We start from the raw sequence: 57671 nt of genomic DNA, 5'->3' as shown, positions 1-57671 counted from the left end.
GCGCATCTCCTTTAGGAACAGGCATGCCGATCAAATCAGAAAACGAGGCAATTAAGTCCATCTGGCTTACTAAAGCCGGCGATACCTGAGCCTTGATCTGTCCCGGCCAGCTGACAATAAAAGGCACTCTTGTACCACCTTCCAGCGCACTGTATTTGCCACCACGCAGTACACCTGCAGGCTGATGCCCATTTTGTTTGGTTACGGCTTCGTCCTGATAACCATCGTCCAGTACCGGACCGTTATCACTCGTGAAGATGACCATTGTATTTTTATCAATCCCCAGCAATTTCAGTTGCTTCATGATCTCTCCTACCGTCCAGTCGAGCTGTAAGATCGCATCTCCCCGTAAACCTAAGCCACTTTTACCCTTAAATCTTGTTGCCGGCATACGGGGTACATGAGGTTCCGTTAAGGCGAAATAAAGGAAGAAGGGTTGTTTATGATTTTTTTCGATAAAGCTTTGGGCAGTACTCAGAAAAGTGGTAGAAACCTCTTCATCCACCCATCGTGCCATTTTGCCTCCGCTCATATAACCGATCCGGCCAATGCCATTTACAATCGTCTGGTTGTGGCCTTGGCCCGGCGAAGACTGCATTTTCAACAATTCAGGGTGGTCCTTTCCTGTTGGATCGTCACCCACTTTTTTTGCGTAATCAACAGCAATCGGATCATTGGCTTCCAGGGCAACTACTTTATGGTTTTCCAGGAAAACTGTAGGTACGCGGTCTGCTGTTGCCGGAAAAATAAAAGAATAATTAAAGCCAACCTCATTTGGTCCGGGTTTCAGTTCTCCATTCCAGTCTTTCGTTACCGTTTCTCCAATACCCAGGTGCCATTTTCCTACGATTCCCGTCTGGTATCCTGCTTTTTGAAACAAGTTTGGTAAAGTAGTTTTATCTGTAGGAATGATGAGTGCTGCATCACCAGGCAAAATACCGGTTCCTTTTCTGCGCCACGGATATTCGCCGGTCATCAATGCATAACGCGAAGGTGTACAGGTAGCTGAAGTGGCATGCCCGTCTGTAAAACGAATCCCATTGGCAGCCAGACGGTCCAGGTTTGGGGTTTGAATTTTCGTGGCACCATAACAGCTCAGGTCTCCGTAGCCCAGGTCGTCCGCAATAATGTAAATGACATTCGGCGCCTTGACTTTTGTCTTCTTAACAGACTGGGCCCCGGCAGCACAGGCCATGGCAATAAAAAAAGCGGACAACAGGTTCTTCTTCATGTGTATGAGTTTAAGCAGCGCTAAAGATAGAAAACACCACAGGGATATTTGGGATAGATGAATAAAAAATGATCGGCTTTGCAACATATCAAAACAATTACGTCTAATGTCTAAGACTTATCCATGCAATGACTGTCTTAATAGCAGGTCGACAAGAAATACCTTTTAACATAATTTAACAGTTTTTAAGGATTATTTAACACTGTTACTAAAGCTTTAGTTATACCTTAGATTAACCAACATTTCCCCGAATGAAACATAAAATTTTAGCCCTTATCTTATTCTGTATGAGCTCAGTCTCTTTATTTGCTCAAAGCCAGTATGAGGTCAGAGGTTTAGTAACAGATACTGCCGCGAGTTACAAAATGGTCAATTCGACCATTACCCTTTTAAAAGCCAAAGATTCTACGCTCGTTACATTTACCAGGGCTACTGCCGATGGTTCTTTTAGCCTGAGTAATCTTTCTCCCGGCAAATTTATCCTATTGCTGAGCTATCCCGGTTACGCAGATTATGTAGAAGGCTTCCAACTGGATTCCGCAAAGAAAATACGGGATTTTGGACAGATGAATATGACCCTGAAAGCAACAATCCTGAAAGGAGTAATTATTCAGGGAAATATTGCCGCTATAAAAATAAAGGGTGATACTACAGAATTCAATGCTGCAGCCTATAAGATCCAGCCAAATTCAAAAGTAGAGGACCTGTTAAAGCAGCTTCCGGGTATTACAGTAGATAAAAACGGAAAAATTACCGCACAGGGAAAGACCGTAAATAAAGTACTTGTTGACGGAGAAGAGTTTTTTGGTGATGACCCGACCCTTGTGACTAAAAACTTACGGGGTGACATGGTGGACAAGGTTCAGTTGTATGACAAGAAAAGTGATCAGGCTGCTTTTACCGGTATAGACGACGGGCAAAAAAATAAAACGATTAATATTCAGCTCAAAGAAGATAAAAAGAATGGTTATTTCGGTAAGGTAGACGCAGGAGCAGGAACGGAAAAATTTTACCAGGGACAAGGCATGTTTAACGCCTTCAAAGGTAAGAAGAAGCTCTCTGCCTATGGTACAATTGGCAATACAGGAAAAACGGGTTTGGGCTGGGAGGACAATGACAAATATGCTGGCTCTCAAATGGAAATGACTGAGGATGGCGGTATGATGTTTTTTACTGGTGGAGGTGATGATGGTCTGGATTCTTTTAGTGGCAGGTATGATGGACGGGGAATTCCTCTGACGAGAAGTGGTGGCGTTCATTTCGACAATAAATGGAATAAGGACAAAGAAACCATTAACACCAATTATAAAATTGGCTCGATGGATGTGGATGGAACCAACACGACTTTAACCCAGAACAATATCCCCAAACAGACTTATAACACCACAGCTAACGGGAGCTTCAACAACCGGATGTTCAGGCAAAAACTGGATGCAGCCTATTCCATTAACCTTGACTCCAATTCTACCCTGAAAGTTTCCGTTGACGGAACCTTAAAAGATAGCAACAAAGAGGATAAATCATTCGCGTCGAGTACCAGAGATGACCTAACCCAGTTAAACACGAGCGATAACAGATCCAGCAATGACGGAAATCAGAGGATTTTAAATGCCAGCGCGTTCTATACTCATAAATTAAAGAAAAAAGGACGTACTTTCTCTTTGAGACTCAGTCAGGCAGTCAATGACAATAAAAGCACTGGCTTTTTGTATTCTGACAACCAGTTCTTTGACGAAAAAGGAATTTTTTCCCACAAGGAAACCGTGGATCAATACAAAACGAACAACAGCACCAGCAGTGTTTTCAACAGTAACCTAACCTATACTGAACCCCTCAGCAAAGTACTTTCCCTGATCGTAAATTATGGATTGGGGATCAACAAAGGTGTTTCAGACCGAAAGTCCTTTAACAAGGCCACCGATGGCAGTTACAGCATTCTGGATCAGGAATACAGCAACAGTTTTGAGCTGAATCAGCTTTCGAATCAGGGTGGAGCCATATTCAATTTTAAAAAGGGAAAATCGGTCATCGACTTTGGAACTAAAATCAGTGATGTGAAATTTGAGCAATTCAACAAGTATACGAACACCACCTACAAAAGAAATTTCACCAACTGGAACCCTCAGGCTAGTTTCAGGTATAACTTCTCGCAAATGGCTTCTTTCAGTCTCAGTTATAACGGAAGCACAAGGCAACCTGGCATAGATCAGCTTCAGCCGCTGAAGGTAAATACAGACCCCTTGAATATCATAGAAGGGAATCCGAACCTGCGGCCTTCTTTCAACAGCAGTATCAATGCCGGCTATAACTCCTATAAAGTAATGAGTGGTCAGTCTATCTATGTAGGTGCTAATTATGGTTTCAACTCCAATGCCATCACCAACAGCGTCATCACTGATAAGGCTGGAAAAAGCACCTCTCAGTCGATCAATTTATCAGAAAAAACCCCAATTAATTATGGAGTCTATGTTTACCTTGACCGGAAAATTAAACTTTTTGACATGAACATCGGATTGAATGGAAATATGAACGGGAGTACGAACTACAATTTGGTCGATCAGGAGCTCAATAACACAAAATCCAATTCTTACGGCGGACAACTGCGTTTATCAAAGTATAAAGAGAAAGGATATGCGCTCTCTATATCCGCTGGTCCTACTTACAATACCAGCGAATCCTCTTTGCAGAAACAACTCAGTAACAACGGATGGGGTACTAAAGCTGAAGCAAGTTTCAGTTTCCATCTCCCTGGAAAATTAGAGATTGGAACAGATGGGGATTACGAGTACAGGGCCAAAACCCAAACCTTCAACCAGGAGTTTGAGCGTTTCATCTGGAATGCTTCCATCAGTAAAAAATTCTTTAAAGAAGAGAACCTTAAACTGACGGCATCTGCAAATGACTTACTCAATCAGAATGTTGGCTTTGACCGCAACTCCAGCAATAACAGAATCACGCAAAGCAACTATACCACTATAAAAAGATATTTCATGTTATCCCTGATCTGGGATTTTAATAAAATGGGCGGATCAGCCCCTAAACCTTAAGCACAATGAAAAAGCCACTGATTTTATTTTTTTTACTATTTGGATATACCCTTACACAGGCTCAGAATGTACGGTTTACTACCGATGGGCTGATTGAATTTGAAAGGAAAACCAATATGTATGCGCTGATTAAAAAAAGCATGAACAAAGACAATGCTTCTTATATGCAGGAAGCTTTTGATGCCTATAAAAAAAGCAACCCTCAATTCAAAGTTTCGAAAAGCACCCTTGCTTTTTCAAAAGATAAGACCCTGTTTACCCCTGTTAAAGAGGAAATGTCGAGAGGTTTTTTTGGAGATGACCCCACTTCCACGCAAAACAACACCATTTTTACAGATCTCGGCAAATCGAGTTTTATTGCTCAGAAAAACATATATGAAGAAATTTACCTCGTAAAGGACAGCACCAGAAAGATCAACTGGAAAATAACAGAAGAAACCAGGGAAATTGCCGGGTATGAATGCAGGAGGGCTAATGCAATTGTGCTTGATTCTGTCTATGTAGTGGCCTTCTATACAGACAAGATTCCTGTTTCCGGTGGCCCGGAATCATTCAGAGGACTACCAGGTATGATTTTGGGTGTTGCTTTGCCGCACGAGAATGTATCCTGGTTTGCCACAAGTATCAAAGACAGACCGGTAACCGATGCGGAGCTAAAAGCTCCGGTAAAAGGAAAGCAGATGAACAATAAAGGATTGATGGATACCATTCATGCTGCACTGAAAGACTGGGGTGAATATGCTCAGGTTGCACTAAAGGCTTTCAGCCTTTAGTTTACCAATAGCTTATATCCTTTACCATGAACATTCAGGATTTCCACCTTAGGGTCTTCTCTAAGGTATTTCCTCAGTTTACTTAAAAACACATCCATGCTGCGTCCGTTAAAATAATTGTCATCATGCCAGATGCTCAGCAGCGCTTCTTCACGGGTAAGCACTGCATTCTTCTTTAAACACAGCAATTGTAACAGCTCTGCTTCTTTGGTACTGAGTTTCTGCTGTTGTCCGTTAAAGTGAATCAGTTGGGTCGTATAATCAAAAGTATAATCACCAATCTGGAATTGAGTTTCCACCGGGCTTACTTCTACCCCTTCTTTTGCAGATACCCGTTTCAATAAGGCATTAATTCTTAAAAGTAATTCCTCAATCCTGAAGGGTTTGGTAATGTAATCATCCCCACCAAGATCATAAGCAGAGGCTTTGTCTTCCATCATCGCTTTTGCCGTTGCAAAAATGATAGGGATATGCTGGTTGATTTTCCTGATCTCTTTACCCAGCGTAAATCCATCTTTCTTAGGCATCATGACATCGAGGATGCACATGTCAAATTCCTGCTTTCCAAAAGCCCTGAGGCCCTCCTCCCCATCTACACACAGGATGACATCAAATTTGCCTTTAAGTTGCAGGTAATCTTGCAAAAGTAAACCCAGATTCGGATCATCTTCTACCAATAGAATTCTTTTCATTAGTTATGGTTTAGCGGTAATATTATTTCAAATACAGTCCCTTTATCTTTTTCACTATGCACTTTGATTACACCGTTCATCTGATCGATGATATCCTGTACATAGTTCAGTCCGAGCCCGAATCCTTTTACATCATGTAAATTTCCTGTTGGCACCCTGTAGAATTGGTCAAAAACCCGTTTTGTTTGTTCCTTGGTCATCCCAATCCCTTCATCAGCGATTTCTATGACCAGGTTTCTGCCTGCGTTTTTAGTGCTAAGTGTAATCTGAGGTGCATTTACACTATACTTGTTGGCATTGTCAATCAGGTTATAAATGACATTGGAAAGGTGCAATTCATCGGCATAAATGAGCGGCTGACTGGCATCCAGATGCAATTTAATAACCGCATCTTTCTTTTGTAACTGAAGGCTCATGCTATCCACCACGACCAGAATCAGGTCATTGATGTTCAATTCCGTCTGTTCAAGTTTCAATTCTTTCTTTTCCAGTCTGGCGATACTCAGGACCCGTTCAATATGGTTTCCAAGACGTACATTTTCATCATAGATGATTCCTGCCAATCGTTTCACCCTACTCTTATCTTCCGTAATTTCCGGATCTTTCAGGGCCTCACTTGCAATCATAATCGTTGCCACAGGAGTTTTAAATTCGTGGGTCATATTATTGATGAAGTCGGTCTTCATTTCAGAGATTTTCTTTTGTTTTAAGATGGCATAAATGGTATAAGCAAAAATGAAGATCAGCACCAGTAGTAATCCTGCAGATGAGGCCATAGTGACACTCAGGTTTCCCAGGATCAATGAATTTTCATTTGGGAAGTTTACGTATAACATCCCCGGATCACGGAAAATATCATTGCTAAACAAGGCTGCTTTATGAACGTCAGCAGGAATCGGTTCTACATAAGAATTAGAAATCCTGCGGTATAAAAGGGAATCTTTATTCGCCAGTTTTACCCAAAAATCATAATTCAGCTTGATGTTCCTGTTCAACAGCTCATTCCTGATGAGTGTGTCGAGCACATCACGAGGCACCCGTTCATCGATAGGCACATTTTCCTGTTGCATTTCTTTAGCCACATCTTCCAGGTAATACAAGCTATTCGCTTTAATAATGACCGTATCTGTGAGTAACTCTTTAAAAGCCCGTTTGAACTTTTGTTCTTCAATCTCATCTTCGCTTTTAAATTTCGCTACCATTTCCGGAGACACCCTTGGAAGTGTAATCAGCAGGGGTTTATGGCTAAATGCGTTAAAGGCCAGGTATCGGATACTATCAGGCAAACGGTCGGCAGTGACTTTAAAAGTTACTATTTTTTCAGGGATATAGGTCTGGTTGACATTTGCGGTAATCACGTTTCCGGCTTTATCCACGCCCAGGTTCATATCTACCTGTAATGGAGATCTTTTATCATTGTCGAGACTGGATAATGATACAAACTCTTTTTCAGTGATGATCATTGGACGGACATAGTTGTTCCTGATCACACTATCCTGCATATTTAAATCTGCAATGATCTTTTTTTGCTGTTCTAATTTCCGGAGCTCTTCTTTTTCTTTATGCTGTTCCTTAAAATTTACCAGCAACTGAGCTTTATCCTGTAGCTCAGCCTCCCTTTGTTCCCTAAGCTGACCGTCCTTTTTACTGAGGTGACTTGCAGCATATCTTTTCTGAACTTTATTAACAACAGCTGTTAAAGCCTGGGTAACGTCCTGTTCGAAAAGCTGTGATTTTAGGTTATAGGCCTCCCTTATGTAATACAATTGCATTACAAAAACACCAAGCAAGGCTATGGTCATTAAGGCGGTGATTAACCAAAGGCTTCTTTTCTTCATTACAGGATATTCAAAAATAAATAAGGATTAACAGAAAAGTGCTTATTTAACACTTTTTAACACCGGATTTTGCTGTAGAGAAAAACAATTTAACACAAATACCTGGGAAAACGATATTAAAACCATCCGATCCGGAGCCTTAATGTAAAGCCAGAGCAGACAGTCCTATGTCGAAGAAAATCCAGTATAAGATGTATTACTGAAAAAACCACTATTTTTAAAATGTAAAGTCAAATCACCAGACCCTCCTCTAAAAATAAGCCCAGTACAAGAAAAGCACCCTGGGACACATAGCCGATATCGACTCAGACTGAGTCTGCCCTAAGTCCAGGTTAAGTCCACAGTGAGTCCACGTTTTTGCAGGAAAAAGGTGGGCTCACTGTGGAGGTAAAATGCAGCTAGCCTGAATTCACTACGGCTTTATCCCGGAGGCTAATCCTACAAAAAATAAAGGCTATCCGAAATGATCGGATAGCCTCGTGGTCAATTTGTTTATTTAAAAAAGATCTTTAGAAAGGAAGATCATCTTCCTCGCCCGGAGCACTATTTAAATCAGCTGGTGGTGCATACGCCGGGGTTGCTGCTGCAGCTCCAGGAGTAAGGGCATTGATACGCCATACCACTAAACTGTTAAAATAAGATGTTTTTCCGGCTTTGTCTGTCCATGGACGACCACGTAAGTTAAATGAAACTTCAACGTCGTCACCAGTTTTCAAGCTATCAAATAAAGCTGTTTTATCTTGTAGAGCCTCAAACCTGATGTATTCAGGATAAGTAGGGTTTTCTGCATATTCTATAATCAGGTCACGTTTCTTAAAAGTCTCACTCACCTGTTGTAATGCACCAATTTCATGCACTTTTCCTTTTATTTCCATAACAATTACTGTTTTATTCTCGTACGAAGTTCAAATCTCTATATTTTTATTGATAACTTCGCACAATAAATTATGCAAGTTTTCCACACAAAAAGCAAGGTTATCTTAACCTGCAACAAGCGGCTATCGCCATATCTACAGGAAGAGGTTAAAGCCCTGGGCTATACTATTGTCAGGGATTTTCCTACAGGAGTAGAGTTGAATATTACCCTCTCTGAATGCATTAAGTTAAATTTGAACTTAAGGTGTGCCAGTCAGATCTTATATTGCTTAAAGAGCTTTAAAGCCAATAATCCGGAAGAATTGTACCGGGAACTGCTCGATATGGAATGGGAAGAACTGATTGATTTCTCGGGATATTTCTCGGTGACTTCAAATGTGGATAACCCTACGATCACCACTCCGCTCTTTGCCAACTTAAAGGTAAAAGATGCAATTGTTGACCGCATTAAAGATAAAAAAGGAATCCGCCCTAACTCAGGCTCTGATGCCAATAAAGCAGTGGTTCATTTGTACTGGAAAGACAGTGAAGCGGATATATTTATAGACACTTCAGGAGAAACGCTGGCAAAACACGGCTACCGTAAAATCCCGGGAAAGGCACCAATGCTGGAAGCCCTGGCCTCAGGAGTGATCATGAGCAGCCAATGGGACCAGAAATCGCCATTCGTAAACCCAATGTGTGGTTCCGGAACATTAGCGATTGAAGCCGCACTTATTGCCACCAACCGCAGACCCGGCTTATTCCGTATGAATTATGGTTTTATGCATATCCTAGGATATGATGAAGAAGTATTTTTCGCGGAACGCAGGATTCTGAAAGAGCAGGTGATTAAAAATATAGACCTTCAGATCATTGCCACTGATATTTCCGAAGATGCGGTAGATGTGAGCCGTAAAAATGCAAAAACTGCCGGTGTAGACACACTGATTACGTTTGAAGTTTGCGATTTTGCGGAAACGGTAGTACCGGAAGGTGGTAAAGGAGTCGTGTTGTTTAATCCTGAATATGGAGAGCGTTTAGGGGTACATTCCAAACTGGAAGCCACTTATAAGCGGATGGGCGATTTCATGAAGCAGGAGTGCAAAGGTTATTTCGGCTATATCTTTACCGGAAACCCTGATCTGGCTAAAAAAATCGGCCTTAAAGCCACCAGAAAATTAGAATTTTACAACGGCAAACTGGATTGCCGGATGCTGGAATATGAGCTGTATGACGGTACCAGAAGACCGGAACCAAAAGAGGTTGTGTAACTAATTCATATAGAATAAGATTTTTTGTCTTTTTCGAAATCCGTTCTTGTTTAGTTTTCGTTTATACTAGTGGATAAATGAAAACTAAACTTCCCAAATATGAAAGAGCGCCTCGAAATTAACGTCAGGGACATTCCCGGCAACATCAAGAAAGTCAGAAAGATCAAAGCCCTAACCCAGGATTACCTCGCGGCAAAGCTGAACATTTCCCAGAATGCCTATAGCAAAATTGAATTAGGGCATAGTAAACTGACCGTAGAGCGGTTATACCAGATTTCAGTGATACTGGAGGTACAGATGAACCAGCTCATTAATTTTAAGGTGGCCGACTTTACGAAGGCACAACTCGTCCCCGGATAATTCTCCACATCATCTATTTTTACCATCAATTCAGATACATTTGCCTCAAATGCAAAATCTGATGAACCCTATTATAGACAAAACCATACAGTTTGTAAAAGAAACACTGGCTGGTGCAGAAGCCGGACACGACTGGTTTCACATTGAACGCGTTTTCCGTAACGCCCAACATCTGAATGAAACTGAAAAAGGCGATGAACTGGTCGTTGCCCTGGCCGCGTTGTTACATGACATTGCCGATTCGAAATTCAACGATGGAGATGAAGAAATCGGTCCAAGGATAGCCGGGGATTTTATGAACAGCCTTGAGCTTGCCCCTTCGGTGATTGAGCATGTCCGGCAGATCATTAAAAACCTGAGCTATAAAGCCAGCCTGGGGGAAATCAGTTTCCAATCCAGGGAGCTCAATATCGTACAGGATGCCGACCGTCTGGACGCGATAGGTGCAATAGGGATCGCGAGGGCATTTACTTATGGTGGCTATAAAAACCGGGTCTTGTATGATCCTGAGATCACACCGAATCTGCACATGAGCAAAGAAGAGTATAAAAATTCGACCACTCCTACCATCAATCATTTTTATGAAAAGCTCTTAAAGCTGAAAGATTTGATGAAAACAGCATCCGGAAAGAAGATGGCTGCTGAACGTCATGATTTTATGCTGCTTTACCTGGATCATTTTTATCAGGAATGGCAAGGGAAAATTTAACCTTGAATTTAAATCTAAATTGTAAATTGCCTGCATGAAGTTAAGCGTCCTCGTCCTCATAGCTGCTTTTGCAGTAGGCCTGTCCATTGGCCTGGTAAATTTCTACTTTCAACAGAGCTGGTATTTTATGCTGGTTTCTTTTGCTGTGGCCTTTATTACCAGTTTTATTGTTTTTTATTACCTGCTGGAAAAGTACATCTATTCCAAGATTGTACTCATCTATAAGCTAATCCATAATCTTAAACTGGGAAAAGACCTGAAAGATGCTTTAGGAGAATATGTTTCTTCCGATCCCATCAATGATGTGGAACATGAAGTGAAAGAATGGGCGGGAGCAAAAAAACGGGAGATTGATATCCTGAAAAAACAGGAGCAATTCAGAAGAGAGTTTTTATCTAATGTTTCCCACGAATTTAAAACGCCGTTGTTTGCCATACAAGGTTATATAGAGACTTTACAGGATTGCCTGACGGATGACCCGGAAATGGCAACTAAATTCCTTAAAAAGGCGGAAAACAATGTAGAACGCCTCAGCTATCTGATCAATGACCTGGATTCTATTTCCAAACTGGAAACCGGAGAAATTCCGATCAATTATGAGAAGTTTGACTTTGTCCTCCTGGCAAAGGAGGTGATGGAAGGCCTGGAAGATAAAGCAAAAACAAAGGAGATCAAGATCTCTTTCAAAGATAAATATACGCACCCAGCTTATGTGAAAGCCGACCGGGAGAAGATCAGACAGGTGATGATCAACCTGATTCAGAATTCCATAAAATATGGCAAGGATCAGGGTTCAACGGCCATTAAAATCTTTGAATTGCATGACCAGTACCTGGTGGAGGTCACCGACGACGGAATTGGAATTGAGGAGAAACACCTGCCCCGTTTATTTGAACGTTTTTACCGGATAGACTCTCACCGTTCCAGACAGGAAGGTGGTACGGGATTGGGCCTTGCCATCGTGAAACATATCCTGGAAGCACATCAACAGATCATCTCGGTAAGAAGTACCCAGCAGATCGGAACCACTTTTGCTTTTACACTCGAAAAGATTGGTTAACAGAAACAAAGCTTTTTCAAAATAACTTAACACTTAACATTAACTTAACATTACACTCATACTTTTGTAGCATATTTTATAAGTAGGATGGGCTAGGCGCCATGCGGGTTTCATCTGACAATTAAAACAAAATATAATATAACAGATGAATAGCATTTTTAAGTTCTTCACTCCAAGAGACAAAAAATTCCAGCCCTTGTTCGAACAGGCAGGCAGCAATGTATTGAAAATTTCTGAAGCCTTATTGCTTGCCCTAAGCGCAACTGACCTGGAAAAAAGAAAAGAATACATCAAAGAAGTGGAGCGTCTTGAGCACGTTGGTGATGACATTACCCATTCAATTTTCTTAGAACTAAGTAAGAATTTTATCACTCCTTTTGACAGGGAAGACATTCATGCACTGGCAAGTGCGGTAGATGATATTGCAGATTATATTCATGCTTCTGCAAGCAACATCGAACTGTACAACATTGTTAACATTGGTGATGCAATGATCAAACTTGCAGAACTTTTGGTAGAAATGTGTACAGATTTAGACAAGGCAATCAAAGAATTAAGAAGCTTCAAAAATATCCGCGTTATCGCTGATGCCTGTGTAAGGATCAACAGCGGCGAAAATCAGGCTGATTATGTGACAAACCTGGCCATTGCCCGTTTGTTTGAATTTGAAACCAACGCAATTGAACTAATTAAACAAAAAGAAGTGCTGCAGACCTTAGAAATGGCTACAGACAAATGTGAAGATGCAGCAAATGTGTTGGAATCTATTTTGGTAAAGAACGCTTAAACCTTCAAAAAATGGTAACTACCTTATTGGTTGTTGTAATTGTCCTGGCAATTGCCTTCGATTATATTAATGGCTTTCATGATGCCGCAAACTCTATTGCAACAATTGTATCAACGAAAGTATTATCCCCATTCCAGGCAGTGTTATGGGCAGCGCTCTTCAATTTTGCTGCATATTTTTATTTTACAGATCATAAAGTGGCCAACACCATTGCTAAAACGGTTGTGGAGAATTTCATTACCCTTGAAGTAATCCTTGCCGGTCTTTTAGCCGCCATCACCTGGAACTTATTTACCTGGTGGTTTGGTATTCCTTCCAGTTCATCGCATACCCTGATTGGTGGTTTTGCGGGTGCAGGTATGGCTAAAGCAGCAACAGTTGGTGCCGGCGTAATGTCGGCAATTAACCTTGCCCCGATCCTTAAAGTGGTGGCCTTCATTGTGCTTGCCCCGGTAATCGGGATGGTGATCTCCGTGATTATATCTATTATTATCCTTCATATTTCCAAAAATGCAAGGCCTTCGGTTGCGGAGAAATGGTTCAAAAGGCTACAATTGATCTCTTCTGCGGCCTTAAGTTTCACGCATGGTGGTAATGATGCCCAGAAAGTAATGGGAATCATCTACGTATCCATGGTGGCGGCAAACGTACTTAAGACAGGTGATACGATGCCGGAGTGGATTCCAATCTCCTGTTATGCTGCAATTGCATTAGGAACGATGAGCGGTGGTTGGAAAATCGTTAAAACAATGGGTTCAAAAATTACTAAAGTAAATGCTTTTGAAGGGGTAGCTGCAGAAACTGCAGGTGCGGTAACCTTAGGGATCACAGAACACTTTGGTATTCCCGTTTCTACCACCCATACGATCACAGGATCTATTGTTGGGGTAGGTTTGTTGAAAAGGGTATCCGCTGTACGCTGGGGAGTAACGGTAAGTTTGTTATGGGCATGGGTATTGACCATTCCTGTTTCAGCAACACTTGCCGCTCTTGTTTACGCCGTGATTCACTTGTTCTTTTAGAAGCAGGCTCACAAAAAATATCATATAAAAAAACGGGATCATCAATTGATGATCCCGTTTTTTTATATGATCACTTTTCTAAAAGATAATATTGAGGATGATCTTCTCAGTTGGATTGGCCGGGATTTTCCATTTGGGACCATTCAGAACTAACCTTTTTGCTTCCTGGTCGTGTGCCTCATCAATACCATTCAGGACCTGAACATCTGCCGGCCTTCCATCTGTACCGATCACGAAACTGAGTTCAACTCCACGGTCAAGAAAAGGCTCGTTACTCAGTTTATTGTTTCTTCGGATATACCGGGCCCATTTGTCCCAGCCTCCCTCAGGAATTGAGGCCATATCCCTATCTCCTACCTGTTGATTCTTTCGTTCCCTGCGTACATCAGGTTTTTCCTTTTTAGCGGAGCTCATGCCTGTTACCACGACTTCAGACAATGCTGAATGTTCTTCAGCTAAACGGATACTCATTGCTTCATTCCATTTTGCAGGAACTACTTTTGAGCTGTAACCCAAATAATTCAGGACTAGTTTATCTCCTTTAACACTGCTGTCTGCCGGAATCCGGAACCTTCCTTCTGCATCAGTAATTGCAGATAGTTTGGTCCCTTCGACCTTTACCAGGACACCTGGTATTGGCCCGCCATCTTTTTCCGAGGTCACTTTACCGCTCAACTCTGAGGTACTAATCCCTTTTACAGGAGCAGCCATTCTGGCAGAAGCTACCGCAGCATTCCCATATGGCTTTTCTTCCGAAACGATGGCCGTAGCACTCGCGGTCACAGCTTGCTTTCTCATGACAGGGTAACCAACAACAACAACCTCCTTGAGTGTTTCCGGAACAGCATCTGCAACGGGTACAGGACTTGCTTTTGCACGATTTGCGGCATAAGCATTTGTTTTAGCCTTAAGCAAGGCCCGATCCACTTCATCATTGCGAAGGGTTGCCGGACTCTTCTCTACTTCAACAGCATCCTTCTTAGGAGCGGTTTTCAACTGAGCAAGCGCATCTGCAGAAACAGGAGGTGCAGGCTCCGGGACCACAGGTGCAATATCTACGTCTACCGACTTCGGCTGTTTGGCCAACTGGTTCTGATGTGCGGTTTCTTTCATCCAGAAAATAATACTCACAGAGATAAACAATACTGCAGCTGTTGCCGCAATACTCAATCGCTGCCAGGTAATTACCTTTGTTTTCTTGGACTCCTGCTGACCGGCAATCCGCTCCTGCAATTGTTTCTGAAGCAAAGAGATGGATTGCAAAGCACGTTTAGGAGAAGCACTCAAACCGGCCAATGCTTCGGCCACGAAAGGATCTTCAAGCGCTTCACGCTCCACCCTGTTCATGGTTTTAGCATCCAGCTTACCATCAAGATAATCTTCTAAAACTCCTATATCTAACCAATCGTTATTCACTGCTGTTTTTTTCTATACAAATTTTCAAGTTCCTTTTTCCATTCTGGATATAACTCTTCACTTTTACCATTTCATAGCCGGTAATATCCGCCACTTCTTTATAACACTTCTCCTGCAAATAGAACAAATCTACGCTAAGCCGCTGTTCTTCAGAAAGGGTTTCCATACACCTCTCCATAACGGTAAGCTTCGTTTCTTTTGTATCATCCATATCAAGATGCACAAATTCTGTGTTTTCCACAAAAGTATCTTCCAGAGAGACGGTTGTATTCTTAGAATTTTTACGGATGGCCATTAAACAATGGTTCCTCGACAAGACATGGAGCCAGCTTTTGAAGTTCTGTACTTCATGAACTTTCAGTTTGCTGACCAGCTCTTCAAAGATCTGCATGACGGCATCTTTGCTTTGCTCTTCGTCCTTCAGATAGTTCAGGCAAACCCCAAATACCAGGTGCATGTACTTGTTGTACAGCTGGCCCAATACTTCCAGGTCGCCGCTGATTTTGTATCGGGCAATCAAAGCAGCATCGTCCTGCTCCTGGATTCTGGTATTATTTTTAATAAACTTCAATAGCTGTCCGGGACATAATTCGCTCAAGTATAAAAATATTTTCTGATACTGGTATGGAAATTCTTTAAAGCTTACATCATTCCTAAAAAAAGGAAATTATGAAAAAGCTATTACTCCCGATCTTTGTTGTCTTATTTCTATTCGGATTTAAAGCCACAACCGTAAAAACAATTCAGGGAATTGTGATTGATAAAAGTGATGGATTGCCCCTACCAGGCGTACAGGTCAGCATTTCCAAAACCAAAAAAAGAACCACTACAGATCCCCAGGGAAAGTACACCATCGTATTGAATGACAATGAACAAGAGCTTCAATTTTCTTATATAGGCTATAAAACACAGACCATAAAAGTTGGGAATAAAACCCTGATTAACATTTCCATGGAAGCAGATAACCAGACCTTAAATGAAGTAGTGGTTACCGGATACCAGATCCAGGCAAAAAAATCGATAACCTCCAGTGTGGCGACAATCAGATCATACAGTCCCACTCCGGCCTATGGCAACATGGTCGTGATGTCTCCTCCCGCATCCGATACAGAAAGCTATGCAAACATTCAGGAAAATGTTTTCCACAACCCTGACAAGACACCATTATCTACCTTTTCCATTGATGTAGATGCGGCTTCTTACAGCAATGTGCGCCGCTACCTGAACAATGGCGGATTACCACCCAAAGATGCGGTAAGGATTGAGGAAATGATCAATTACTTTGACTATGATTATCCTCAGCCAACAGGAAATGATCCAGTCAACATCATCACCGAGATCTCTACTGCACCATGGAACAACAAACATAAACTGGTACAAATCGGCCTTCAGGGAAAATCCATGAAAACAGACCAGCTTCCGGCATCAAATCTGGTTTTTCTGATTGATGTATCGGGCTCAATGGCTCAGCCCAACAAACTGCCCTTACTGGTTTCATCTTTTAAACTCTTAACAAATCAGCTTCGCGAAAAAGATAAAGTAGCCATCGTGGTATATGCAGGTAATTCAGGACTTGTGCTTCCATCCACACCTGGGAATATGAAAACAACGATCAAGGAAGCGTTAAACAAACTGACAGCGGGTGGTTCTACTGCAGGTGGGCAAGGAATTGAGCTCGCTTATAAAGTCGCCGGTCAGCATTTCATTAAAGGAGGCAATAACCGGGTAATCCTTGCCACAGATGGGGACTTTAATGTTGGTGCATCCAGCGATAAGGAAATGGAACAGCTGATAGAAGAAAAAAGAAAATCAGGGGTTTTCTTAACCGTTCTCGGTTACGGAATGGGCAATACCAAAGACAGCAAAATGGAAACACTGGCAGATAAAGGGAACGGTAATTACGCTTATATCGATAACATCACGGAAGCCAGAAAGGTATTGGTAAATGAATTTGGAGGGACACTTTTTACGATTGCCAAAGACGTAAAATTACAGGTAGAATTTAATCCTGCAAAAGTACAGGCTTATCGTTTAATCGGCTATGAAAACAGATTGCTGGAGGATAAAGACTTTAATGATGACCGTAAAGATGCCGGAGATCTGGGTTCAGGACATACCGTAACGGCACTATATGAGATCATCCCTACAGGTGTTCAAAGCAGCTTTACCCCCTCTGTTGACCCTTTGAAATACCAGGAAAACAAAAAGAACAACAGCAGTAACGGCAGCCCGGAAATGCTGACCGTGAAATTACGCTACAAAGAACCGGATGGAAACCACAGTAAACTGCTCCAAAAATCAGTCATAGATGCTTCTAACCTCTTTGAGGGCAGCAGCAACAATTTCAGATTCGCAGCTGCTGTTGCAGAATTTGGTATGTTATTAAGACAATCCGACTTTAAACAAAAGTCTTCTTATGGACACGTAATCAGCCTTGTGGAGCAATCAATGGGTAAAGATAAAGAAGGGTATCGCTCCGAGTTTCTGAAATTAGTAAAGTCTTCACAGTTATTGGCCAAAGATTTGCTTACTATTGAAGACACAAAAGACCATAATGAAAAAAATTAGCATTTATCTGATCGCTACCTGTTTCATCAGTTTGAGCAGTACTGCGGCACACAGCCAGTCGAAGTTAGAAAAGATATTAAAGAAAGTAACGACAAAGCCTGCTGCTTCAAAAAGCACGGCTACTTCGGCAACCGGAACGCCAACGACCTCAGAAATGGGATTTGGAATTAAAGAGGCCCTGGAAATTGGCATCTCAAGAGGTACAGATCTGCTTTCTGCAAAAGATGGCTTTTTAGGCAATGCAGCAGTAAAAATTCTGTTCCCTCCTGAAGCACAAAAAGTAGAAAGGACATTGCGCAGCATTGGCATGGGTTCATTGGCAGACAACGTAATCCTGAGCCTGAACAGAGCAGCAGAAGATGCAGCAAAAGAAGCGAAGCCAATATTTGTCTCTGCGATCAAACAAATGACCATCACTGATGTGACGAATATTTTACTGGGACAACAAGATGCAGCAACCTCCTATTTTAAAAGGGTAACGACTTCGCAGCTGATGGAAAAATTCCAACCGGTAATTACCACAAGTCTGAACAAAGTAGGTGCAGCAAAATACTGGGGTGATGCAGCGGGACAATACAATAAAATCCCTCTTGTAAAACCGGTATCTACAGATCTTTCCAGCTATGTGGCACAAAAAGCAATTGATGGAATGTTTATCCAGGTTGCTCAGGAAGAACTTAAAATCAGGGGTAGCCTTGGTGCAAGGTCTACTCCTCTTTTGCAAAAGGTATTCGGATACGCCGATCAGAAAAAATAAGGCCTGCATGGGCTTATAATTTAATAATCAAGCCCATGCAAGTAAAAAACTTTATATAAGTAATGAAATAAAAGGTTACTTTTATAGGGTAATACTAACAACATAGAAGTATATTGGATTTCAAAGATTTTAATTTTAACCCGGATTTATTAGAGGGTTTATTAGCGATGGGTTTTCGCAACGCTACGCCCATCCAGCAAGAGGCTATTCCGCTGATTCTAGATAAAAAAGATTTAATTGCCTGTGCACAAACAGGTACCGGAAAAACAGGGGCTTACCTGCTGCCGATCATGAACATGATCAGTCAGACAGAAGACCGTCATAACAATACCCTTATCTTAGCACCAACCCGGGAACTTGCCCAGCAAATTGATTTGCAGGTAGAGGCACTTTCCTATTTCACAAACATCAGCTCTTTAACGGTATATGGTGGTGGTGATGGCATCGCTTATGAGCAGCAAAAACGCTCTATGCGGGAAGGGGTAGACATTATTATTGCAACTCCGGGACGTTTAATCTCACACCTTTCTTCCGGCCTGTTGAAACTGGACCAATTGCAACATCTGGTACTGGACGAAGCAGACAGGATGTTAGACATGGGTTTTTATGATGACATTATGCGCATCGTAAGCTTCCTTCCACAGAAAAGACAAACGGTATTGTTTTCTGCAACAATGCCACCTAAAATAAGAACCCTTGCAGGCAGATTGCTACAGCATCCGGAAGAAATCAGCATTGCGATTTCTAAGCCTGCAGCAGGGATCAACCAACAAGCCTACCTTGTACATGATGCCCAGAAAGTAAAATTGCTGACGGAGCTGATGAAAAATGTAGATTTTCCAAGTATCCTGATCTTTGCTTCTACGAAAGAAAAAGTAAAAAATCTGGGGAAAGTGTTCCGTGGGTTAGGATTTAAAGCAGAAGCTTTCCACTCTGACCTGGGTCAGAAAGAACGTGAGGCCATTTTATCTGAGTTCAAGAACAAAAGAGTTCCTGTCCTGATCGGAACAGATGTACTGTCGAGAGGAATAGATGTGGAAGGAATCAGCCTGGTGATCAATTTTGATGTTCCCCATGATCCTGAAGATTATATCCACAGAATTGGAAGAACAGCCAGAGCAGCAACTACAGGTACCGCCATCACCCTGGTAAACGATAAAGACAAACGTAAATTTGCGAATATTGAAAAGCTGATCGATAAAAAGATCGACAGGATGCCGCTTCCGGAACACCTTGGAGAAGCACCAGCCGACACCCCTGCCAGCCCATCGACAGAAAAAAGATACGATAAGAAAAAACCGCAGCGTAAATTCTGGAAGAAAAAACCAAAAGCTGCAGGAGCCGCAGGCCCCGCCACAGAATAAACGCTAAAAATAATAGCAATCAGGGAGGGGATTTGCGATTAAGGTATTATCTTTACCTATATGCAAAACCTACCTCCTTTAGCAGAACGCATGCGTCCACAAAATCTGGATGAATATGTTGGTCAGAAGCACTTAGTAGGTCCTGATGCCGTATTACGTAAAGCAATTCAAAGCGGACAGCTCCCTTCTATGATCTTTTGGGGCCCGCCCGGTGTGGGGAAAACTACATTGGCCTATATCATATCACAAACACTAGACCGTCCTTTTTTTAACCTGAGTGCCATCAATTCCGGGGTTAAAGACATCAGGGATGTGATCGACCGGGCTGCCTTGCTCAAAGACAGCCTGTTGGGCCTTCCGATTCTTTTTATAGATGAGATTCACCGTTTCAGCAAATCCCAGCAAGACAGCTTACTCGGTGCCGTGGAAAGAGGCCTGGTTACTTTAATCGGTGCCACTACAGAAAATCCATCCTTTGAAGTTATTTCCGCCTTACTTTCCCGTTCTCAAGTTTATATTTTAAAGTCACTTGATGAAGAAGAGCTATCCGGATTGTTGCAAACTGCAATTAAAGAGGATGTAGTCCTGAAGGAAAAGAAAATCACGATTAAGGAACACGAAGCCCTCATCCGTTTATCCGGTGGAGATGCCAGAAAATTATTAAACGTACTGGAGATTGCCGTCAATGGTATTGGCGGGGATAAAATCGTACTGACAAACGAAAATGTGCTGGAACATGCGCAGCAAAACCTCGCTTTATACGACAAAGCAGGAGAACAACATTATGACATCATTTCTGCATTTATCAAATCCATCAGGGGTAGCGACCCCAATGCCGCTGTATATTGGCTGGCAAGAATGATTGAAGGGGGAGAAGATCCGTTGTTCATTGCACGCCGGTTGTTAATTCTGGCTTCTGAAGATATTGGGAATGCGAATCCGAATGCTTTATTACTGGCCAACAATTGCTTCCAGGCAGTCAATGTGATTGGCTATCCTGAGGCAAGGATCATTCTTTCCCAGGCGGTAACTTATATGGCCTCTTCAGTAAAAAGTAATGCTTCCTATGAAGCAATTAATAAAGCTCAGGCCCTGGTGAAGCAAACCGGAAATTTACCCGTACCCTTGCATATCAGGAATGCCCCGACTAAACTGATGAAAAACATCGGCTATGGTAAGGATTACCAATACTCACATGGTTATGAAGGAAACTTTTCTGCACAGGAATATTTCCCGGAAATTCTGAGTGGGACAAAACTATATGATCCGGGAAAAAATCCCGCAGAGGATAAACTGAGGGAGAAGTTAAAACACAACTGGAAAAACAAATACGATTATTAATATGCTGGGAACTTTTCTCGATCATCAATGGAAGGCCTTTTGGCGCTCAAAAAATAAGGGAGGAACCATTGCTACCCAAATATTTATAGGGTTAGTTGTGCTCTACCTTCTGGCGGTGGCCATTTTTCTGGGGGTTGGCATGGAGATCTTTATTGAACAGCTGTTTCCCGGGAAAGATGTGTTTATCGTATTCAATGGGGTTATTCTTTATTATTTTGCGGTCGACTTCCTGATGCGGATCCAATTACAGGATCTACCCACCTTAAGCGTTGTTCCTTACCTGCATCTGAAAATCCCGAAAAAGAAGATTGTAAACTTTTTAAATACCAGAGCCTTATTTTCTGCATTTAACCTCTTGCCACTGTTTTTATTTCTTCCTTTTTGCGCAACGGCGATTTATAGCGTATATGATTTTTTTACGGCTTTAATGTATGTCGTTTCCATTCTTTCGCTAACCGTTTTCAACAATTATGCAGCATTATATATCAAAAGAAAAAGTATACAGAATTTAAAGATCGTTCCATTGGTACTTTTGCTGATTATCGCTTTAGGGCTGATGGAATACTTTAAGGTCTTTTCTATTGCGGAAATTTCTAACCAGGTCTTTAGTTGGGTAACCATCTATCCTTCTGCCGGATTTGGCTTCACCCTCCTTGCCATATCAATCTACGTACTCAATGCAAGGTATCTTAGAAATAACCTGTACGCAGAGGAACTGAGTAAAAATGAAGAAAAAAAAACCAGTACAGATTATCCTTTCCTGGACCGCTTTGGAGAGGTGGGTACATTGGTCGCACTGGAACTGAAACTGATCCTTAGAAATAAAAGGAGCCGTTCAGTCATCACGATGAGCATGCTGTTTCTATTTTACGGTTTTCTGTTTTACAAGAAGGAGTTGCTGGATCAGGACAGACTCGAAACCATGTTGTTTGCTGCGATATTTATGACCGGAAATTCCATTTGTGTATACGGCCAGTTTATGTTCGGATGGCAATCTTCACATTTTGATGGCCTGATGGCCAACAAAATAAACATCAGAAATTTTATAGGTGCAAAGTTCCTGTTGTTTACCTTGTTTTCCACCTTTACCACATTAGTAGCTTGCTTATATGGGTTTATCAGCTGGAAACTTCTGCTGATTCAGTTTGCAGCTTATTTGTATAATATTGGAATAGGAACGGTGATCGTTTTATATTTTGCCACCAGAAATTATAAATCGATGGACCTGAGTAAAGGATCAACATTTAACTTCCAGGGCGTAGGTGCCAGTCAGTGGGTATTGGGATTACCGTACTTCTTATCACCTTACGTTATTCTTTTACCTTTCTCTTTATCCGGATTCCCTTACTGGGGTTTTGTTGCTTTAGGAGGTTCCGGGCTGGCCGCTTTCTTAACACGTGAGTTCTGGCTGAGTTTTATCGTAAATGAGTTCCATAAAAGAAAACACAAAATTACCGAAGGCTTTAGAGAGAAATCATGATTTTAGAAATTTCAAAGTTACAAAAGACATACGGTAACAGAACCGTTGTAAACATTACAGACTTACAAATTAATGCGGGAGAAACCGTTGGAATCGTAGGTAACAATGGTGCCGGAAAGACGACTTTTTTCAGAATGCTGCTGGACCTGATCCGTCCGGATCAGGGAGAGATCCTATCCAAAGGAGAACAGGTGGTAAACGATAACCGCTGGAAAGATTATACGGCTTCTTACCTTGATGAAGGTTACCTGATCGATTACCTGACCTCAGAAGAATATTTTGTGTTTATCGGGAGCCTGCATAAAATGAGTGTGGCACACGTGATGGATTACCTACAGCAATTCGAGGAGTTTTTTAACGGGGAGATTCTGGGTAAAGGAAAGTACATCAGGGATTTTTCCAAAGGCAACCAGAATAAGGTAGGGATTGCAGCAGCACTGATGCAAGCACCGGAGTTACTGGTACTGGATGAACCCTTTGCCAATCTGGATCCGACCACACAAATCAGGTTAAAGACTTTGATCAAATCCCTGAAACAGGAGCGAAACATGACCACCCTGATCTCCAGTCATGACCTGAATCATGTGACCGATGTTTGCGACCGTATCATTTTGATGGAAAAAGGCCTGATCATAAAAGACCTCCGGACCAATGAAAACACTTTGAAAGAACTGGAAGAATATTTTTCAGGATAAAAAGAGACCTTCTTAGGTCTGTAGTTGTACAGAATTGTAGTCAGTATTTTGCCAAAGCAGCTTCAATAATGACCTTTTGGCGGACATATGGGTGTTAAAATATTCACATGACACAATAATTTTACAAAAGAATAAGATTGGCATCAGGTTTGATTAATGCTCTGAGTAAAACAAATAATAAAATTATGATTACTTCAAAATTTAAAATAGCAACATTTAGTATCGCTTTAGCCATGGGTGCAATGACATTCCAGGGTTGCGATAGTTTAACTAAAACCCAAAAAGGAGCCGGTATCGGTGCTGCTGCAGGTGGTGTTCTAGGTGCTATTATAGGCAAAAAAGCAGGTAATACTGCCGTTGGAGCTATCATTGGTGCTGCTGTTGGTGGTACTGCGGGTGGATTTATTGGAAAAAGAATGGATAAACAAGCTGCAGAGATTCAAAATGCAATCCCTAATGCTGAAGTAATCCGTGAAGGTGAAGGTATCATTGTAAAATTTGATAGTGGTATTTTATTTGGTTTTGACAAATCTGACCTTACAGCTGCTGCGAAAACAAACATCCAATCTTTAGCCGGTTCGATCAACCAATATCCGGGAACAGACATTAAAGTAATTGGTCATACAGATAATAAAGGTACAGAGACTTATAACATGAGCCTTTCTGAAAGAAGAGCTGCAGCGGTTAAAGCTTATGCAGTTTCTCAAGGAGTTCCATCTTCACGTTTAATTACTGTAGGAAAAGGATTCTCAGAGCCGATTGCTGACAATACAACTGATGCAGGAAGAGCTGCTAACCGTAGGGTTGAGGTGGTTATCGTTGCAAACGATCAATTGAAAAAAGAAGCCAAACAACAAGGCAAATAATCAAGCACATTTACATCTACCTATAAAAACGAAAAACCCGTCGTACTATGTACTTCGGGTTTTTTTATGGAATCACCATCTGAGGGATTTCTGAATTTCCGGATTCTTAAGAATAGATATCTTCAAAATAGTGGATCGCCAGAGACTTCAGTAATAACTCCTGCTCCATCATTGCAAATGAAGGAACGGGTTTTACGAGTTTCCAATGTGGCCAGCCATCCTGATCTAATCCTTCCAGTTCATAGAATCCCATTTCACTTAACAAACGGCATGTTGCAATGTGCATCAACTCTTCCTTTTGTCGTTTACTGTACTTGCCAGGTCCTTTGCCCAATTCCTGCACACCGATTAAAAATAGCATGACCTTTAAATCGGGGATATCAGAATCGAACTCCTGAGCTATCTTTTGTTGCAAAATTTTCCATTTCGCGTGTATTTCTGCAGGTTTCATACCGCAAAGATACAAATTAGCTTTTGCGCTTTATTACAATAAGATTAAGCGTTTAGTAAAGCGTTTTGCTATTTTTAGCCTATTAAACACCGCAGCTTAAAAGAGATTTTTACTTATGGAAAAAGAAATAATAACGGGTCTGATGGCCTATGGAATGTCAGGAAAAGTTTTTCATGCTCCATTTGTGCATGCCCACCCTGGTTTTAAATTACATGCAGTAACAGAAAGAAACCATAAGAATGCAGCGAACGACTATCCCGGGATCATCAGCTATGATAGTATTGATGAATTAATCGGGGATGAAAAGATAGAGCTGATCATCATCAACACCCCGAACAATACACATTACGATTACGCAAAGAAAGCATTGACAGCAGGGAAACACATCCTTGTAGAAAAGCCTTTTGCAGCCAGCTCTGCCGAAGCAAAAGAGATTTTTGCCCTGGCTAAAGAACTGGGTAAAAAAGTACTCTTCTATCAGAACAGAAGATGGGACAGTGATTTCACCGCAGTACGTCAGGTGATCGAAAGCGGAAAACTGGGCAAACTAAGTGAAGTGCATTTCCGTTATGACCGATATCGCTCTACAATTGGTGTAAAAAGCTTTAAAGAAGAACCAGTAGCAGCCAGTGGCCTGCTGTATGACCTGGGTCCTCATTTACTGGATCAGGCGATCAGTATTTTCGGCAAACCAGATTCTTTTCATAAAATCTTAGGAAAGAACCGTGTAGATACTAAAGTAGACGATTACTTTTCTATTCACCTGAGCTACCCGGACAGCGTTAACGTTTTTGTGCATTCAAATATGATGGTAGTAGATGCCTTGCCAGCATTTGTGATCAATGGAACAAATGGTTCTTTGCATAAAGTACGAGCCGATGCCCAGGAAGAACAGTTGCTGAAGGGAATGAAAGTTTCAGATCCTGTTTATGGGATTGAAGCAGCAGGTACTGAAGGAAAGCTGACTTTAATCGATGAGCAGGGTAACAAAACGAAACAGGATATTCCATCTTTAAGAGGGAGCTATGTACCCCTGTTTGAAGCGGTATATCAAAGTATCATCAATCAACGACCTTATCCGGTAACAGAGGAACAGGTAATTACACAACTGGAAATACTCGAAGCTTAACCTATGCAGGCCTTTTTTATCCTTATCCCGATCCTGCTGCTGGTGATCTATTTTATCTTTAGAAAAGATAACCACAAGAACTATGTAAGCCTTAGTGAAGCCGATAAACAGCTATTGTTTCAGCATGTGACCTATTACCAGCACCTGACTGTAGATGACCGGATCAGGTTTGAACAGAAAATCTCCGGCTTTTTAAGCGGGATACACGTAGAGGGAGTAGGCACCCCTGTCACGGTTCTGGATAAGCTTTTGATTGCTTCAAGTGCGGTAATTCCGGTTTTTGGTTTTGACGACTGGAGGTATGATAACCTGACCAATGTTTTGTTATACCCGGACACCTTTAACAAGGATTTCCAGTTCGAAGGTGGAGACAGGAATATCCTGGGTATGGTAGGAAGTGGTTACATGAACGGACAAATGATCTTATCCAGGGCCGCATTACAACAGGGATTTTCCAATGCGGCAGACAAAGAGAATACGGCCATACATGAGTTCGTACACCTGCTGGATAAATCTGACGGAGCAACAGACGGGGTTCCGGAAAACCTGATGAAACATGAATACACCATCCCATGGATCAAAATGATCCATGAGGAGATGCATAAAATTGAACAGGGAAAATCAGACATTAACCCTTATGCGATTACCAATGAGGCAGAGTTTTTTGCCGTGGTATCAGAATATTTCTTTGAAAAACCAGATCAGTTTAAGTCAAAACATCCAGAGCTTTATGAAAGCCTCTCTGAGATCTTTTTACAGGACCTGGCAAAGAAAGAGTTATAAACTGCCCAATAAGGCAACATTGAATTCTGTGGGTATTTCTATATGAGGGATGTGCCCACAGCCTTCAAATTCAACGATCTTGGCACCAGGAATTTTAGCTGCGGTTTGTTTTCCAAGAAAACGATATTGACCATGTAACGCCTGTTGATCAGGACTGAGCAGGCCTTTACCTACAATGGTCTTATCTTCTTTACCGATAAACAGTACGGTAGGAACACGGACATTGATAAATTCGTGTACTACAGGTTGTTCATAGATCATGGTAAAAGTCATTGCAGCAACCCTGGCCCAGCGTGGAAAATCAGCGCTGCTCGTTACTCCGCCAGCAATACGGACCAATTCATCATATTCTGGCTTCCAAACGGTAAAATAAGAACTCTGGTAATACTTTTTAGTGCTTTCGGCTGTAGCTTTCAACTCTGTTTTATATTGTTCATCGGTACTTATGTAAGGAATAAAGCTCCTATAGTCTTCCAGTCCGATTGGATTTTCCAATAATAATTTCTCTGTGCTCTCCGGGTAAAGCAGCGCAAAGCGGGTAGCCAGCATCCCTCCCATAGAATGGCCAAGGATATTTGCCTTTTGAATTCCCAAAGTGTCCAGCAAAGCTTTGTTCCAACGGGCCATTTGGTGGAAACTGTAATGAATAAAGGCTTTTGAAGATTTTCCAAAACCGATCTGATCGGGAACGATCACCCTGAATCCCCGGTCTCTTAAGGCCTTAATGGTATTGCTCCAATAATAACCCCCAAAATTCTTTCCATGAAAGAGGACCACTGTTTTTCCATTTGGGGTATTGATTGGTGCGATGTCCATATAGGCCATCCGAAGATCCTGTCCCTCGGTATGGATAGGGAAATATTTTACGGGATAATTGTATTTAACGTTTTCTAAAGTGATGGACAAGGTATCCGTTTGCTGGGCTCTCGCTCCTGTAGCAGCGAAAAGTAAAAAAAGGTAAACTGAAACTTTTTTGTAAAACATAGATGAGATTTTAGGAACAAACAATAAAAGGGATCTAAAGTTCTAAACTTAAGCATTATTTATAATTTTGCAGAAATATAAAAAGTATGAGCACTTACCAAATAGGTTTGGAAAGGTTATCTATTGCAAATGTTGCAGAGATCATCTCAAAAAAACAAACCCTACAATTATCCGATGCGGCCCTTGCTAAAATAGAAAAATGCAGAAACTATCTGGACGATAAACTAAAACGTCATGATGGCCCTATATATGGAATCAATACCGGATTTGGTTATTTACAAAATGTAGAGATCGAATCTGAGAAACTTTCTCAACTACAGCACAACCTGCTGTTATCACATGCGTGTGGAACGGGAGAAGAAGTATCCCCGGAGATTGTACGTTTGATGTTATTGTTAAAAATACAATCTCTGAGCTATGGACATTCTGCCATCGCACTGACTACCGTTCAGCGTCTCGTAGATTTTTACAACCACGATATCCTTCCGGTAATTTATACCCAGGGTTCTTTAGGCGCTTCGGGCGACCTGGCTCCACTGGCCCACCTGGCGTTGCCATTAATCGGTGAAGGCGTAGTGCTTTATAAAGGTGTAAAAACCACTACAAAAGATCTGTACCAGACTTTAGGATGGGAAGCTTTAAAACTTCAGTCTAAAGAAGGGCTGGCACTAATCAATGGCACTCAGTTTATGAGTTCTTATGGGGTGTTCTGCCTGCTTAAAGCACAAAGTCTGGCCAAATGGGCAGATGCCATTGCTGCGATATCTATTGACGGATTTGACTGCCGGATTGACCCTTTTGATACGTTCAGTCATATCATCAGACCTCATGCCGGACAAGTACATACCGCTCAAAATATCAGCAAATGGTTAAGCGGAAGTGAGCTGATCAAACGCGAAGGAAAACAAACTCAGGATCCTTATTCTTTCCGTTGTGTACCTCAGGTTCATGGTGCGAGCAAAGACAGCATCAATTATATACAATCTGTTTTTGAAACAGAAATCAACTCGGTAACGGATAATCCAAATGTATTTCCTGACGAAGACCGCATCATCTCTGCCGGTAATTTCCACGGACAACCTTTGGCCTTAACACTGGACTTCCTGTGTATCGCCCTTGCAGAGTTCGGTTCTATTTCTGAAAGAAGAACCTTCCAGCTGATTTCCGGACAAAGAGGATTGCCTCCTTTCCTGGTAAAAAATGCAGGATTAAACTCTGGCTTGATGATTACTCAATATACCGCAGCTTCCATCGCCAGCGAAAACAAACAATTGTGTACTCCAGCATCCGTAGACAGCATTGTTTCCAGCAACGGACAGGAAGATCATGTGAGTATGGGGGCTAATGCGGCAACGAAATGTTTGAGGGTGGTAAACAACCTGGAAAGAATCTTAGCCATTGAATTGTTAACCGCAGCACAGGCATTAGACCTGAGAAAACCTCTGACTTCTTCTGAAGCCATTGAAACATTGGTAGCGAATTACAGAAAAGTGGTTTCTTTTAATGATGCAGACCGTTTACTGGCAACAGATATTGCTGCTTCTGTAAACTTCCTGAGAACAGAAAAGATCTAGTTTTATGTTGTAAATATTTGTTGCAAATAAAAAACAGACCTCAAAAAAACAGCCGGTATCCATAAAAGATACCGGCTGTTTTTATGTTTTAAGAAGATGCTGATCTACATAAAAGGCACATTGATCCCGAAGGTCACATTGCGTCCCGGATTATAAATACCGGCAGGTTTATACCTGCTCAGGTGGTTATAATATTTTTTGTCAAGCAGGTTCTGGCCTGTCACCCAAAGGTTCAGTTTACCGTTTTTAGTTTTGATAGAGGTTCCGATTCCGGCATCCAGCAGGGTGTACCCATCTGTTTGTGTTTCGAAGCTATCAAAACGCGCCTGTTTTAAGACGTTGCTTACCCCAACTTTAATATAGGTCTCTCCAAGGCCTTTTATACTTGGCTCAAAACGCAACTCATTATTAATGGTCGCAGCAGGAATAAATGGCAATGGAGCATCATCAGCACGGTTAATTCCTCTTACATATGCAAAAGAGTTTTCGAAATGCAGTGACTTCACAAGGTGGAAGTCCATAGAAGCCTCACCACCGATCAAATCTGCTTTCGTCTGTACAAAACGATAAACCGGCAGGGTTTCTATTTCTCCTGCTTCATTGGTCAGTTCTTTGGTTTCTTTGTTAAAGTTCCCCGGATAGATGTAGTTAAAGATTCTGTTGGCATAAGCATTCAGTCCGAAAGTAACCGATTTGGCAGTATATTCTAAACCAAGGTCAAATTGTAAGCTGGTTTCCTGTTTTAATTTGCTGTTTCCGATTTCGTACCTGAAAGTTCCTTCGTGACGGCCATTGGCCGCAAGTTCTGCAATGTTAGGAGCCCTGAACCCAGATCCTGCATTTCCTTTTAATACCAGGTTTTTTGCCACTTCGTAAGCAAAACCAATGGAACCGGAAACGTTTGAGAATTTATTGTTAAAGCTACTGAACACCTGCTCCCCATCAACAGACAGGTCCTGACCGTTTATTTTTTTATAGTCGTAGCGGGCACCGATGTTCACTGCCCCTTTTTCAAAATTGCGTTTCAGGTAAAAGAAAGCACCAATATTGTTACTGTTATAATCCGGAATCAGGAACTCGTCGCCTTTATTCACATTCTTCTGGTACATTCCCTGAACGCCAATTGCCGGCTCCCATTTACCAGCGTTTGGAAAGTAATATTTTACATCATAGGTATAGGAGTTCAGGTTTAAATTCAATCCAGGCTCGGTTGCACTTTCTTCAAATTCTTTCCTCATGTTCCGCTGAAAAGCAAAAGTTGTTTTCAACTGTCCTTTACCCAGGATAAAATTACTGTTTAAGGCAGTGCGGTAATGAGTGATGTTCTGAAAAGGAAGTCCTAACCTTCTTTGTTGTGCTTCAGCTTTGCTGATCACCTCTCCATCTTCATTAACAAAGTTTCCCTGCTCATTTGGTCCATCCTCTACAAGGCCAATATTGGTATGGAAACGGGAAAAGGTCAGGTGGGAATATCCCCAGCTTTTATTTAATCCAACCATTCCATTCAGGTTAAATTCATTAAATCCGGAGTTCGGAACGGTTGTGTTTTTATAACCAAAGCCGTAGGCGTTTTTATAGGATACACGACCACGGTATACAAATCCGTTATCGTTGCCCTGCAACATTAGTGAAGAAGCGCTGAGGCCATTATTTGTACCATAGGAAGTGGTAAAATCCCCATTGAATACTCCAGGAGGAGGAACGAGGTCGTCAATAATATTGATCACCCCGCCCAAAGCGTCTGATCCGTATAGCAAACTGGCAGGTCCTTTTAAGATCTCGACCCTTGCTGCCGAAAACTGATCGACCTCAATCCCATGTTCATCTCCCCATTGCTGGGCTTCTTCCCTTGCACCATCTACCATGGTGAGTACACGGTTATAGCCAAGACCACGGATGGTAGGCTTAGAAATCGCCCCTCCGGTGCTCACCTGGGAAACCCCTGGAATCCTGGAGATCGCATCTACCAAGTTTGTTCCGCCAGCCTGAGCCAGCTTATCTTTCCCAACGGTAACGACAGACAAACTGTTCGTCTTGTTGTTGGAACTAAAAGGTGAACCTGTAATGACCACTTCTGCACTTTCGACTACAGAAGGCTCCATAGAAATGTTTAAAGTATTAATGGTTGCAAGGTCTACCATTTGAGAATGGGTTTTATAACCTACAAAACGGACCTCCATCAGGAACCTTCCTTTTAAAGGGATATTTTTTAACGTAAACTCTCCCAAACTATTGGTAGTGGTTACGGCTTTTAAATCACTAATGTATATGGTAGCCCCAATAAGAGGTTCCTGGGTACTGGCATCCGTAATCTTACCTTTAACTTCAGACAGTTCTGCAGCAAAACTGTTTGCAGAAAAAAAGGTATATAGCAGGACAACTAATACAAGATGTATCTTTTTCATGTGTGTTTTTATAGATTGGCCTGAGCCAATGATTTGATGTGTTTATAGCGCAAAACGGCTGAATAAATCAGCTCCGGGGCAAATGCCATGCAGCGATCAGTGTGCACAGATTTATATCCCCGGGAGAACAATAAAAGAAAAATTAATTACGCTATAGGGGGGCCACGCAGCGAAGAGCCAATGAGTTCTGTATAAGAACCAGTCAGTATCGCATAGAGTTCGGATACGGGCCCGATTTCCAGGTAAACCTGAAAATGAGTGTATTCATGAAGGTAGTTTTTTTCGAAATGCGCCGCACAAACCAGACAGGTATCAGTGTGACTGCGAACGTGTAATTTATGGCTACATGTTTTTTCGTGTTTCAGACACCGGGGTTCATCATCATGATGATGTAAGGCACTAAAAGGAGTCAATGCAATCGCAAACACCCATAGCAAAGCAATGGATAAAATCTGGTTGATATGTTGGCGACTCTTTTTCAATTTTAAAGGCTAAAAATACTCAATTTCGTATAAATACATACATTTGTTTTATAACATTGCCCTTATATGACTGCAAATATGGATTTTAGTTTAGACTTAAGTAAAAAACAAACCCCAACCGGAAACACCTTAACGTGTAAAGGCTGGGTACAGGAAGCAGCGTTACGCATGCTCCTGAATAATCTTGACCCTGAAGTAGCCGAACGTCCGGAAGACCTGATCGTTTATGGCGGTCGTGGTAAAGCTGCCAGAAATAAAGAAGCCTTAGCACTGATCGTAAAAGCATTACAAAATCTAGAAGATACAGAAACTTTACTCATCCAATCGGGAAAACCGGTGGGTGTATTGCCAACACATAAAGACGCACCAAGAGTATTGATCTCCAACTCTCAACTGGTACCAAAATGGGCCACTCAACAACATTTCGATGAGCTGGAAGATAAGGGACTGATGATGTATGGCCAGATGACCGCTGGATCATGGATCTATATCGGTTCTCAGGGAATTGTACAGGGAACTTATGAAACTTATGCGGCCCTGGCACGTAAACATTTTGACAGCAACCTGAAAGGAACTTTAAATGTAACTGCCGGATTAGGCGGGATGGGTGGTGCACAGCCACTTGCCATTACCATGAACCAGGGAGTTTGTCTGGCAGCTGATGTAGAAGAATGGCGCATTCAGAAACGTCTGGAGACCCGTTACATCGACGAAATTGAGCATGACATCGATACGGCTATTGATAAAGCCTTACAATATAAAAAAGAGGGAAAAGCGATCTCTATTGGAGTGGTATGTAATGCAGTAGAACTGTTGCAACGGTTAATTGACCGCAACATTACTCCGGATACCTTAACCGATCAGACTTCTGCACATGATCCGCTGATCGGCTATTTCCCTGAAGGACTCAGCGTTGCCGAAGCGGCTAAATTGCGTACTGAAAATGCTGAAGAATATGTAAAACAGTCTTATGCCGCCATGGCGAAACATGTGGAGCGGATGCTGGAGCTTCAAAAACGTGGTGCCATCACTTTCGATTACGGAAATAACCTTCGTGGAAGGGCACTGGAGGCAGGAGTTAAAAATGCTTTTGACTTCCCCGGTTTTGTTCCTGCTTATATCCGTCCGTTATTTTGTGAAGGAAAAGGTCCTTTCCGCTGGGCTGCATTAAGTGGAGATCCTCAGGATATCTATGAAACAGATAAACTGATTCTGGAACTCTTCCCTGAAAATGAAAGCCTGAAACAATGGATCACCATGGCACAGGAGCGCATTGCATTCCAGGGTTTACCGGCACGTATTTGCTGGCTTGGACAGGGAGAAAGAGAAAAGGCAGGTTTAGCTTTCAATAAACTCGTAGCTGATGGTAAAGTAAAAGCACCCTTGGTAATTGGCAGAGATCACCTGGATACAGGTTCTGTAGCTTCTCCAAACCGCGAAACTGAAGCGATGCTGGATGGCTCTGATGCGGTTGCCGACTGGCCAATTTTAAATGCCCTGATCAATACTGCAGGTGGTGCCAGCTGGGTTTCCTTACATCACGGTGGTGGCGTTGGAATCGGCTATTCCATCCATGCCGGAATGGTCATTGTGGCCGATGGAACTGAAGATGCAGCAATCAGGATCAAACGTGTATTACATAACGATCCTGCCATGGGTGTGATCAGACATGCCGATGCCGGATATGACATTGCAAAAGATACCTTACGCAAACACAGACTAGGTCTTTAAGCCCTTTTTACATCATTGTTTTTTATTACAAAACGATGATGAAATAATGAACTAAATTGAGCGGTCTGCGAAACTAAGCAGACCGCTTTAACGTTTATTAAAATAAAAAGAAATGGCAACGGCTCAGCAAATTAAGAATGCGTACATCGATTATGTACTCATCAATGATGAAAAACCAAAATCAGTATACAGTTTCGTAAAGAAACTAAAAATTACAGAGGCTGATTTCTATGAATTCTATGCTTCTTTTGAAAGTATTGAAAAGAACATCTGGGTAGAACTGACTCTGGAAACGATCAATGCGATTGAGGAGCAGGAAGTCTGGAGCCAATATTCATCACGCGAGAGAATCCTTGCCTTCTTCTACAGCTATGTGGAAGTTTTAAAGAAACAAAGAAGTTTCATCATCTATACCCTAAAATCTCATGTCAGCAAATTCAGCACCCCGGATGCTTTATCAGGAGTGAAGCCCATCTTTGAGAATTTTGCGGAAGAAATCATTAACGAAGGTCTGGAAAGTGGCGAATTGGCCAACCGTAAATTCTTAAGTAAAAAATATAAAGATGCCGTATGGCTGCAGTTCGGCTTTATTCTGAATTTCTGGATCAATGACAACAGTGCCGGCTTTGAGAAAACTGATGAGGCAATTGAAAAGGGCATCAATGTAACATTTGATCTTTTTGAGCGCTCTCCATTGGACAACCTACTGGAATATGGAAAATTTCTTTCCAGAAATGGCAAATTCAAAGAAAAGATGGGACTATAAGCTCATGAAAGAACAAGAAAGTATTCCGGTAACGAAGGGACAAAGATCTGCAAAATTTGTAAAAACAGGGATTCAGATCGGTGGCAATTACATCAAGCATTATTCAAAAAAACTATTCAACCCCAACCTGAGCAGGGATGAACTGAATGAAGATAATGCGACAGATATTTATAAATCACTCAGTGAACTCAAAGGAAGTGCCTTAAAGATTGCACAGATGTTGAGCATGGATAAGAATATCCTGCCTAAATCTTATGTGGACAAGTTTACCCAATCTCAATACAATGCACCTCCCCTTTCCGGTCCGCTGATTGTCCGCACTTTTAGTAAGAATTTCGGGAAAACACCAGATCAGATCTATGATAAGTTTAACCTTCATTCCAGTAACGCGGCCTCTATCGGGCAGGTACACCAGGCAGAACTGGATGGGAACGCACTGGCTGTTAAAATCCAGTATCCGGGAGTGGGCGACAGCATCTCCTCTGACCTGAAGCTGGTCAAGCCTTTTGCTTTCCGTTTATTGGGAATGAGCGAAAAAGACCTCAATATCTATATCAAAGAGGTAGAAGAAAGATTGCTCGAAGAGACAGACTATGAACTGGAGGTCAGAAGATCCATTGAATTTTCTGAGGCTTGCAAACACCTGAACAATGTGGTCTTTCCAAAGTATTACCCTGCCTTGTCGGGTAAACGGATCATCACGATGGACTGGATTGAAGGTTTACATCTGAAAGAATTCTTAAAGACAAATCCTTCGCAGGAACTCCGTAATAAAATTGGGCAGGCGCTATGGGATTTCTATAATTTTCAGCAGCACGAGCTCAGGGCAGTACATGCAGATCCGCATCCGGGTAATTTTATGATCACTCCCGACGAAAAGCTTGGAGTCATTGATTTTGGATGCATCAAAGAAATGCCGGATGATTTTTACTATCCTTTTTTCTCCCTGATTTCCACAGATGTGATTAAAGATAAAACGAAGACCATTGCTGCTTTCCGCCAGCTGGACATGATCCATAAAGATGATACAGAAAGTCAGGTGGAATTTTACTACAATGCTTACCGGGAAATGATTGAATTGTTTGCCCGCCCTTACACCAGTAAAACATTTGATTTCAGTAAACCTGAATTCTTTGAACAATTGTATACCTATGCGGAAAAAGTAGCTACTATGCCTGAATTTAAGCAGGCCAGAGGCGTTAAACACTTCATCTATGTAAATCGCACCAACTTCGGGTTATACACGATCCTGCAAGAGTTAAAATCGGTTGTCAACACAGATACTTTCCAGCCGCATCTCCAATGAAAATATTACTGACCGGTGCCAATGGTTATATTGGCACCCGATTACTGCCTGTCCTTTTAGAACAGGGACATGAGGTGGTTTGCATGGTCAGGGATAAAAGACGTTTTGCTACAGAATCAGACTTTGGAGATCAGGTAAAAATCATTACCGGAGATCTGCTAAAGCCGGAAACGCTGGAAGAAATCCCAGCAGATATCCAGGCGGCTTATTATCTTGTCCACTCCATGTCTGTCAGCGAAAGTGGATTTTCGGAGCTGGAACTCCAATCTGCACGAAATTTTACAACCGCACTTGGAACAACAAACTGCCAGCAATTGATCTACCTGACCGGAATTGTTAATGATACCGGCTTATCCAAACATTTGAGCTCAAGGCTGGCGGTAGAACAAGAATTAAAAAAATCAGGTATTCCTTATACCATCTTGAGAGCTGCGGTCATCATTGGTTCCGGAAGTGCTTCTTTTGAAGTGATCAGAGACCTCACGGAGAAATTACCCGTCATGGTTGCCCCAAAATGGATTCAAACAAAATGTCAGCCCATTGGAATACGTGATGTGCTCCGCTATTTAAGCGGGGTATTGTCAAATGAAAAAGCATTGGGACAGGTATTTGACATCGGCGGGCCGGACATTCTGAGTTATCAGGAAATGATGATGCAGTATGCAAACGTCCGCCAGTTGAAAAGGATCATTATCCCACTCCCCTTATTAACACCCCGCTTATCCTCTTTATGGCTCAACATGGTGACTTCTGTTCCTTACACATTGGCAAGAAGCCTGATAGACAGCATGAAGAATGAAGTCATTTGTAAAGAACATAAAATTTCAGAGATTGTGCCCGGACCTTGTTTCAGTTATCAGAAAACATTGGAGCTGGCTTTTGAAAAGATAGAACAGAACTCCATTGTTTCCAGCTGGAAGGATGCCTTAAACAGAGGTTATCTGGATACGAGCTTTATGGATCAGGTAAAAGTTCCACAGAACGGCACCCTGGAATATAAGGTCAAAATGCCTTTTGAAAGGAAAACAGAGGAAGTATTTGAAAATATCTGGAGTATAGGAGGAAACAGGGGATGGTATTATGTAAACTGGCTTTGGAACTTAAGAGGTTTTCTGGATAAGCTTTTTGGCGGTGTTGGTACCCGCAGGGGAAGAACAAATAATATGACGTTACAAGCGGGTGATGTGATAGATTTCTGGCGGGTTTTACTGGCAGATAAGCATCACAAGCGTCTATTGCTGTTTGCAGAAATGAAAGTACCGGGAGAGGCCTGGCTGGAATTTAAAATCGTAGAATATCACGGACAGACTTTTCTCTCTCAGGTTGCGACATTCAGACCATCAGGCCTATGGGGCCGTGCTTACTGGTACGCGATGTTTCCATTTCACCTCTTTCTTTTTAAAGGAATGGCCAGACAGATTACGGTTTTCAAAGCACAATAAAAAAGGCACAATCGCCACAATTGCACCTTTTCTCTAACCTAAAACTTATATATAAGACCCTCCAAAGAACAAAAGGTTTCATTTTAACTTATATTTTTTTCAATTGTTTCTTCATTGCATCTATAGCAAGGTCTTTACATAAATCTGTTTATAAAAAATAAATAATATATAAACAAATCAATCTTGTTAAATATATTTGTAGTCATAAAAACATCCTGATTTTGGCAAAAAGCTCTAAAATTTACAAAAACATACTTGTCATTGAAGACAATCATGCCATCCTTGATGTCATCACCCTGATCTTACAGAGTGAGGCTTACAAGGTAACAGGCTTGAATAAAAGTGCAGACATGATGGTGCACATTGAGCAGCTCAGACCCGATCTGGTGATCATGGACATCATGCTTCCTGATGGTGATGGCAGGGAATTGCTCACTCAACTCAGATCTGAAACCAGTACAGCAGATATTCCGGTACTCATGATCTCCGCAAGGTATACGGAAGAGAACATCCAGCATGGTGCTTTTAAGCCTAATGGATTTCTTGCCAAACCTTTTGACATTGATGATCTTCTGGATAGAATTGAGGGGATTCTTGCCGGGAAGGTTTATTAATCTGGAAAGCTGTTCCCCGGAAATTCGTATCTTAACTCAAATTAATAAAACGATATGAATGCCAACGAAGCGCTCATCACCAAATTCTATACTGCTTTTCAGAACAAAGACGTGGCCACCATGCAGGAATGCTATAGCGACCAGGCAACATTCAGCGACGAAGCATTTGTAAATCTCAATGCAAAAGAAGTACGTGCCATGTGGGCCATGCTGATAAAAGGTGGAAAAGATATGCGCGTAGAGTTTAAGGACATCAGTGCCGATGAACTTGGAGGAAAAGCACACTGGGATGCTTATTATACTTTTTCCGCTACAGGCAGAAAAGTGTTAAATCAAATAGATGCCAGTTTCATCATTGAAAATGGCAAAATTGTAAAACATACTGATCATTTCGATTTTTACACCTGGTCAAAACAATCACTTGGTTTGACAGGGCTTTTATTGGGATGGACTTCCTTCCTGAAAAATAAGGTAAGAAAGCAGGCCAGCGCGAAACTGGCTGCTTATATGGCAAAGGAATAACCCTGAGATTAATCCTTTATTTTTTCAATAATGGCTTCCAGGGAAAGTTTATCCTGTTGTCCGCTGTGCATGTCTTTTAAGGTCAACTCCCCGCTCTGCATTTCGTCGCTACCGATCAGAATTACAAAAGGGATGTTCTTGGCATCCGCATAGCTCATCTGTTTCTTCAGCTTCGCCGCACTTGGGTATAATTCGGCTGCAATATTTGCATTCCTCAATTGCTGAACAATTGGCAAGGCATATAATTCGGCTGCTTCATCAAAATTACTGATCAGAACTTTCGTTCCCGCAGCAACTGATTCCGGGAAAAGGTTCAGCTCCAGCAAAACGTCGTAGATGCGGTCTGCACCAAAAGAGATGCCCACACCAGTTAAACCTTTTAAGCCGAACATTCCGGTCAGGTCATCATAACGACCACCACCACCAATACTTCCCATTGCAGCTTCATTGGTTTTTACCTCGAAGATGCAACCGGTATAATAATTTAAACCACGTGCAAGGGTAATGTCCAGCTCTAAATCCGGATTAAGCTCCGGGTTAGATTGCAGTAACCCTTTTATATATCTGAAAACGGTTTCGATTTCCGCAATACCATTCATTCCGGTCGCAGATTCTGCAAGAACGGCACGAAGGCTATTTAATTTCTCGTCATTACTTCCCTGTAATAAAATAACCGGTTTTAATTTCTCCAGGTCTGCTGCTGTAAATCCACGCTCAAGGAGTTCTTTACTTACGCCGTCCAGACCAATTTTATCCAGTTTATCAATCGCAACAGTCATGTCAATGATCAACTCCGGCTTACCAATGATTTCGGCAATTCCCGATAATATCTTACGGTTATTCAGCTTGATGGTAAAGTCTTTCAGGCCAAGGTTACTCAGGGCTTCCTGATAGATCAAAACAAATTCTGCTTCATTCAATAGGCTATCTGACCCTACGACGTCCACATCACACTGATAGAACTCTCTGTAGCGACCTTTCTGTGGTCTGTCAGCTCTCCACACCGGTTGAACCTGGAAGCGCTTAAAAGGCAGGGAAATGTCATTCTGGTGCATCACCACGTAACGGGCAAAAGGCACTGTTAAATCATATCTTAATGCTTTCTCACTAATTGATGAAATCAATTTTTGAGAGTTGGCATTGGCCAGCAGTTCCGGATTCGCTTTAGAGAGGAAATCCCCGCTGTTTAAAATCTTAAAGATCAGTTTATCTCCTTCATCTCCGTATTTACCTGTTAAAGTACTCAGGTTTTCCATCGTTGGGGTTTGTATTTCCGCATATCCGTATTTTTTAAATACCGTTTTGATGGTATCAAAAATATGATTGCGTTTGACCATTTCCTGAGGTGAAAAATCACGGGTTCCTTTAACTAGAGAAGGTTTAATATTCGACATAGCGACAAAAGTACAAAAAGTAACAGGCATAAAAAAAGCTGCCGAAGCAGCTTTTTAGATTATTTAAATATTTTAAACCAATAATCTTACTGGTTCTTCTAACAATGCTTTAAGCGTTTGTAAGAAAGCAGATCCTGTTGCACCATCCACAACGCGGTGATCGCAACTTAAGGTTACCTTCATGACGTTACCAGGAACTACCGCACCATTTTTAACCACAGGAACCTGAGAGATTCCTCCGATTGCAAGGATACAGGCATCTGGTGGGTTAATGATGGCAGTAAACTCATCAATTCCGAACATTCCTAAGTTAGAAATGGTGAATGTTGAACCTTCCCAATCTGCAGGTTGTAATTTTTTCGCTTTAGCACGTTGTGCAAAATCTTTCACTTCCGCAGAGATATGAGACAATGATTTACCGTCTGCAAAACGAACTACAGGAACCAACAAACCATCTTCTACAGCTACAGCTACACCAATGTTTACATGCTCATTGTAACGGATTTTATCGCCCAACCATGAAGAGTTCACATTAGGATGTTGTTTTAAAGCAATCGCCACTGCTTTTAACACCATATCATTGAAAGAGATTTTAACAGGCGCATATTCATTGATTTTAGTACGTGCAGCAATTGCACCATCCATATCAATTGACATCGTTAAATAGAAATGCGGTGCTGTGAATAAGCTTTCAGATAGACGTTTAGCAATCACTTTACGCATCTGAGTAACCGGCTTCTCTGTATATTTTTCTTCGCCGATAAACTGAGGAATACTTACCTGAGCTTGTTTTTCTGCAGGAGCTGCAGAAGTTGTAGCTGCCGGTGCTTGCGCTGCTGCTGGCTTGAAGTTTTCAATGTCTTTTTTGATGATACGTCCGCCATCAGCACTACCTGCTACCTGAGCAAGGTCGATACCTTTGTCTTTCGCAATTCTCTTCGCTAAAGGAGATGCTTTTACGCGATCTGAACTTTCAGTCGAGGCTTCTGCTGTTGCAGATGGAGCACTTTCTGCTACCGGAGCATCTGCTTTTTTATCTGCTGCAGGTTTTACCGGAGCATCGCCTTGTGCAAGGATACCACTGATATCAGTCCCTTCAGGACCAACAATAGCAATAATTCCATTTACTTTAGCTGCTGCACCTTTTTCTACACCAATATGTAATAATGTTCCGTCTGCATATCCCATCACTTCCATAGTTGCCTTATCGGTCTCTACATCAGCAAGGATATCGTCGTTTTTAATTTTATCACCAACTTTTTTATGCCATTCAGCAATTACGCCTTCAGTCATGGTATCACTTAGCAAAGGCATTCTTACTACAGTAACGCCCATTTTTTCTAAATCTGCATCTGTGATTCCTGCCGCAGCAGTTGCTTCTTTTTTATCTTCAGCAGGTTTTTCAGCCGGAGCAGCATCTGCTGCCGGTTTAGCTTCTGCTTTCGGAGCCGCAGCGCCTTCAGCGTCTAAAGCTGCTTTATAATCTTCACCTTCTTTACCTATGACAGCAATAACCGCATCAACAGGAACAGCTTGACCTTCTTCTACACCAATGTACAATACGGTACCATCCCAGTATGACTCCAAATCCATGGTTGCCTTATCGGTTTCCACTTCGGCCATTACATCGCCACTTTTAACTTTATCGCCAACTTTTTTATGCCACTTCGCCATTACACCTTCAGTCATGGTGTCGCTCATTTTGGGCATTCTAACTATTTCAGCCATTCTATATTATTAAATGAAATGCGTTCTAAATTAATCTAATACGTAAGGATAATCCTGTTGTACATAAACATCCTTGTATAATTCTGATTCTTCCGGCCAAGGTGACTCTTCCGCAAATTTAACAGCATCATCGACAATTTGTTTCACTTTAGCTTCAATCTCTTCAATCCATGCCTGATCAGCATATTTTTCCTGAAGGATCGTTTCTCTAACCGCTTCAATAGGATCTTTGGTTTTGTAAGATTCCAATTCGTCTTTAGAACGATATTTTGCAGGATCAGACATCGAGTGACCGCGGTAACGGTAAGTTCTGATCTCTAAGAAGGTAGGTCCGTCGCCGTTTCTTGCACGTTGAGCAGCTTCATCCATTGCAGTATGAACTGCAACAGGATCCATTCCGTCTACCGGTGCACATGGCATATCAAAACCTAAACCTATTTTATATATATCAGTCATGTTTGTGGTACGCTCTACCGAGGTTCCCATTGCATAACCGTTGTTTTCACAAACAAAGATGACAGGTAATTTCCATAACATCGCCATGTTAAAGGCTTCGTTTAAAGCACCCTGACGAACAGCTCCGTCACCCATGTAACAAACGTTTACATTTTTAGTGCCTTTATATTTCTCAGCGAAAGCGATACCTGCTCCTAATGGGATTTGTCCACCAACGATACCGTGTCCGCCGTAAAAGTTATGTTCTTTGCTAAACATGTGCATAGAACCACCTTTTCCTTTAGAACATCCGGTAGCTTTACCGTACATCTCTGCCATAATGCTGTTTGCACTCACACCTTTTGCTAAAGCATGTGCATGATCGCGGTAGGCAGTGATCATAGAATCCTCTGGTTGTAGTGCCGAAATAGCTCCTGCTACCACAGCTTCCTGACCTATGTATAGGTGACAAAAACCACGGATTTTCTGTTGTCCGTACAATTGACCTGTTTTTTCTTCGAACTTGCGCATCAGCAACATCGACTCAAACCACTTCAGATAGGTATCTTTATTAATTTCTACTGCACTCATTTTTGGGTATTGGTTTTTATTTACAAGAGCAAATCTACTTTTTTATTGCAACATATAGAAGAAATACATGTAAAATGAACACTAAGGTTACATAAAATGTGGATAACTTTTAGATTTAAACATTTTACATTTGGATAACATTTGTAAAATACATAGTTTTGGCACCGGACAATAAGCCCCAGTGGTGTACGTTTAAGTGTAAGTGTCTATTACCCAAACTTAATAGTATGATAAAAAAATTTTTGTTTTCTACCCTCATTGTCTCGTGCAGCCTCTCAGCCGTTCACGCACAGACAAAAACAAAAGAAACCAATAAATTAGAAGACCCTGATAATTTAGCTTCCCAATATTTTTCTCAGGTAATGGGCGTTGCGGTAGATGCAACCTCTAACATCAAACTCTACAAATTCATTTATGAATGGATTGGAACTCCTTACCGTTTCGGAGGAAATACCAAGAGAGGCATTGATTGTTCCGCTTTCACAAAAGCCATTTACGATAAAGTTTTCAACACCACTATACTCCGTAATTCCCGTGACATTTTTAGCATGGTCGATCCATTGCCAAAAGATGAACTGAAAGAAGGAGATCTGGTTTTTTTCAAGATCAAAAGCCGCAGCATTACGCATATTGGCATTTATCTCGGAGATAACCGCTTCGCTCATGCATCCTCCAGTCGCGGAGTGGTGATCAGCAACTTAAACGAACCTTATTATTCCAGGTATTTTTACAAAGGTGGCAGAATTTTAGATCCTGTAAAAAATGACCTGATTGAGGAATAACCTCAGCATACAAAAAATATATAGAGTCCTCCTAAATCTCTGGGAGGACTTTTTTTATGACAAAGTACTACCTCTGAATAAATGAAATTCTCAAACACCATTGCCCTGACCCTCTCATCGGTCGTATTTATGTTTAGCTGCCAGGGAAATAGCGCACATATTCCTCAGCAGATTAAAAAAGACAGTACCCAGCTCAGCATAAAAAGAGATACACTTTCCATTACAGACACCATTTCTATTACTGCTGTTGGCGATATGATGCTGGGATCAGCCTTCCCTGACAAAGCGAACCTGCCTTCAGACGACGCCATCAACAGTTTCAAAGAAGTGGATTCTTTTCTAAAAGGAGACATCATTTTTGGGAATCTGGAAGGTTGTTTGCTGGACAATGGGAAGTCTACCAAGTGCAGCGATCCCAATAGCAACAGCTGTTTTGCCTTCAGGATGCCGGAGCGATATGCAGGCATTTTCAAAAAAGCAGGTTTTAACCTATTCAGCATAGCCAACAACCATGTGGGCGATTTTGGCAAAAAAGGCAGGACAAGAACTACAGAAATTCTGGATTCCCTTCAGATTAATTACGCAGGCCTTCAATCCCATCCCTTTAAAATTTTTGAAAAAGACAGTGTAAAATATGCATTCTGTGCTTTTGCACCTAATGAGAATACGGTTTCTATCAATAAGCTCGATAGTGCAAAAGCATTGGTAGCCAGGTTAAAGAAACAGGTAGATATCGTTATTGTCTCTTTTCATGGTGGTGGCGAAGGTGCCAGATTTGAACATGTTCCCCGGAAAAATGAGATCTTTTATAAGGAAAACAGAGGAAATGTGTATCAGTTTGCCCATGGTGTGATTGATGCAGGAGCAGATATTGTGATCGGACATGGCCCTCACGTAACCAGAGCAGTTGAAGTGTATAAAAATAAATTTATCGCCTATAGCCTGGGTAACTTCTGCACGTATGGGATGTTTAGCTTAAAGGGGCCCAACGGAATTGCTCCGCTGATGCAGATTAAGCTCAATGGCAAAGGAGATTTTCTGTATGCTGATGTGACTTCGGTAAAACAGGATAAAGTAAACCGCCTGACTTTAGATGAAAACCATGGCGCTTTTAACAAAATAAAATTCCTTACAGATACAGATTTTCCAGGTCATCAGCTTGATTTCACCGATAACGGACATATCCAGTTGAAAAACAACTAAGACTCATCTTTGGTATTTTTTAGCAGGCCAATTCCTGAAGTACAGAAAAAACCCATGTTCTGATCTGTTGTCCATAATAAAGAATTCCCGCCCTGGCTGGAAGGCAGAAATTCTTCGTATCTTGAAGACATTATGTTAATCAAAAAAAGAGATACCTATGGACTATACATCTTACATTTTCGTATTCATTGCACTGGTTATTCTGATCAGTTCTTTTGTTACGGTAAAACAGGGCACCATCGCTGTAATCACCATCTTTGGCAAGTACCGCCGCCTGCTAAGACCAGGGCTTAGCCTAAAAATTCCCCTAGTTGAAAATATTCATTCCAGAATTTCGATTCAGAACCGCTCTGTTGAGCTTTCTTTCCAGGCGGTAACACAGGATCAGGCAAACGTTTATTTCAAGGCCATGCTTCTTTATTCGGTGCTTAACCATGATGAAGAAACCATCAAAAACGTAGCCTTTAAGTTTGTGGATTCAACCAACCTGATGCAGGCCCTGATCCGTACGATTGAAGGATCTATCCGTGCATATGTAGCCACTCAGCGCCAGGCAAATGTTTTGGCTCAGCGGAATGAAATCGTAGACCATGTTAAGCATCAGATTGATCAGGTATTGGAAAGCTGGGGTTACCATCTTCAGGATTTGCAACTAAACGACATCACCTTTGATGAGGAAATTATGCGTTCGATGAGCAGAGTCGTTGCTTCAAATAATTTAAAGGCAGCAGCGGAGAATGAAGGACAGGCTTTATTAATTACCAAGACAAAAGGAGCAGAAGCTGATGGTAATGCCATTAAAATTGCTGCTGCTGCAGAAAGAGAAGCCGCACAATTAAGAGGTCAGGGAATTGCTTTATTCCGCGCAGAAGTTGCGCATGGTATGACCAAGGCAGCACAGGAAATGGAAGAAGCGAACCTGGATATTTCGGTTATCCTCTTTACCATGTGGACAGAATCAATTAAACACTTTGCGGAGAATAGTGATGGCAATGTGGTGTTTCTTGATGGTTCTACAGAAGGGATGAACAAGACCATGAAAGAAATGATGGCCATGCAAATCCAAAAGAACCGGGATGATAAGACCACGAAATAATCAGACATCGGGTTATAAAAAAAAGAGGGCATCGTGTAGATGCCCTCTTTTTTTTATAAGTATATTCCTCTTCAGGACTTATTTTCTTTAGTTAAATCCTGCTTTTACTTTTACCAGCTCAGCTTTATTCGGATTGGTAAATCTCATCAAATCAGCCATGATCTGTAAGCTTTCATCTTCTATGAAATCGAACGTTTCTTCTTTCTTGATCTTGTCTCCTTTTTTAACCGGAGCCAAACCTTTAGCAACCCTTAGCTGATTAATTCTGGCAAGAGATTTTGCCTCCAGACTATCGCGTTCTGCTTTCAGCTTGGTTTCATTTAAAGTTACGGATACTTCTCCTTCACGTTTTTTAACATCAGCAATATCCTGCTCCAATGTTTTATAATCCAGGGAATTTGCCATCCTTGCCTCATGAAGTTTCAGTAATTCCGGTTTCAATGGATTAAGGTCCGCAACAGGTTTAAAGTCAGACTTCTGTACCTCATCCCAAGGCAGGGCCGAAGGCTCTGTATCTTCACCTATTTTGTTCATAGGATAAAGGGACGGGAATTGAATATCAGGCATTACTCCTTTATGCTGTGTGCTACTTCCATTTACACGGTAAAATTTAGCCATGGTTAAGTTGATCTGGCCCAATTGAACAGGAGCACCACCTTTACCCTCAACGGTCTTGATGGTTGTCTTTGCATCCTTGCTTACTAAAGCAGCGATTCTTTGCAAAATAGAAGGATTTACCAGTCTGTTCAAGTCTATTGAGGACTGTACAGTGCCTTTACCATAGGTTTGTGTTCCCATTACAATCCCTCTTCCATAATCCTGAATTGCACCTGCAAAGATCTCAGAAGCAGAAGCACTCAACCGATCCACCATCACTCCGAAAGGACCACTCCAGGCCACCCCTGCATTGGTATCCTCACTTACTTCGATGTTATTTTTAATGTCTTTTACCTGTACTACGGGGCCTTTGTCAATAAACAATCCGGTCAGGTCGATCGCTTCTACGAGTGAACCACCACCATTTGCACGCAAATCCATTACAATAGCGTCGACCTTATCTTTATTTTTCAAAGTATCGATCAGCAACCTCACATCACGAGTCGTACTTTTATAATTCGGGTCACCTGCATTTGCAGCTTTAAAGTCTGCATAAAAAGCAGGAACTCTGATGATTCCAATCTTATACGGTTGTCCGTTCGACTGAATTGTTTTTACCGTTTTCTTGGCCGATTGATCTTCCATCACAATCCGCTCCCTGGTCAGTTCAATAATGACAGGTTTTGAAGACAACTCACGTCCTACCGGAATAATTTTCAACCTTACTTTGGTTCCTTTAGGTCCTTTGATTTTAGAAACTGAATTGTCTATTCTCCATCCTATAATGTCTTCAAACTCACCGGCACCTTGCGCTACTCCAACAATCCTGTCGCCAGAACTGAGAAGTTTACTTTTGAATGCGGGGCCACCCGGAATGATTTCATCGATTTTAAGGATATCATTTTCCAGTTTCAGTCTTGCTCCAATCCCCTCAAATGAACGCGCCATGTCTTCATTAAACTGTTGCGCATTTACCGGGTTAAAATAGTTCGTATGAGGATCAATTGTTTCTGTGAAAGCATCCATAATGGTTTGGAACACATCCTGGTTATTCACCTTTGAAGCTTGTGATTTTAGATTCTCATATCTTTTAGTCAGGGTTTCCACATTTTTTGCCGGGGTAGTTCCTGCTATTTTCAGGTTAACAAGGTCATATTTCACCTTCTTTTTCCAGACCTCATTAAGTTCAGGAACAGAGGTGATCCATGGCATTTTCTCCCTGTCAAATACATAAGTATCATCCTGATTAAAATCGTACTTGCCTTTTACCTGTGAAAGTGTATAGGCAAGCCATTCATTATATCGTTTTAGGTATACATTGAAGATATAGAAGGGAGCACTTAAATCCCCATTTCTAAAATCATCATCCAATGAGTTCCTAAACTGCTCAAAATCTTTAATATCAGAGGCCAGGAAATAGTATTTATAAGGATCCAGATCCTTTATATACTTATCCAGGATCAATGACGAAATAGAGTCATTGAGCTTTATTTTTTTATAATTGTAATTTTCAATCAGTCCAACAACCTCTTTAACTACCAGAGATTGTCTTTCGTCCGGCACAATATTGCTGATCCCCTTCACTAATTGTTGTGGCTTAGGGGCGGCAGCCTGGCACGCAAGTACAGCCCCAGTAAAGGCCACTAGTAACGTTCTTTTTAACATCTCTTTGAATAATTTAAAATCCATTTTGTAATGCACAACTAATATGATACCAATATCATTAATAAACAGAAAAGAGACAGTAATATTACCGTCTCTTTTCTGTAAACTTATCAAAAGTAATTAAAAATTCTATACAAAAAACAAGAGGCACAGGATAATTTCACATTGCTAATCAGGACTTCTTAGCTCCTATCTTAGAAGGAATTAGCGCTCTTACTTCTTTAATCTTATTTTTGAACTGATTGTTATTTGAAGACTTGGCCAATAATTCGGCTCTGTTGATATCCCTTAAGGCAAGGGTATATTCTTTCTTCCTGATTTTTACCTGCGCAATACCAAGCACAGATTCAATATAGGAATTATTGTTATTTACCTGTTTCGCAAGAATCCCTTGCTGGGTATAAAACCATAAGGATTGGGTCAGTTTATTGGCAGCGAAATAAATCCTTCCCAATTGGTAATAAGACTCCATTTGTCCGGTTTTACTTCCTATTCTGGAATAATTCTTTAAGGCAACATTAAGAATTACCTGCTCCGCTTCTCCGTAATGGTTCATCAAAAAATGAACATTTCCCAATCTTAAGAGGGCTTCTCCATAACGAACAAAAAGTTTAGAGCTGTTGTATTCGAAGGCTGCTTTACCGAATAAAGTAAGGGCATCATTCAAATCGCCTCTTTTTTCGTTCTTTACGGCCTCAGCGAAATAGGTATTTCCATCTGCTTCTTCCAGACTGGAAGTCACAATATTTATGGCTCCGCTGGTCACCGGAGGCTCTTGTGGTAGAAAAGTATTGGTTTGTGTCATTGCCCTCCCTGAAAATAACAGGCAAATGATTACTAAACAAATTTTGTTCATCCGATAAAGATATAACAAATTTAGTTAAACACCTGTAAACTACCGTCAAAAGCAGCCCAGACCATATAAGGATGAGAGTCAGTATGATAAACCTCTCCTTTAGAAGAGATTCCAATTACCCCTGCAAAACCATCAAAAGATTTCAATTCTGCAAATGATTTATCACTGGCATCTTTTAAGCTGAAACCATCAGTAACACGGGTTACAATCTTCGCAGCGAGCGCTGTGCTCACAATGTCTTCACCAACACCGGTACAGGAAATACCAGCATATTCATTTGCAAAATTCCCCGCAACAGTAGCCGAATCACTTACACGACATGGGATTTCAAATCCTTTACCTCCTGTGGAAGTTGCCGCAGCAAGGTCTCCATTGGCATCCAAAGCGACACAGCCAACAGTACCAATCCGGCTGGACTGAGCCATTTTCTGCTCATATTCCTGTTGTCTTTGTGGAATAATGGGATCAAAAAAGCCGAAGCCCTGGTCACGTGCAAAATTTAAAGCACCTTCCCCACTCAGAACCCTATCGTCGTAATCCAATAGCTTTTCTGATACCTGAATCGGGTTCTTTACATTTTCAATATTGATCACGCCACTAAATTTCTGGCTTTTACCATCCATCAGTGAAGCACTTAACCGTACCTTTCCATCACTTTGAATCTGAGATCCAAGTCCGGCATTAAAAAGGTCGTTGTCTTCCAGCAGGCTAACTGCATAAATGACAGTCTCCAATGCAGTATGCGTTTGCAAATAATGATGAGATTCACTTACAATTGCCGACAAGGCATCTTGTTTTGCTTTTTTAGTCTCCTGATTGGTGCCAGACTCACTAAAAAAACCACCATGTATGATTATTTTCATTGAAATATAATTGTTTTTTTTCGTGCTCTTAATTGATTTTCAATGGATCTCAATAACTCGTAAACTCGGTTTAATGGTTATAAAGCGATCATCAGCTACTCACTACCGTTTGCGGGTGGCATGCTGATGATGTTTCCATTGATTTAGTCTATTGGAACAACCTTTGGATGATGAATCGTTAATTTATGGGCCGTAAGATCATAAATATCACCATCACACATCACATGAACAGTCATATTATTAATGGAAACGGGTTGCCCCATATCCACATCGGTAAGGTTCGTATCGGCCATATTTCTACCATCTACGAGGATGACCATTCCGGAACCAATCGCTTCCATAATGTTGCCGTTCGAAATGTATAAACCGGTATCTTCTCCAAGTCCGATCCCAAGTATTCCCGGGTTACTGGCTGTAGCGTATAAAAGTCGTCCTATCCTTCCGCGCTGAACAAAATGGGTATCTACAATCACCCCATCAATAAAGCCCAATCCGCCAGTAATCTTCACTTCGCCTTTCAGCAATGCGTCTTTACTACTGCCCTGATAGATCATGTTCTTAGAACTCGCCGCAGCTCCGGCAGAAGTCCCGGCAATCACCACTGGTTCATCCTGATATTTATCTAAAAGGATTTGATGAATAGCAGTCCCGCCAAATATGGAAGACAAACGCAATTGGTCTCCGCCAGTAAAGATGATCACATCTGCCGCTTTTACACGGGCGCAATTTTCTTCTGAATTTGCCTGTTCACGACTGTTGATGTTTAAAACACCCACGTCCTGAACATCCAGCTGTGCGAAGGCCTTGATATATTCTTCTCCAACCCTTTCCGGAACCAGGGATGCGGTAGTAATGATCTCAAAACGAGATGTAGTCCCCTTTAATGATTCCGTCGTAATTTTCTTTAAAATACCTCTTTCAAAAAAGTTCATATTCTGGGGCAATCCGAAAGTTGTCTCTGTGAAACTTCCCGTATTAATCGCACCACCTATAATTATTAGTTTACCCTTTGGAGTCATTTTAAATCTTTACATTTCCAATAATTCCAAATATATATGCATTAGCCTAATATTAAGGAATTATTTATCAATAATACACCCTTATTAACATTTTTTTGAAGAGTTAGAATCCCTGCAATTTCCTGTCTAAAATATATTGCTAACATTTAACGGGCCAATAGTGGAACTTTCGAAAAATATTTATACTTTAATCTCTCCATTGACCTTATAAGATTAGCGGCTAACAATTCCCATAATATGGTCACTACCAACACAAAATAACCAATCTAGAATGAAAATATTAGGCATACAGGTGCTACGCGGACCAAATATATGGTCTATAAACAGAAAAAAATTAATTCAAATGCGCCTTGACCTGGAGGAGATGGAGCAAAATCCAACCAATGTGATTGATGGTTTTGCAGAAAGGATTGAAAAATTAATACCTAGTCTATATACACACCGTTGCTCTAAAGGTGCACCTGGAGGATTCCTGATGAGGATCCAGGAAGGCACATGGATGGGACATGTTATCGAGCATATCGCCCTGGAAATTCAAACCCTGGCCGGAATGGATACAGGTTTTGGCAGAACCCGTCAGACTAAAACAGAAGGCATTTACAATGTTGTATTTAGTTACCTCGAAGAAAAAGCAGGCCTCTATGCCGCGGAAGCATCCGTAAGGATCGCAGAAGCGCTGATTAACGGAACAGATTACGACCTGGAGCACGATATTCACCGCATGCGCGAGCTGAGAGAATTGGAACGACTTGGGCCAAGTACAGGTTCCATTGTGGATGAAGCCATCTCCAGACAGATTCCATGGATCAGGTTAAATAAAAGCTCACTGGTACAATTGGGATACGGAAAAAATCAAGTTCGTTTCCGTGCAACCATGACTGAGAAGACAAATTCTATAGCAGTGGATATTGCCTGTAATAAAGATGAAACCAAAAGGCTGTTGCAGGATTCTGCCATCCCGGTAGCGAAAGGCGTAACCATTTCAGATCCCAACGATCTTGCTGATGCCATCAGGAAAGTAGGATATCCACTGGTATTTAAACCCCTTGATGGAAACCATGGCAAAGGAGCTACCATCAATGTAAAAACTGATGATGCAGCAAAGGAAGCCTTTGAATATGCGCAAAATTATTCACGGAAAGTGATCATTGAGCGTTTCATTACGGGGTATGATTTCAGAATCCTGGTGATCGATCATAAAATGGTTGCTGCAGCGCTTCGCGTTCCTGCACATGTAACCGGAAATGGACAATTGACCATCCAGGAGCTCATCGACAAGGAAAACACAGATCCAAGAAGAGGTTACGGTCATGAAAATGTATTAACAGAAATCACCGTCGACCGCGACACACTGGACCTTCTGGCAAAAAAAGAATATACACTGGAAACCGTACCTTCACAAGGAGAGATTGTCTACCTGAAGTCTACCGCAAATTTAAGCACTGGCGGAACCTCTATCGATGTAACCGACCTTGTACACCCTCAGAACGTATTTATCAGTGAACGCATCTCCAGAGTAATTGGATTAGACATCTGTGGCATTGACATCATGGCAGAGAACCTGACTCAACCATTAACAGAAAATGGAGGAGTGGTATTGGAAGTAAATGCAGCTCCGGGTTTCAGAATGCACCTTGCTCCAAGTGAAGGCCTGCCAAGAAATGTGGCTGCCCCGGTAATCGACATGCTTTATCCCCCTGGAAAATCTGCGATCATCCCGATTATCGCCGTGACCGGAACCAATGGAAAAACGACTACAACAAGGTTAATCGCCCATATTGTTAAAAGCAATGGAACCAGAGTTGGCTTTACTACATCAGATGGCATCTATGTACAGAACACCATGCTGATGAAAGGTGATACCACAGGCCCTGTTAGTTCTGAATTTATCCTTAGAGACCCAACTGTAGAATTCGCTGTGCTGGAAACGGCAAGAGGCGGCATCCTTAGAGCCGGATTAGGCTTCAACAGATGTGATATCGGTGTAATTACCAATATTCAGGCAGATCACTTAGGCATCTCTGACATCCATACCCTTGACGACCTTGCCAGGGTAAAAGGAGTAGTAATTGGCGCCGTAAAAAGAAGTGGCTGGGGTGTCTTAAACGCAGATAACAAATACTGTATTAAAATCGCAGCTACAGCCGATTGTAATGTTGCCTACTTCAGTATGGATGAAAATAATCCTGTGATTGTAGAGCATTGCAAAAAAGGAGGAATAGCAGCGATCTATGAAAATGGTTATATCACCATCAAAAAAGGCGACTGGAAAATCAGGGTAGAAAAGGTAACACATGTTCCTTTAACCTTTGGTGGCAGTGTTGACTTTATGATTCAGAATGTGCTGGCAGCAACGCTTGCAACCTTTCTTTGGGGATATAAGATTGAAGACATCCGCATGTCACTGGAAACATTTATCCCTTCCGCAGCACAAACGCCAGGCAGGATGAATACCTTTAAATTCAAAGAATTCCAGATCATGGTTGACTTTGCACATAACCCGGATGGATATAGTGGCATTAAAGCTTATTTAAAAACCATTGAAGCAACAGAACATGTTGGCGTAATATCAGCTACCGGCGACAGAAGAGATTCAGATATTATAGAGACCGCAAAAATTGCTGCTCAGATGTTTGACAAGATCATTATCTGTCAGGAGAAATACTTACGTGGCAGAAACCAACAAGAATTAATTGATTTACAGATTGGAGCTATTCGCGAGATGAAGCCTGATATGGATATCATCATCAACAATAGTGGAGAAGATTGTCTTAAATACATTATTGCGACTGCACGCTCAGGCTCATTTATTACTATTTTGAGTGATACTATTGATGGGGCAATCGTTAAAGTATCCGACTACCTGGATAAAGAATTCGGAATGTAATTTTCTGTTAAAAAAGAAGGCATTACTATTCAAAGGCTGGAACCTTTGCCCTGAAGGGGGCAAAATTCCTGGGCCTTTTCTTAGAACGCCTTCTTTTTTTGAGAAATTAAGGGCTGACAGCAAAAAGTCAAACCAATTGCAGGTTTTAGCTTTCCAAAAGCATCCAATAAAGCAGCAAAGTAAATCACAAGAACGTGATGATTTCGTTAGCAAAAACAAAAAATTCCGCACATTTATACGTCATAAAAGAACAGTACAGATGTGCAGAATTTCAAAAAAGAGGAGTTTCTTTGAAGACATTCGAAGGTTTGCCCTTCAGCAAAGATTCGAATGTCTTCAAAGAAACTCCTCTTTTTTAAGGTCTTATATTTTACTAAATTTCAGATAACCGAGGTTAATTTCATCTTTCGGTTGCCCTTCACTTAGCTCAATTTTTAAATCATATTGAAGCTTAAGCTCTTCAGAAAGGACATCAACAATTTCAAAAGCATCATCTATATCTACCCCATATTTATCGTCTATATGAGAGGTTGCGCCTACAAATCCTGTATGCTTATAGAATGCCGTTTGTTTTGCCTGTTGAATGGCTGAAGCTTTATCCGGAGCAACAATCAGCATTTTATAATGTGGTTCATCAAATTCATCAGGTTTATACCCTCCAAGGTTCATAAAAAACAAGCTGTTAGTTTGATTGGGGGTAGTCCCTTTGGGTACCACCTGTATCTGATAACCATCTACTTCAGTTACTTCCCTCCAGGCATCCACATGGATTTTCTCGCCGGCCTCCGGCCAGAAATCAAGGATTTCCTGTTTTAAATCTTTTAGTGAATCTGCGATAGAGAAAAACATATCGTGCTGCTCTATACGCCTTGGCGGCGGAGTGCAGCCAAGCATCAACATAAATAATTTGGGCGATTGCATGAAATTAGGTGTTTAGTCTTTGTTAATGATTAGCTTTTATTTCTTCGATCAGTTGTTTACAGCGCTCTTCGATTTGTAAAAATACCGGTTCGAAAAGTCGCTCATCAAAATAAGGATCAGCAACCTCAAGATCATCCGGTAGAAACAAAGCAACTTTATCACGATGCTCCTGATCTTTAGCCAGCTTGAGTACGTCCTTTAAATTATTCTGATCCATAACCAGAATCCGGTCAAACTGATTAAAATGCGCGCTGTTGAAATGTCTTGCCCGTTGTTTAGAGATATCATAGCCAAATCGTTGGGCAACAGAAATACTTCTTTTGTCGGCAGGCTCATTCACATGCCAGTCTCCTGTGCCGGCGGAAGCGATTTCCCAGCCTAGCTCTTGTTCGTCGACTAAATGACGCATGATGCCCTCCGCTAAAGGAGAACGGCAGATATTGCCCAAACAAACCATCAAAATTTTCATTTGTATTAGCTATAAATGTCGTTAAGAATATTTGCAAGACATATTCCGCCTTTTAACAATTGGTTATTCAGGAGCTCGATAAAGTCATAATTGTACTTATAACTAAGCTTTTCTTCAGGTTTCGTATTTGCATAGATTTTATTGCAAGCTTCGTAAGAACCATACACGAAATCTTTTAAGGAACTGCTTTTCCATGCAGTCAGCTGATCTTCAGAAGGGTGATTAATAGCAGAAGCATACTCTGTATAGCTTAATTGCTGATAATCAATCAGGCCTTCGTCCCAAACCTTATGGAGGTTAGATTTTGCTCCGAACCAGGTCACATATACTTTATTTCCTCCCAGGTCTTCCTTGCGCGCAGTATGCATTGGCTGGTTTAAATCGCCCACCAGGTGGACAAGCATACGCATGGCCAGTCTTTTCTGATCTGCTGTGCTTTGCGGATTTTTTAGGACCGATACCATTTCAGGGATCTTGTTATAAACATTTGGACCATGCTCGGCATCTAAGAAATTAAAAACACCTTGTTTATCCAGCTCCCCCGGAAGGTTTACAAAATGCCAGTTATACAAATAGTTGTAAGCAGTATCAGATTTGATGAAATCGCCCCAATTGCTGGCCATAGCAAGGCTTTCAGTTCCTAATACGCCTTGTACACCTCTAAGTGCTCTCTTTGTCAGGTGAGATTCGGCAACCTGTCCAACGATTCTGTGGCCAAGCATTCCCCATGCGCTGACATTAAGAGGAAGATATGCCATTACTATAAGAGTTAGGGCAACTTTTAATGATTTATTAATTGATTTCATTTTCACAGGAATATATTTTATATGAATTTATAACGCTTTAGGCTTACAAATAACCTTCTCTTTCAGCACCAGATTGCACTCTCTTTGGTCACTTGCACTTTGAAGGAACAGCTTATTGGGCTCAAAGGACTTGATATAAAAGCTTTTGATATATCTCCCAATCTGGTAACAACCGGAAATCTTTTGTTTATAATTGGCTTTGGTATAAGTCCCTTCCAGAATCAGGCTGTCATTACGGACCTCATAGACTCCTTTCGCATATTCTTTCCAAACGCCATTATTAAAACAAGAATCAGGATAGTAGTTTACCTTGGAATGCGTGGTTAAGTCTACATAGAATGAATCACAGGTAAACTTAAATTTATGCTGGGTATAACTCAGCAATTTCCCAGCACTCGGGATACTATCCTGACTCCAAACACCCTGTAAAAAAGCCTCACCTTTCCCTTGTACATTAGGCAATCTGCTGCAGGATGCGAACAGGCCTGAAATGAGCAAAAGGGAACATATCAATCTCCACATATTAGGGTATTTTTATTTATTATTTTAAACTTCCGACCATATCTTCCGGACGAACCCATTCATCAAACTGCTCACCGGTAAGCAAACCAAGCTCGATAGCTGCAGCACGTAATGTTTTGTTTTCTTTATGTGCTTTTTTAGCAATTTTCGCCGCATTTTCATACCCCACGTGAGGATTCAGAGCGGTCACGAGCATTAGAGAATTCTCTAAATGTTTTTTAATTTCAGGAAGATTAGGTAAGATTCCTTCTGCACATTTATCATTAAATGACACACAAGCATCCCCAATCAGACGGCCAGACTGTAATACGTTAGCAGCAATCACCGGTTTGAAAACATTCAGTTCAAAATGTCCGTTACTTCCACCAATTCCTACGGTAACATCATTTCCCATCACCTGAGCACAAACCATGGTCAATGCTTCCGGTTGTGTCGGGTTAACCTTACCCGGCATAATAGAAGATCCCGGCTCATTATCAGGAATGATGATTTCACCAATCCCACAACGGGGTCCTGAGCTTAACATTCTGATATCATTGGCCACTTTCATCAGAGAAACTGCAGTACGTTTATACGCCGCAGACAATTCCACCATCGCATCATGTGCAGCCAATGCCTCAAATTTATTCGGAGCAGTTACGAAAGGAAGTCCGGTTAGCTCAGCTATTTTTTTAGCGACCAGAACATCGTATCCTTTCGGTGTATTTAGTCCTGTGCCGACAGCTGTACCGCCAAGGGCCAGCTCGCTGATCATGACCAATGCATTTTTGATCGCTCTGATACTATTGTCGATTTGTTGAACATATCCTGAGAACTCCTGTCCTAAAGTCAGGGGCGTTGCATCCATGAAGTGGGTACGTCCTGTTTTTACGATGGAGCTGAATTCTGCGACCTTCTTATCCAAAGTATTGCGCAGTTTTTCTAATCCAGGGATGGTAATTTCAACAGCTTGTTTGTAAGCTGCAATATGCATTGCGGTAGGGTAAGTATCATTGGATGACTGAGATTTGTTGACATCATCATTGGGATGCAACACCTTTTTTTCATCTGCAAGATTACCTCCATTTAAAACATGTGCACGATAAGCAATTACTTCATTCGCGTTCATGTTACTTTGTGTTCCCGAACCGGTCTGCCAGATCACCAAAGGAAATTGTTCGTCCAAAGCACCGGCAATAACCTCATCACAGGCTTTTGCAATTAAATCCGCTTTTTCTGAAGTCAATACTCCTAACTCTGTATTTGCTAAAGCAGCAGCTTTCTTAAGGTAACCAAAAGCATGTATAATCTCCTTTGGCATAGATGCCTCAGGCCCTATTTTAAAATTATTTCGTGAACGTTCAGTCTGAGCCCCCCAATATTTATCGGCAGGTACCTGCACTTCACCCATGGTATCGTGTTCGGTTCTAAAATTCATAGTGTTAAATATTTTATTTCGCAAATTTAGGCTTTTTATACTTTTAAAAGCGCCATTATTGTCAGATGTTTAATACAGTTCAAAAAAAGAGAAAAA

Annotated in this window: 51 protein-coding genes (1 of these 51 only partly in view); 28 read left to right on the top strand and 23 right to left on the bottom strand. The window is 41.5% G+C overall.

Features of this window, described 5'->3' with window-relative positions; genetic code table 11:
* Positions 1-1231: the 5' portion of a sulfatase family protein gene (locus BUC20_RS15105; protein ID WP_073231940.1), read on the bottom strand. The gene continues 293 nt to the left of window position 1, outside the view; only the first 1231 of its 1524 coding nucleotides appear in the window; it begins with the start codon at positions 1229-1231; its stop codon lies off the left edge, out of view.
* A 251-nt stretch (positions 1232-1482) separates the two neighbouring features.
* Here BUC20_RS15105 and BUC20_RS15100 point away from each other — a divergent pair, with 251 nt between their 5' ends.
* Positions 1483-4278, top strand: a complete 2796-nt coding sequence (locus BUC20_RS15100) for an outer membrane beta-barrel family protein (protein ID WP_073231939.1) — start codon at positions 1483-1485, stop codon at positions 4276-4278.
* A 5-nt stretch (positions 4279-4283) separates the two neighbouring features.
* Positions 4284-5051: a GLPGLI family protein gene (locus BUC20_RS15095; RefSeq protein ID WP_073231938.1), complete on the top strand. Its 768-nt coding sequence runs from the start codon at positions 4284-4286 to the stop codon at positions 5049-5051.
* Here the strand turns inward: BUC20_RS15095 and BUC20_RS15090 are convergent.
* From BUC20_RS15090 to BUC20_RS15080, 3 genes are all read right to left on the bottom strand, one after another.
* On the bottom strand, positions 5048-5743 hold the full coding sequence (locus BUC20_RS15090) for a response regulator transcription factor (RefSeq protein ID WP_073231937.1): 696 nt from the start codon (positions 5741-5743) through the stop codon (positions 5048-5050). The two genes, BUC20_RS15095 and BUC20_RS15090, sit on opposite strands and share 4 nt — an antisense overlap.
* A complete protein-coding gene (locus BUC20_RS15085; protein WP_073231936.1) occupies positions 5743-7581 on the bottom strand; it encodes a sensor histidine kinase in 1839 nt (612 codons plus the stop codon). The genes BUC20_RS15090 and BUC20_RS15085 overlap by 1 nt, the downstream gene beginning before the upstream one ends.
* Before the next feature lie 509 nt (positions 7582-8090).
* Entirely contained in the window at positions 8091-8456 is a 366-nt protein-coding gene (locus tag BUC20_RS15080) for a DUF3127 domain-containing protein (RefSeq protein ID WP_073231935.1), read from the bottom strand.
* Between the two features lie 72 nt (positions 8457-8528).
* On the opposite strand from BUC20_RS15080, the gene BUC20_RS15075 reads away from it, so the two are divergent.
* The 6 genes from BUC20_RS15075 (at position 8529) to BUC20_RS15050 (ending at position 13648) form a co-directional block, all read left to right on the top strand.
* Positions 8529-9710 carry a THUMP domain-containing class I SAM-dependent RNA methyltransferase gene (locus BUC20_RS15075; protein WP_073231934.1) on the top strand — a complete coding sequence of 394 codons (1182 nt, stop codon included), beginning with the start codon at positions 8529-8531 and terminating at the stop codon, positions 9708-9710.
* 99 nt (positions 9711-9809) lie between these two features.
* Entirely contained in the window at positions 9810-10070 is a 261-nt protein-coding gene (locus tag BUC20_RS15070; RefSeq protein WP_073231933.1) for a helix-turn-helix domain-containing protein, read from the top strand.
* A gap of 61 nt (positions 10071-10131) precedes the next feature.
* Entirely contained in the window at positions 10132-10779 is a 648-nt protein-coding gene (locus BUC20_RS15065; RefSeq protein ID WP_073232680.1) for an HD domain-containing protein, read from the top strand.
* Positions 10780-10813: 34 nt separating this feature from the next.
* On the top strand, positions 10814-11839 hold the full coding sequence (locus BUC20_RS15060; protein ID WP_073231932.1) for a sensor histidine kinase: 1026 nt from the start codon (positions 10814-10816) through the stop codon (positions 11837-11839).
* Between the two features lie 145 nt (positions 11840-11984).
* Entirely contained in the window at positions 11985-12626 is a 642-nt protein-coding gene (locus BUC20_RS15055) for a DUF47 domain-containing protein (protein WP_069379321.1), read from the top strand.
* 11 nt (positions 12627-12637) lie between these two features.
* Entirely contained in the window at positions 12638-13648 is a 1011-nt protein-coding gene (locus tag BUC20_RS15050; RefSeq protein ID WP_073231931.1) for an inorganic phosphate transporter, read from the top strand.
* Positions 13649-13726: 78 nt separating this feature from the next.
* Here the strand turns inward: BUC20_RS15050 and BUC20_RS15045 are convergent, their stop codons facing one another.
* Positions 13727-15064, bottom strand: coding sequence for a carboxypeptidase-like regulatory domain-containing protein (locus BUC20_RS15045; protein ID WP_073231930.1), 1338 nt, complete (start codon positions 15062-15064; stop codon positions 13727-13729).
* Complete coding sequence (locus BUC20_RS15040; RefSeq protein WP_073231929.1) at positions 15057-15635, bottom strand: RNA polymerase sigma factor; 579 nt, start codon at positions 15633-15635, stop codon at positions 15057-15059. The genes BUC20_RS15045 and BUC20_RS15040 overlap by 8 nt, the downstream gene beginning before the upstream one ends.
* 98 nt (positions 15636-15733) lie before the next feature.
* On the opposite strand from BUC20_RS15040, the gene BUC20_RS15035 reads away from it, so the two are divergent.
* From BUC20_RS15035 to BUC20_RS15005, 7 genes are all read left to right on the top strand, one after another.
* Positions 15734-17632, top strand: coding sequence for a vWA domain-containing protein (locus BUC20_RS15035; RefSeq protein ID WP_073231928.1), 1899 nt, complete (start codon positions 15734-15736; stop codon positions 17630-17632).
* Entirely contained in the window at positions 17619-18389 is a 771-nt protein-coding gene (locus BUC20_RS15030; RefSeq protein ID WP_073231927.1) for a DUF4197 domain-containing protein, read from the top strand. Before BUC20_RS15035 ends, BUC20_RS15030 begins: the two co-directional genes overlap by 14 nt.
* Before the next feature lie 113 nt (positions 18390-18502).
* Entirely contained in the window at positions 18503-19753 is a 1251-nt protein-coding gene (locus tag BUC20_RS15025; RefSeq protein ID WP_073231926.1) for a DEAD/DEAH box helicase, read from the top strand.
* A 60-nt stretch (positions 19754-19813) separates the two neighbouring features.
* The gene (locus tag BUC20_RS15020; protein ID WP_073231925.1) at positions 19814-21094 is read left to right on the top strand and encodes a replication-associated recombination protein A; all 1281 of its coding nucleotides are present in this window, start codon (positions 19814-19816) and stop codon (positions 21092-21094) included.
* Position 21095: 1 nt separating this feature from the next.
* Positions 21096-22574, top strand: a complete 1479-nt coding sequence (locus BUC20_RS15015) for a DUF5687 family protein (RefSeq protein WP_073231924.1) — start codon at positions 21096-21098, stop codon at positions 22572-22574.
* Positions 22571-23269, top strand: coding sequence for an ABC transporter ATP-binding protein (locus BUC20_RS15010; protein ID WP_073231923.1), 699 nt, complete (start codon positions 22571-22573; stop codon positions 23267-23269). The genes BUC20_RS15015 and BUC20_RS15010 overlap by 4 nt, the downstream gene beginning before the upstream one ends.
* Positions 23270-23454: 185 nt before the next feature.
* Complete coding sequence (locus BUC20_RS15005) at positions 23455-24135, top strand: YiaD family glycine zipper/OmpA-like lipoprotein (RefSeq protein WP_073232679.1); 681 nt, start codon at positions 23455-23457, stop codon at positions 24133-24135.
* Positions 24136-24241: 106 nt separating this feature from the next.
* On the opposite strand, the gene BUC20_RS15000 is transcribed toward BUC20_RS15005, so the two are convergent.
* Positions 24242-24586, bottom strand: coding sequence for a hypothetical protein (locus tag BUC20_RS15000; RefSeq protein WP_073231922.1), 345 nt, complete (start codon positions 24584-24586; stop codon positions 24242-24244).
* 115 nt (positions 24587-24701) lie between these two features.
* On the opposite strand from BUC20_RS15000, the gene BUC20_RS14995 reads away from it, so the two are divergent.
* Positions 24702-25715 (top strand): Gfo/Idh/MocA family oxidoreductase, encoded by a 1014-nt coding sequence (locus BUC20_RS14995; protein WP_073231921.1) that lies wholly within the window; start codon positions 24702-24704, stop codon positions 25713-25715.
* Between the two features lie 3 nt (positions 25716-25718).
* Positions 25719-26498 carry a M90 family metallopeptidase gene (locus BUC20_RS14990; RefSeq protein ID WP_073231920.1) on the top strand — a complete coding sequence of 260 codons (780 nt, stop codon included), beginning with the start codon at positions 25719-25721 and terminating at the stop codon, positions 26496-26498.
* On the opposite strand, the gene BUC20_RS14985 is transcribed toward BUC20_RS14990, so the two are convergent.
* A complete protein-coding gene (locus BUC20_RS14985; RefSeq protein WP_073231919.1) occupies positions 26493-27482 on the bottom strand; it encodes an alpha/beta fold hydrolase in 990 nt (329 codons plus the stop codon). The genes BUC20_RS14990 and BUC20_RS14985 overlap by 6 nt on opposite strands.
* Positions 27483-27568: 86 nt before the next feature.
* On the opposite strand from BUC20_RS14985, the gene hutH reads away from it, so the two are divergent.
* Positions 27569-29056 (top strand): histidine ammonia-lyase, encoded by a 1488-nt coding sequence (gene hutH / locus BUC20_RS14980; RefSeq protein ID WP_073231918.1) that lies wholly within the window; start codon positions 27569-27571, stop codon positions 29054-29056.
* A gap of 104 nt (positions 29057-29160) precedes the next feature.
* On the opposite strand, the gene BUC20_RS14975 is transcribed toward hutH, so the two are convergent.
* Both BUC20_RS14975 and BUC20_RS33715 read right to left on the bottom strand, forming a co-directional pair.
* Positions 29161-31461, bottom strand: a complete 2301-nt coding sequence (locus BUC20_RS14975; protein ID WP_073231917.1) for a TonB-dependent receptor — start codon at positions 31459-31461, stop codon at positions 29161-29163.
* Positions 31462-31607: 146 nt separating this feature from the next.
* On the bottom strand, positions 31608-31943 hold the full coding sequence (locus BUC20_RS33715; protein ID WP_143166819.1) for a hypothetical protein: 336 nt from the start codon (positions 31941-31943) through the stop codon (positions 31608-31610).
* Between the two features lie 66 nt (positions 31944-32009).
* On the opposite strand from BUC20_RS33715, the gene hutU reads away from it, so the two are divergent.
* The 6 genes from hutU to BUC20_RS14945 all read left to right on the top strand — a co-directional run bounded on the left by hutU (position 32010) and on the right by BUC20_RS14945 (position 38324).
* Positions 32010-33674, top strand: a complete 1665-nt coding sequence (gene hutU, locus BUC20_RS14970; RefSeq protein WP_084528934.1) for a urocanate hydratase — start codon at positions 32010-32012, stop codon at positions 33672-33674.
* A gap of 112 nt (positions 33675-33786) precedes the next feature.
* On the top strand, positions 33787-34440 hold the full coding sequence (locus BUC20_RS14965; protein WP_073231916.1) for a TetR family transcriptional regulator C-terminal domain-containing protein: 654 nt from the start codon (positions 33787-33789) through the stop codon (positions 34438-34440).
* Positions 34388-35746, top strand: a complete 1359-nt coding sequence (locus BUC20_RS14960) for an ABC1 kinase family protein (RefSeq protein WP_234994522.1) — start codon at positions 34388-34390, stop codon at positions 35744-35746. Before BUC20_RS14965 ends, BUC20_RS14960 begins: the two co-directional genes overlap by 53 nt.
* Complete coding sequence (locus BUC20_RS14955) at positions 35743-37188, top strand: SDR family oxidoreductase (RefSeq protein ID WP_073231915.1); 1446 nt, start codon at positions 35743-35745, stop codon at positions 37186-37188. The genes BUC20_RS14960 and BUC20_RS14955 overlap by 4 nt, the downstream gene beginning before the upstream one ends.
* A gap of 221 nt (positions 37189-37409) precedes the next feature.
* Positions 37410-37802 (top strand): response regulator transcription factor, encoded by a 393-nt coding sequence (locus tag BUC20_RS14950; protein WP_073231914.1) that lies wholly within the window; start codon positions 37410-37412, stop codon positions 37800-37802.
* Between the two features lie 54 nt (positions 37803-37856).
* Positions 37857-38324, top strand: a complete 468-nt coding sequence (locus BUC20_RS14945; RefSeq protein ID WP_073231913.1) for a nuclear transport factor 2 family protein — start codon at positions 37857-37859, stop codon at positions 38322-38324.
* A gap of 8 nt (positions 38325-38332) precedes the next feature.
* Here BUC20_RS14945 and hisS read toward each other — a convergent pair whose 3' ends face one another.
* From hisS to pdhA, 3 genes are all read right to left on the bottom strand, one after another.
* Positions 38333-39718, bottom strand: coding sequence for a histidine--tRNA ligase (gene hisS, locus BUC20_RS14940; RefSeq protein ID WP_073231912.1), 1386 nt, complete (start codon positions 39716-39718; stop codon positions 38333-38335).
* Positions 39719-39790: 72 nt separating this feature from the next.
* A complete protein-coding gene (locus BUC20_RS14935) occupies positions 39791-41446 on the bottom strand; it encodes a 2-oxo acid dehydrogenase subunit E2 (RefSeq protein WP_073231911.1) in 1656 nt (551 codons plus the stop codon).
* Positions 41447-41476: 30 nt separating this feature from the next.
* A complete protein-coding gene (gene pdhA / locus BUC20_RS14930) occupies positions 41477-42472 on the bottom strand; it encodes a pyruvate dehydrogenase (acetyl-transferring) E1 component subunit alpha (protein WP_073231910.1) in 996 nt (331 codons plus the stop codon).
* A 227-nt stretch (positions 42473-42699) separates the two neighbouring features.
* On the opposite strand from pdhA, the gene BUC20_RS14925 reads away from it, so the two are divergent.
* A complete protein-coding gene (locus BUC20_RS14925) occupies positions 42700-43254 on the top strand; it encodes a C40 family peptidase (protein WP_073231909.1) in 555 nt (184 codons plus the stop codon).
* An 81-nt stretch (positions 43255-43335) separates the two neighbouring features.
* Positions 43336-44457 carry a CapA family protein gene (locus tag BUC20_RS14920; RefSeq protein WP_084528932.1) on the top strand — a complete coding sequence of 374 codons (1122 nt, stop codon included), beginning with the start codon at positions 43336-43338 and terminating at the stop codon, positions 44455-44457.
* Here BUC20_RS14920 and BUC20_RS34290 read toward each other — a convergent pair.
* The gene (locus BUC20_RS34290; protein ID WP_262497418.1) at positions 44454-44588 is read right to left on the bottom strand and encodes a hypothetical protein; all 135 of its coding nucleotides are present in this window, start codon (positions 44586-44588) and stop codon (positions 44454-44456) included. The genes BUC20_RS14920 and BUC20_RS34290 overlap by 4 nt on opposite strands.
* Before the next feature lie 26 nt (positions 44589-44614).
* Between BUC20_RS34290 and BUC20_RS14915 the strand changes: the two genes are divergently transcribed.
* On the top strand, positions 44615-45553 hold the full coding sequence (locus BUC20_RS14915) for an SPFH domain-containing protein (protein WP_073231908.1): 939 nt from the start codon (positions 44615-44617) through the stop codon (positions 45551-45553).
* Positions 45554-45640: 87 nt separating this feature from the next.
* On the opposite strand, the gene BUC20_RS14910 is transcribed toward BUC20_RS14915, so the two are convergent.
* The 4 genes from BUC20_RS14910 to BUC20_RS14895 all read right to left on the bottom strand — a co-directional run bounded on the left by BUC20_RS14910 (position 45641) and on the right by BUC20_RS14895 (position 50553).
* A complete protein-coding gene (locus BUC20_RS14910; protein WP_317042788.1) occupies positions 45641-47815 on the bottom strand; it encodes a carboxy terminal-processing peptidase in 2175 nt (724 codons plus the stop codon).
* Between the two features lie 172 nt (positions 47816-47987).
* The gene (locus tag BUC20_RS14905) at positions 47988-48671 is read right to left on the bottom strand and encodes a tetratricopeptide repeat protein (RefSeq protein ID WP_073231907.1); all 684 of its coding nucleotides are present in this window, start codon (positions 48669-48671) and stop codon (positions 47988-47990) included.
* Between the two features lie 20 nt (positions 48672-48691).
* Positions 48692-49534: an isoaspartyl peptidase/L-asparaginase gene (locus tag BUC20_RS14900; protein WP_073231906.1), complete on the bottom strand. Its 843-nt coding sequence runs from the start codon at positions 49532-49534 to the stop codon at positions 48692-48694.
* A gap of 143 nt (positions 49535-49677) precedes the next feature.
* Positions 49678-50553: a cyanophycinase gene (locus BUC20_RS14895; protein ID WP_073231905.1), complete on the bottom strand. Its 876-nt coding sequence runs from the start codon at positions 50551-50553 to the stop codon at positions 49678-49680.
* 271 nt (positions 50554-50824) lie between these two features.
* Between BUC20_RS14895 and cphA the strand changes: the two genes are divergently transcribed.
* Positions 50825-53440 (top strand): cyanophycin synthetase, encoded by a 2616-nt coding sequence (gene cphA / locus BUC20_RS14890; RefSeq protein WP_073231904.1) that lies wholly within the window; start codon positions 50825-50827, stop codon positions 53438-53440.
* A gap of 363 nt (positions 53441-53803) precedes the next feature.
* On the opposite strand, the gene BUC20_RS14880 is transcribed toward cphA, so the two are convergent.
* From BUC20_RS14880 to fumC, 5 genes are all read right to left on the bottom strand, one after another.
* The gene (locus BUC20_RS14880; RefSeq protein ID WP_073231902.1) at positions 53804-54361 is read right to left on the bottom strand and encodes a DUF1543 domain-containing protein; all 558 of its coding nucleotides are present in this window, start codon (positions 54359-54361) and stop codon (positions 53804-53806) included.
* Positions 54362-54383: 22 nt separating this feature from the next.
* The gene (locus BUC20_RS14875) at positions 54384-54830 is read right to left on the bottom strand and encodes a low molecular weight protein-tyrosine-phosphatase (RefSeq protein WP_073231901.1); all 447 of its coding nucleotides are present in this window, start codon (positions 54828-54830) and stop codon (positions 54384-54386) included.
* Between the two features lie 5 nt (positions 54831-54835).
* On the bottom strand, positions 54836-55588 hold the full coding sequence (locus BUC20_RS14870) for a S1/P1 nuclease (protein WP_084528930.1): 753 nt from the start codon (positions 55586-55588) through the stop codon (positions 54836-54838).
* Between the two features lie 75 nt (positions 55589-55663).
* Positions 55664-56158 (bottom strand): fumarate hydratase, encoded by a 495-nt coding sequence (locus BUC20_RS14865; protein ID WP_073231899.1) that lies wholly within the window; start codon positions 56156-56158, stop codon positions 55664-55666.
* A 19-nt stretch (positions 56159-56177) separates the two neighbouring features.
* On the bottom strand, positions 56178-57575 hold the full coding sequence (gene fumC / locus BUC20_RS14860) for a class II fumarate hydratase (protein WP_073231898.1): 1398 nt from the start codon (positions 57573-57575) through the stop codon (positions 56178-56180).
* Between the last annotated feature and the right edge of the window lie 96 nt (positions 57576-57671).

It is taken from the genome of Pedobacter caeni (assembly GCF_900129215.1).
Taxonomy (GTDB): domain Bacteria; phylum Bacteroidota; class Bacteroidia; order Sphingobacteriales; family Sphingobacteriaceae; genus Pedobacter; species Pedobacter caeni.
This window is presented reverse-complemented; position numbering and strand designations above follow the sequence as displayed.

Bases quoted from the DNA above. Each gene is read 5' to 3' on its own strand.
- BUC20_RS15100 (WP_073231939.1), top strand. From the start codon at position 1,483: ATGAAACATAAAATTTTAGCCCTTATCTTATTCTGTATGAGCTCAGTC.
- BUC20_RS14975 (WP_073231917.1), bottom strand. From the start codon at position 31,461: ATGAAAAAGATACATCTTGTATTAGTTGTCCTGCTATATACCTTTTTT.
- BUC20_RS14925 (WP_073231909.1), top strand. From the start codon at position 42,700: ATGATAAAAAAATTTTTGTTTTCTACCCTCATTGTCTCGTGCAGCCTC.
- BUC20_RS15015 (WP_073231924.1), top strand. From the start codon at position 21,096: ATGCTGGGAACTTTTCTCGATCATCAATGGAAGGCCTTTTGGCGCTCA.
- BUC20_RS15060 (WP_073231932.1), top strand. From the start codon at position 10,814: ATGAAGTTAAGCGTCCTCGTCCTCATAGCTGCTTTTGCAGTAGGCCTG.
- pdhA (WP_073231910.1), bottom strand. From the start codon at position 42,472: ATGAGTGCAGTAGAAATTAATAAAGATACCTATCTGAAGTGGTTTGAG.
- BUC20_RS14865 (WP_073231899.1), bottom strand. From the start codon at position 56,158: ATGTGGAGATTGATATGTTCCCTTTTGCTCATTTCAGGCCTGTTCGCA.
- BUC20_RS15085 (WP_073231936.1), bottom strand. From the start codon at position 7,581: ATGAAGAAAAGAAGCCTTTGGTTAATCACCGCCTTAATGACCATAGCC.
- BUC20_RS14960 (WP_234994522.1), top strand. From the start codon at position 34,388: ATGGAAAATTTCTTTCCAGAAATGGCAAATTCAAAGAAAAGATGGGAC.
- BUC20_RS14870 (WP_084528930.1), bottom strand. From the start codon at position 55,588: ATGGCATATCTTCCTCTTAATGTCAGCGCATGGGGAATGCTTGGCCAC.
- BUC20_RS14945 (WP_073231913.1), top strand. From the start codon at position 37,857: ATGAATGCCAACGAAGCGCTCATCACCAAATTCTATACTGCTTTTCAG.
- hutU (WP_084528934.1), top strand. From the start codon at position 32,010: ATGACTGCAAATATGGATTTTAGTTTAGACTTAAGTAAAAAACAAACC.
- BUC20_RS15095 (WP_073231938.1), top strand. From the start codon at position 4,284: ATGAAAAAGCCACTGATTTTATTTTTTTTACTATTTGGATATACCCTT.
- BUC20_RS14895 (WP_073231905.1), bottom strand. From the start codon at position 50,553: ATGACTCCAAAGGGTAAACTAATAATTATAGGTGGTGCGATTAATACG.
- BUC20_RS14920 (WP_084528932.1), top strand. From the start codon at position 43,336: ATGAAATTCTCAAACACCATTGCCCTGACCCTCTCATCGGTCGTATTT.
- BUC20_RS15010 (WP_073231923.1), top strand. From the start codon at position 22,571: ATGATTTTAGAAATTTCAAAGTTACAAAAGACATACGGTAACAGAACC.
- BUC20_RS15050 (WP_073231931.1), top strand. From the start codon at position 12,638: ATGGTAACTACCTTATTGGTTGTTGTAATTGTCCTGGCAATTGCCTTC.
- fumC (WP_073231898.1), bottom strand. From the start codon at position 57,575: ATGAATTTTAGAACCGAACACGATACCATGGGTGAAGTGCAGGTACCT.
- BUC20_RS14880 (WP_073231902.1), bottom strand. From the start codon at position 54,361: ATGCAATCGCCCAAATTATTTATGTTGATGCTTGGCTGCACTCCGCCG.
- hutH (WP_073231918.1), top strand. From the start codon at position 27,569: ATGAGCACTTACCAAATAGGTTTGGAAAGGTTATCTATTGCAAATGTT.
- BUC20_RS14910 (WP_317042788.1), bottom strand. From the start codon at position 47,815: ATGTTAAAAAGAACGTTACTAGTGGCCTTTACTGGGGCTGTACTTGCG.
- BUC20_RS14915 (WP_073231908.1), top strand. From the start codon at position 44,615: ATGGACTATACATCTTACATTTTCGTATTCATTGCACTGGTTATTCTG.
- BUC20_RS15075 (WP_073231934.1), top strand. From the start codon at position 8,529: ATGCAAGTTTTCCACACAAAAAGCAAGGTTATCTTAACCTGCAACAAG.
- hisS (WP_073231912.1), bottom strand. From the start codon at position 39,718: ATGTCGAATATTAAACCTTCTCTAGTTAAAGGAACCCGTGATTTTTCA.
- BUC20_RS15070 (WP_073231933.1), top strand. From the start codon at position 9,810: ATGAAAGAGCGCCTCGAAATTAACGTCAGGGACATTCCCGGCAACATC.
- BUC20_RS34290 (WP_262497418.1), bottom strand. From the start codon at position 44,588: ATGTCTTCAAGATACGAAGAATTTCTGCCTTCCAGCCAGGGCGGGAAT.
- BUC20_RS15030 (WP_073231927.1), top strand. From the start codon at position 17,619: ATGAAAAAAATTAGCATTTATCTGATCGCTACCTGTTTCATCAGTTTG.
- BUC20_RS14985 (WP_073231919.1), bottom strand. From the start codon at position 27,482: ATGTTTTACAAAAAAGTTTCAGTTTACCTTTTTTTACTTTTCGCTGCT.
- BUC20_RS15065 (WP_073232680.1), top strand. From the start codon at position 10,132: ATGAACCCTATTATAGACAAAACCATACAGTTTGTAAAAGAAACACTG.
- BUC20_RS15055 (WP_069379321.1), top strand. From the start codon at position 11,985: ATGAATAGCATTTTTAAGTTCTTCACTCCAAGAGACAAAAAATTCCAG.
- BUC20_RS14955 (WP_073231915.1), top strand. From the start codon at position 35,743: ATGAAAATATTACTGACCGGTGCCAATGGTTATATTGGCACCCGATTA.
- BUC20_RS15080 (WP_073231935.1), bottom strand. From the start codon at position 8,456: ATGGAAATAAAAGGAAAAGTGCATGAAATTGGTGCATTACAACAGGTG.
- BUC20_RS14990 (WP_073231920.1), top strand. From the start codon at position 25,719: ATGCAGGCCTTTTTTATCCTTATCCCGATCCTGCTGCTGGTGATCTAT.
- BUC20_RS15000 (WP_073231922.1), bottom strand. From the start codon at position 24,586: ATGAAACCTGCAGAAATACACGCGAAATGGAAAATTTTGCAACAAAAG.
- BUC20_RS14900 (WP_073231906.1), bottom strand. From the start codon at position 49,534: ATGAAAATAATCATACATGGTGGTTTTTTTAGTGAGTCTGGCACCAAT.
- BUC20_RS15005 (WP_073232679.1), top strand. From the start codon at position 23,455: ATGATTACTTCAAAATTTAAAATAGCAACATTTAGTATCGCTTTAGCC.
- cphA (WP_073231904.1), top strand. From the start codon at position 50,825: ATGAAAATATTAGGCATACAGGTGCTACGCGGACCAAATATATGGTCT.
- BUC20_RS15090 (WP_073231937.1), bottom strand. From the start codon at position 5,743: ATGAAAAGAATTCTATTGGTAGAAGATGATCCGAATCTGGGTTTACTT.
- BUC20_RS14875 (WP_073231901.1), bottom strand. From the start codon at position 54,830: ATGAAAATTTTGATGGTTTGTTTGGGCAATATCTGCCGTTCTCCTTTA.
- BUC20_RS14935 (WP_073231911.1), bottom strand. From the start codon at position 41,446: ATGGCTGAAATAGTTAGAATGCCCAAAATGAGCGACACCATGACTGAA.
- BUC20_RS15020 (WP_073231925.1), top strand. From the start codon at position 19,814: ATGCAAAACCTACCTCCTTTAGCAGAACGCATGCGTCCACAAAATCTG.
- BUC20_RS14965 (WP_073231916.1), top strand. From the start codon at position 33,787: ATGGCAACGGCTCAGCAAATTAAGAATGCGTACATCGATTATGTACTC.
- BUC20_RS15035 (WP_073231928.1), top strand. From the start codon at position 15,734: ATGAAAAAGCTATTACTCCCGATCTTTGTTGTCTTATTTCTATTCGGA.
- BUC20_RS14995 (WP_073231921.1), top strand. From the start codon at position 24,702: ATGGAAAAAGAAATAATAACGGGTCTGATGGCCTATGGAATGTCAGGA.
- BUC20_RS14905 (WP_073231907.1), bottom strand. From the start codon at position 48,671: ATGAACAAAATTTGTTTAGTAATCATTTGCCTGTTATTTTCAGGGAGG.